This is a genomic window from Exiguobacterium sp. s145, from assembly GCF_018618835.1.
Lineage (GTDB): Bacteria > Bacillota > Bacilli > Exiguobacteriales > Exiguobacteriaceae > Exiguobacterium_A > Exiguobacterium_A artemiae.
In genome coordinates, this window is the sequence record NZ_JACSMV010000001.1 from 1 (window position 1) to 57,671 (window position 57,671).

General features: G+C 46.6%; 56 protein-coding genes and 2 pseudogenes (1 of these 58 running past the window's edge). 50 read left to right on the top strand and 8 right to left on the bottom strand.

Annotated features, from left to right (window positions below; translation table 11 throughout):
• A pseudogene (locus KNQ07_RS16060) lies at positions 1–164 on the top strand (IS30 family transposase); the annotation flags it as partial.
• Between the two features lie 62 nt (positions 165–226).
• Here KNQ07_RS16060 and KNQ07_RS00005 read toward each other — a convergent pair.
• Entirely contained in the window at positions 227–664 is a 438-nt protein-coding gene (locus tag KNQ07_RS00005; RefSeq protein ID WP_026827730.1) for a universal stress protein, read from the bottom strand.
• Positions 665–816: 152 nt separating this feature from the next.
• Between KNQ07_RS00005 and KNQ07_RS00010 the strand changes: the two genes are divergently transcribed.
• Complete coding sequence (locus tag KNQ07_RS00010; protein WP_214763293.1) at positions 817–1,542, top strand: SDR family oxidoreductase; 726 nt, start codon at positions 817–819, stop codon at positions 1,540–1,542.
• A 59-nt stretch (positions 1,543–1,601) separates the two neighbouring features.
• Here the strand turns inward: KNQ07_RS00010 and KNQ07_RS00015 are convergent, their stop codons facing one another.
• Complete coding sequence (locus KNQ07_RS00015) at positions 1,602–2,705, bottom strand: M24 family metallopeptidase (RefSeq protein ID WP_214763295.1); 1,104 nt, start codon at positions 2,703–2,705, stop codon at positions 1,602–1,604.
• 156 nt (positions 2,706–2,861) lie between these two features.
• On the opposite strand from KNQ07_RS00015, the gene KNQ07_RS00020 reads away from it, so the two are divergent.
• Entirely contained in the window at positions 2,862–4,172 is a 1,311-nt protein-coding gene (locus tag KNQ07_RS00020; protein ID WP_012371089.1) for a DRTGG domain-containing protein, read from the top strand.
• 40 nt (positions 4,173–4,212) lie between these two features.
• Here KNQ07_RS00020 and KNQ07_RS00025 read toward each other — a convergent pair whose 3' ends face one another.
• Positions 4,213–4,530 carry a YtpI family protein gene (locus KNQ07_RS00025; protein ID WP_012371088.1) on the bottom strand — a complete coding sequence of 106 codons (318 nt, stop codon included), beginning with the start codon at positions 4,528–4,530 and terminating at the stop codon, positions 4,213–4,215.
• A gap of 66 nt (positions 4,531–4,596) precedes the next feature.
• Between KNQ07_RS00025 and KNQ07_RS00030 the strand changes: the two genes are divergently transcribed.
• On the top strand, positions 4,597–5,535 hold the full coding sequence (locus tag KNQ07_RS00030; protein ID WP_214763297.1) for a DHH family phosphoesterase: 939 nt from the start codon (positions 4,597–4,599) through the stop codon (positions 5,533–5,535).
• A gap of 57 nt (positions 5,536–5,592) precedes the next feature.
• Here KNQ07_RS00030 and KNQ07_RS00035 read toward each other — a convergent pair whose 3' ends face one another.
• A complete protein-coding gene (locus KNQ07_RS00035; RefSeq protein ID WP_114595250.1) occupies positions 5,593–5,787 on the bottom strand; it encodes a YtzJ family protein in 195 nt (64 codons plus the stop codon).
• Between the two features lie 154 nt (positions 5,788–5,941).
• On the opposite strand from KNQ07_RS00035, the gene dnaE reads away from it, so the two are divergent.
• The 11 genes from dnaE to KNQ07_RS00090 all read left to right on the top strand — a co-directional run bounded on the left by dnaE (position 5,942) and on the right by KNQ07_RS00090 (position 19,941).
• Positions 5,942–9,109, top strand: a complete 3,168-nt coding sequence (gene dnaE, locus KNQ07_RS00040; RefSeq protein ID WP_214763299.1) for a DNA polymerase III subunit alpha — start codon at positions 5,942–5,944, stop codon at positions 9,107–9,109.
• A gap of 102 nt (positions 9,110–9,211) precedes the next feature.
• Complete coding sequence (locus KNQ07_RS00045) at positions 9,212–9,730, top strand: FadR/GntR family transcriptional regulator (protein WP_214763301.1); 519 nt, start codon at positions 9,212–9,214, stop codon at positions 9,728–9,730.
• Positions 9,731–9,751: 21 nt separating this feature from the next.
• Complete coding sequence (gene accD, locus KNQ07_RS00050) at positions 9,752–10,612, top strand: acetyl-CoA carboxylase, carboxyltransferase subunit beta (RefSeq protein WP_214763303.1); 861 nt, start codon at positions 9,752–9,754, stop codon at positions 10,610–10,612.
• Positions 10,599–11,534, top strand: coding sequence for an acetyl-CoA carboxylase carboxyltransferase subunit alpha (locus tag KNQ07_RS00055; RefSeq protein ID WP_012371082.1), 936 nt, complete (start codon positions 10,599–10,601; stop codon positions 11,532–11,534). Before accD ends, KNQ07_RS00055 begins: the two co-directional genes overlap by 14 nt.
• Positions 11,535–11,687: 153 nt before the next feature.
• On the top strand, positions 11,688–12,650 hold the full coding sequence (gene pfkA, locus KNQ07_RS00060; RefSeq protein ID WP_285801107.1) for a 6-phosphofructokinase: 963 nt from the start codon (positions 11,688–11,690) through the stop codon (positions 12,648–12,650).
• 82 nt (positions 12,651–12,732) lie between these two features.
• Positions 12,733–14,481, top strand: a complete 1,749-nt coding sequence (pyk, locus tag KNQ07_RS00065; protein ID WP_214763313.1) for a pyruvate kinase — start codon at positions 12,733–12,735, stop codon at positions 14,479–14,481.
• Between the two features lie 57 nt (positions 14,482–14,538).
• Positions 14,539–15,009 (top strand): DUF441 domain-containing protein, encoded by a 471-nt coding sequence (locus KNQ07_RS00070; RefSeq protein WP_012371079.1) that lies wholly within the window; start codon positions 14,539–14,541, stop codon positions 15,007–15,009.
• 217 nt (positions 15,010–15,226) lie between these two features.
• Complete coding sequence (citZ, locus tag KNQ07_RS00075; RefSeq protein WP_214763320.1) at positions 15,227–16,339, top strand: citrate synthase; 1,113 nt, start codon at positions 15,227–15,229, stop codon at positions 16,337–16,339.
• A 69-nt stretch (positions 16,340–16,408) separates the two neighbouring features.
• Complete coding sequence (gene icd, locus KNQ07_RS00080; RefSeq protein ID WP_012371077.1) at positions 16,409–17,683, top strand: NADP-dependent isocitrate dehydrogenase; 1,275 nt, start codon at positions 16,409–16,411, stop codon at positions 17,681–17,683.
• A 22-nt stretch (positions 17,684–17,705) separates the two neighbouring features.
• On the top strand, positions 17,706–18,638 hold the full coding sequence (gene mdh, locus KNQ07_RS00085; protein ID WP_114595258.1) for a malate dehydrogenase: 933 nt from the start codon (positions 17,706–17,708) through the stop codon (positions 18,636–18,638).
• 163 nt (positions 18,639–18,801) lie between these two features.
• A complete protein-coding gene (locus KNQ07_RS00090) occupies positions 18,802–19,941 on the top strand; it encodes a zinc-dependent alcohol dehydrogenase (protein ID WP_012371075.1) in 1,140 nt (379 codons plus the stop codon).
• Positions 19,942–20,027: 86 nt separating this feature from the next.
• Here KNQ07_RS00090 and KNQ07_RS00095 read toward each other — a convergent pair whose 3' ends face one another.
• Positions 20,028–20,459 (bottom strand): divergent PAP2 family protein, encoded by a 432-nt coding sequence (locus KNQ07_RS00095; protein ID WP_369835016.1) that lies wholly within the window; start codon positions 20,457–20,459, stop codon positions 20,028–20,030.
• Between the two features lie 215 nt (positions 20,460–20,674).
• Between KNQ07_RS00095 and KNQ07_RS00100 the strand changes: the two genes are divergently transcribed.
• From KNQ07_RS00100 to KNQ07_RS00140, 9 genes are all read left to right on the top strand, one after another.
• A complete protein-coding gene (locus KNQ07_RS00100; RefSeq protein ID WP_012371073.1) occupies positions 20,675–21,382 on the top strand; it encodes a response regulator transcription factor in 708 nt (235 codons plus the stop codon).
• Positions 21,379–23,112: a two-component system histidine kinase PnpS gene (gene pnpS / locus KNQ07_RS00105; RefSeq protein ID WP_012371072.1), complete on the top strand. Its 1,734-nt coding sequence runs from the start codon at positions 21,379–21,381 to the stop codon at positions 23,110–23,112. Before KNQ07_RS00100 ends, pnpS begins: the two co-directional genes overlap by 4 nt.
• Before the next feature lie 201 nt (positions 23,113–23,313).
• A complete protein-coding gene (gene polA / locus KNQ07_RS00110) occupies positions 23,314–25,911 on the top strand; it encodes a DNA polymerase I (protein WP_214763327.1) in 2,598 nt (865 codons plus the stop codon).
• 24 nt (positions 25,912–25,935) lie between these two features.
• The gene (gene mutM, locus KNQ07_RS00115) at positions 25,936–26,766 is read left to right on the top strand and encodes a DNA-formamidopyrimidine glycosylase (RefSeq protein ID WP_214763328.1); all 831 of its coding nucleotides are present in this window, start codon (positions 25,936–25,938) and stop codon (positions 26,764–26,766) included.
• Complete coding sequence (gene coaE / locus KNQ07_RS00120) at positions 26,763–27,350, top strand: dephospho-CoA kinase (protein ID WP_214763332.1); 588 nt, start codon at positions 26,763–26,765, stop codon at positions 27,348–27,350. Before mutM ends, coaE begins: the two co-directional genes overlap by 4 nt.
• A gap of 175 nt (positions 27,351–27,525) precedes the next feature.
• On the top strand, positions 27,526–28,569 hold the full coding sequence (locus tag KNQ07_RS00125) for a glyceraldehyde-3-phosphate dehydrogenase (RefSeq protein WP_214763337.1): 1,044 nt from the start codon (positions 27,526–27,528) through the stop codon (positions 28,567–28,569).
• A gap of 81 nt (positions 28,570–28,650) precedes the next feature.
• Positions 28,651–29,667, top strand: coding sequence for a tyrosine-type recombinase/integrase (locus tag KNQ07_RS00130; protein ID WP_214763341.1), 1,017 nt, complete (start codon positions 28,651–28,653; stop codon positions 29,665–29,667).
• Between the two features lie 174 nt (positions 29,668–29,841).
• On the top strand, positions 29,842–30,915 hold the full coding sequence (locus KNQ07_RS00135; RefSeq protein ID WP_214763343.1) for a hypothetical protein: 1,074 nt from the start codon (positions 29,842–29,844) through the stop codon (positions 30,913–30,915).
• Positions 30,915–31,346 carry a phBC6A51 family helix-turn-helix protein gene (locus KNQ07_RS00140; RefSeq protein WP_214763345.1) on the top strand — a complete coding sequence of 144 codons (432 nt, stop codon included), beginning with the start codon at positions 30,915–30,917 and terminating at the stop codon, positions 31,344–31,346. The genes KNQ07_RS00135 and KNQ07_RS00140 overlap by 1 nt, the downstream gene beginning before the upstream one ends.
• An 875-nt stretch (positions 31,347–32,221) precedes the next feature.
• Here the strand turns inward: KNQ07_RS00140 and KNQ07_RS00145 are convergent.
• Together KNQ07_RS00145 and KNQ07_RS00150 are read right to left on the bottom strand one after the other, a co-directional pair.
• A complete protein-coding gene (locus KNQ07_RS00145; RefSeq protein ID WP_214763347.1) occupies positions 32,222–33,148 on the bottom strand; it encodes a hypothetical protein in 927 nt (308 codons plus the stop codon).
• A 14-nt stretch (positions 33,149–33,162) separates the two neighbouring features.
• Positions 33,163–33,369, bottom strand: coding sequence for a ribbon-helix-helix domain-containing protein (locus tag KNQ07_RS00150; protein WP_214763349.1), 207 nt, complete (start codon positions 33,367–33,369; stop codon positions 33,163–33,165).
• Between the two features lie 144 nt (positions 33,370–33,513).
• On the opposite strand from KNQ07_RS00150, the gene KNQ07_RS00155 reads away from it, so the two are divergent.
• The 19 genes and pseudogenes from KNQ07_RS00155 (at position 33,514) to KNQ07_RS00245 (ending at position 51,513) form a co-directional block, all read left to right on the top strand.
• A complete protein-coding gene (locus tag KNQ07_RS00155; protein ID WP_214763351.1) occupies positions 33,514–33,684 on the top strand; it encodes a hypothetical protein in 171 nt (56 codons plus the stop codon).
• Positions 33,681–34,121, top strand: a complete 441-nt coding sequence (locus KNQ07_RS00160) for a hypothetical protein (RefSeq protein ID WP_214763353.1) — start codon at positions 33,681–33,683, stop codon at positions 34,119–34,121. Before KNQ07_RS00155 ends, KNQ07_RS00160 begins: the two co-directional genes overlap by 4 nt.
• A 1,589-nt stretch (positions 34,122–35,710) precedes the next feature.
• Positions 35,711–35,947: a helix-turn-helix domain-containing protein gene (locus KNQ07_RS00165; RefSeq protein WP_214763354.1), complete on the top strand. Its 237-nt coding sequence runs from the start codon at positions 35,711–35,713 to the stop codon at positions 35,945–35,947.
• Positions 35,944–36,438, top strand: a complete 495-nt coding sequence (locus KNQ07_RS00170) for a hypothetical protein (RefSeq protein ID WP_214763357.1) — start codon at positions 35,944–35,946, stop codon at positions 36,436–36,438. Before KNQ07_RS00165 ends, KNQ07_RS00170 begins: the two co-directional genes overlap by 4 nt.
• A gap of 469 nt (positions 36,439–36,907) precedes the next feature.
• Positions 36,908–38,335, top strand: a complete 1,428-nt coding sequence (locus tag KNQ07_RS00175; RefSeq protein WP_214763358.1) for a hypothetical protein — start codon at positions 36,908–36,910, stop codon at positions 38,333–38,335.
• Between the two features lie 13 nt (positions 38,336–38,348).
• Positions 38,349–38,897, top strand: a complete 549-nt coding sequence (locus tag KNQ07_RS00180) for a hypothetical protein (RefSeq protein ID WP_214763359.1) — start codon at positions 38,349–38,351, stop codon at positions 38,895–38,897.
• 16 nt (positions 38,898–38,913) lie between these two features.
• The gene (locus KNQ07_RS00185; protein ID WP_214763361.1) at positions 38,914–39,594 is read left to right on the top strand and encodes a hypothetical protein; all 681 of its coding nucleotides are present in this window, start codon (positions 38,914–38,916) and stop codon (positions 39,592–39,594) included.
• 26 nt (positions 39,595–39,620) lie between these two features.
• Complete coding sequence (locus tag KNQ07_RS00190; RefSeq protein ID WP_214763363.1) at positions 39,621–40,328, top strand: hypothetical protein; 708 nt, start codon at positions 39,621–39,623, stop codon at positions 40,326–40,328.
• Positions 40,329–40,345: 17 nt separating this feature from the next.
• Complete coding sequence (locus KNQ07_RS00195; protein WP_214763365.1) at positions 40,346–40,846, top strand: hypothetical protein; 501 nt, start codon at positions 40,346–40,348, stop codon at positions 40,844–40,846.
• A 49-nt stretch (positions 40,847–40,895) separates the two neighbouring features.
• Positions 40,896–43,073 carry a C40 family peptidase gene (locus KNQ07_RS00200; RefSeq protein WP_214763371.1) on the top strand — a complete coding sequence of 726 codons (2,178 nt, stop codon included), beginning with the start codon at positions 40,896–40,898 and terminating at the stop codon, positions 43,071–43,073.
• A gap of 22 nt (positions 43,074–43,095) precedes the next feature.
• Complete coding sequence (locus KNQ07_RS00205; protein WP_214763373.1) at positions 43,096–43,434, top strand: DUF2577 family protein; 339 nt, start codon at positions 43,096–43,098, stop codon at positions 43,432–43,434.
• 373 nt (positions 43,435–43,807) lie between these two features.
• Positions 43,808–43,975, top strand: a pseudogene (locus tag KNQ07_RS00210) (type I glyceraldehyde-3-phosphate dehydrogenase); the annotation flags it as partial.
• Between the two features lie 258 nt (positions 43,976–44,233).
• A complete protein-coding gene (speD, locus tag KNQ07_RS00215) occupies positions 44,234–44,620 on the top strand; it encodes an adenosylmethionine decarboxylase (RefSeq protein WP_012371067.1) in 387 nt (128 codons plus the stop codon).
• A gap of 106 nt (positions 44,621–44,726) precedes the next feature.
• A complete protein-coding gene (locus KNQ07_RS00220) occupies positions 44,727–45,095 on the top strand; it encodes a hypothetical protein (protein ID WP_214763375.1) in 369 nt (122 codons plus the stop codon).
• 13 nt (positions 45,096–45,108) lie between these two features.
• Positions 45,109–45,591 carry a transcriptional regulator NrdR gene (gene nrdR / locus KNQ07_RS00225; protein ID WP_114595266.1) on the top strand — a complete coding sequence of 161 codons (483 nt, stop codon included), beginning with the start codon at positions 45,109–45,111 and terminating at the stop codon, positions 45,589–45,591.
• A 67-nt stretch (positions 45,592–45,658) separates the two neighbouring features.
• On the top strand, positions 45,659–47,014 hold the full coding sequence (locus tag KNQ07_RS00230) for a replication initiation and membrane attachment family protein (RefSeq protein WP_012371064.1): 1,356 nt from the start codon (positions 45,659–45,661) through the stop codon (positions 47,012–47,014).
• A 12-nt stretch (positions 47,015–47,026) separates the two neighbouring features.
• A complete protein-coding gene (dnaI, locus tag KNQ07_RS00235) occupies positions 47,027–47,944 on the top strand; it encodes a primosomal protein DnaI (RefSeq protein WP_012371063.1) in 918 nt (305 codons plus the stop codon).
• A gap of 321 nt (positions 47,945–48,265) precedes the next feature.
• Positions 48,266–50,206, top strand: coding sequence for a threonine--tRNA ligase (thrS, locus tag KNQ07_RS00240; RefSeq protein ID WP_012371062.1), 1,941 nt, complete (start codon positions 48,266–48,268; stop codon positions 50,204–50,206).
• A gap of 110 nt (positions 50,207–50,316) precedes the next feature.
• Positions 50,317–51,513, top strand: a complete 1,197-nt coding sequence (locus KNQ07_RS00245) for a glycoside hydrolase family protein (RefSeq protein WP_012371061.1) — start codon at positions 50,317–50,319, stop codon at positions 51,511–51,513.
• A gap of 45 nt (positions 51,514–51,558) precedes the next feature.
• Here KNQ07_RS00245 and KNQ07_RS00250 read toward each other — a convergent pair whose 3' ends face one another.
• Positions 51,559–53,028 (bottom strand): catalase, encoded by a 1,470-nt coding sequence (locus KNQ07_RS00250; protein WP_214763377.1) that lies wholly within the window; start codon positions 53,026–53,028, stop codon positions 51,559–51,561.
• Between the two features lie 433 nt (positions 53,029–53,461).
• Between KNQ07_RS00250 and infC the strand changes: the two genes are divergently transcribed.
• From infC to pheS, 7 genes are all read left to right on the top strand, one after another.
• Positions 53,462–53,992, top strand: coding sequence for a translation initiation factor IF-3 (infC, locus tag KNQ07_RS00255; protein WP_012371059.1), 531 nt, complete (start codon positions 53,462–53,464; stop codon positions 53,990–53,992).
• 27 nt (positions 53,993–54,019) lie between these two features.
• On the top strand, positions 54,020–54,214 hold the full coding sequence (rpmI, locus tag KNQ07_RS00260) for a 50S ribosomal protein L35 (protein ID WP_012371058.1): 195 nt from the start codon (positions 54,020–54,022) through the stop codon (positions 54,212–54,214).
• A gap of 37 nt (positions 54,215–54,251) precedes the next feature.
• A complete protein-coding gene (rplT, locus tag KNQ07_RS00265; RefSeq protein ID WP_012371057.1) occupies positions 54,252–54,611 on the top strand; it encodes a 50S ribosomal protein L20 in 360 nt (119 codons plus the stop codon).
• Between the two features lie 117 nt (positions 54,612–54,728).
• Positions 54,729–55,211: a dUTP diphosphatase gene (locus tag KNQ07_RS00270; protein ID WP_012371056.1), complete on the top strand. Its 483-nt coding sequence runs from the start codon at positions 54,729–54,731 to the stop codon at positions 55,209–55,211.
• A 12-nt stretch (positions 55,212–55,223) separates the two neighbouring features.
• Complete coding sequence (locus KNQ07_RS00275; protein WP_214763379.1) at positions 55,224–56,306, top strand: M42 family metallopeptidase; 1,083 nt, start codon at positions 55,224–55,226, stop codon at positions 56,304–56,306.
• Positions 56,307–56,309: 3 nt separating this feature from the next.
• On the top strand, positions 56,310–57,065 hold the full coding sequence (locus tag KNQ07_RS00280; RefSeq protein ID WP_012371054.1) for a TrmH family RNA methyltransferase: 756 nt from the start codon (positions 56,310–56,312) through the stop codon (positions 57,063–57,065).
• A gap of 308 nt (positions 57,066–57,373) precedes the next feature.
• A protein-coding gene (gene pheS / locus KNQ07_RS00285; RefSeq protein ID WP_012371053.1) for a phenylalanine--tRNA ligase subunit alpha crosses the window boundary here: on the top strand, positions 57,374–57,671 show its beginning. It continues 725 nt past the right edge of the window; only the first 298 of its 1,023 coding nucleotides appear in the window; the start codon lies at positions 57,374–57,376; the stop codon falls past the right edge of the window.

A 57,671-nucleotide genomic window follows, 5' to 3' on the forward strand; every position in this document is an offset into this window, starting at 1 on the left:
ATGGTCTTCTCCGTGAATTTTTCCCGAAGGGGACAGATTTCGGAAAGGTCAGTCGTTCTGAAATCGCTCAAGCGCTCGCCTGGATTAATGGGAGACCACGAAAATGTCTTAACTGGAAAACTGCATACGAGGTCTTCACGGAAGAAGTGTTGCACTTAATTTGACAAACCGTCGTCTTAAAAAAGCACCCCCCTCTTTTTAGAGGGAGTGCTGAAAATAAGTTCAATTAAAGGCGGACGATTAAGACATCACATTTCGCATAACGGGTAATACTTTCAGAGACACTACCAATGAAGAAACGTTCGACAGCATTTAAACCGGTTGCACCACAGATGATCAAATCGACGTTATGATTCGGTGCAAGCTTTTTGGCGATGGTTACTTTAGGAGAACCGTATTCAATAGCAACTTCAACATCTTTGACACCACGTTCTTGAGCCGTCTTGACGTAATCATCAAGCAGTTCTTTCGCATAGGATTCGGCACGTTCGGTGATCGTCCGATCGTACGCTTCGACAGTCGCGAAAGTCCGCGTATCAATGACGTGAGCAATGACGAGTTTGGCATTGTTTCGAAGTGAGACGTCAATCGCCGTTTCAAAAGCACGTTCTGCCTCTTTTGATCCGTCGACTGCTACTAAAATGTTGTGATATACGATTGCCATCATGTATCCATCCCTTCGTGTTCGTCTGATTTTACACCCTTATTATACCATTCCCTTAAATAGAAGGTGAGGAACATTTAAGGAGATTTTAAAATTGTTCTTCGACAGCGGAACCCGTAAGATGGAAAGAGATGAAAGGAGGCGATGCCAAGATGAGGCACGCATTAATTACAGCAGGAACAAAAGGATTAGGTGAGATGGTGACCCGCCGTTTGCTTGAAGAAGGTTGGCACGTTACGGCACTACATCGCTCGGAACCGACATTTTCCTATGAACGGCTCCATTTGATTCAAGCAGACGTGACAAATCAAGATCAGTTGATGGATGCGGTCGAACAGACGATGGCTGTCCACGGTCGGATTGACGCGTTGATTTTAAATGCGGGGCCGTATATCTTCGAACGGAAATCGCTCGTCGACTATTCGGATGAAGAATGGAATGAAGTAGTAACCGGTAACCTGACAGCTAGTTTTTGGTTGTTAAGAAAAATCCTTCCAATCATGCGCGACCAACAATACGGACGTATCGTTACATACGGTTTTCCGGAGAGCGCTTCTGCACCCGGGTGGGTGGAACGGGCTGCCTTCGCCGCTGCGAAAAGCGGTATGGTCAGTCTGACGAAAAGTGTTGCCCTGGAAGAGGCCGAACACGGCATCACAGTAAATATGGTCAATCCCGGCAATATTGTAGGGGACAATAAATCGAAGCGGATTGAAGAAGCGGCAGCGGATGATCAGACACCTGTCGGACGAACGGGTGTCGGAGAAGATATCGCCCGGGCCATTTCGTTTTTACTGGCGGAAGAGTCCGGTCTGATTACAGGCGCAGTTTTAGATGTGACCGGCGGCGTCAATGTCGTCCATCAATCACGTCCTTGAAGAAGAGGAAGGCAAAAAAAGAGATCAATTCCGACTGATTCCGGAATTGATCTCTCTTTTTAGTGGGACGGGATGGACTGAAGATGTTTCGGATAGTGTGTCAAAGCTTCAGGACCGTTTTCTGTCAGATGAATATCGTCTTCGATTCGTACCCCGCCGACGTTTGGAACATAGATACCCGGTTCGAGCGTATAGACGATGCCGGCTTCTGCTGTCAGCAAATTGTTTGATGCGAGTGACGGGAATTCATGCACGTCGATGCCGAGACCGTGTCCGACACGATGCGTGAAGTAGTCTCCGTAACCGGCTTGATCAATCACGTTCCGGGCTGCTTGATCCAATGTGCCGAGGGTCACGCCGACCTGGCTGGCTTCTGTTGCAGCTTCAAGTGCCTGGAGAACGGTTTGATAGATGGTTTGTTGTTCTTCACTGGCCTCTCCGTAAACAAAAGTCCGGGTGATGTCTGAACAATATCCTTTCCATACGACACCGAGGTCGAACAGGACGAAATCGCCTTCTTGAATGACGCGGTCACCTGGGACGCCGTGCGGATCAGCGCTGTTCGCTCCGAATAGAACGAGTGTGTCGAACGACATCTCGCGGACACCTTTCTTTTTCATTTCGAACTCGATTGTTGAAATGACTTCCATTTCCGAGACACCTGGACGAATCGCCTGTTTGCCGATTTCGATTGCTTCGTCCGCGAGTGCGGCCGCTTCGCGGAGAATTTCAATTTCTTGAGCATCTTTTTTAAGGCGTAATGCTTGTACAGGTTGACCAATATCAAGGATGGCCGCATTTTCCTGGCGGGCTTCCAACTCTTTGAACCGGCTGAACGTCATATGTTCACCCTCGATCCCGATTCGGTTATTGGAAATCGAAAATGTTTTAAGGGCTTCGCTGATTTTATCAAAGGGATGTTCATGGTCTGCATACGTAATGACTTCACCGTCCCATGGACTTGCGGCAACGATGTTTGCTTCGAGCGCAGGGCAGAAAAGAGCGCGTTTCCCGTTTGCATCAACGATGACGGCCATTACGCGTTCATGGGGTTCCGCATAGACACCTGAAAAATAAAAGACACTCGCTTTTGACGTAATTAAGGCAACGTCAATTCCTGATTCTTGTAATACACGACTAATCTGGTTTGTCCGTTCTAACATATCGTTTCCACCTCTCTGTTCGTTTCATGATTCAGTATACCATCGTTGGAAATGGAAAACATTTCTCGTAAATCGGGACTAGTACACTTTTCATTCATTGGAGTAGTACAGTATAATGACAGAAGAGTAGAATATAGGAAAAAGAAGGGATACAGCATGCCTACAAAACATGAACAGATCATCCGGCACATTGAGGATCTCGATGTGGGCGCCAAAATATCCGTCCGGCAAATCGCAAAGGACTTAACGGTATCCGAAGGTACGGCCTACCGTGCCATTAAAGAAGCGGAAAATTTAGGGTTCGTCTCAACGATTGAACGCGTCGGAACGATCCGCATTAAAAAGAAACAAAAAGAAAATATTGAAAAGCTGACGTTTGCGGAAGTCGTCAATATCGTCGACGGACAAGTTCTCGGAGGACGTGACGGACTGCATAAGACGTTGACGAAATTCGTCATCGGCGCCATGAAGCTGGAGGCGATGATGCGTTACATCGATGTCGACAGTCTCGTCATTATCGGAAACCGGGAAAAAGCACATGAACTGGTCCTCGATGCAGGAGCAGCGGTCCTGATCACCGGCGGGTTTGATACGACGGAAGACGCAAAACGGTTGGCGGACGAAATGGAGCTGCCGATCATTTCAACGTCTTACGACACGTTCACTGTCGCGACGATGATCAACCGGGCGATTTACGACCGATTGATCAAAAAAGAAATCCTGCTTGTCTCCGATATCTTGATTCCTTTACACGATACGTTTTATTTACAAACGAACGATCCGATTTCCAGATGGCATGAACTCAATGAACAGACGAAACATAATCGTTATCCGGTCATTGATGAACAGATGAAGGTTGTCGGTGTCGTGACGGCGAAGGATATCATTGACCGTCCGCACGATTGGCCCGTCGAAAAAGTCATGACTCGTCATCCGATCACGGTCGGAATCCGGACGAGTGTGACGAATTCCGCGCATCAGATGGTGTGGGAAGGAATTGAGATGTTACCGGTCATCGATCAATACGGTCGGTTGCTCGGGATCATCAGCCGACAGGATGTACTGAAAGCCCTGCAACTTGCGAACCGCCAGCCGCAAGTCGGTGAAACGTTTGATGATTTGATCACCGGACAAATCAAGGCGGCGGAAGATGCGAGAGGACCTTACCTTTCACTGGAAGTCTCGCCGCAAATGACGAACTTCATGGGAACAGCTTCAAGTGGTGTGTTGACGACTCTGCTCGTCGAAGGGGCGACCCGGATGTTGCGTCATATGAAAAAGGGCGATCTCGTTATCGAAAACGTCAGTATCTATTTCATCAAACCCGTCCAAATCGAGAGTACGATTACGATCCGGGCAAATGTCTTTGATGTCGGGCGAAAGTTTGGAAAAGTGGATGTCGAAATGTATCAAGGCACACAAATCGTTGCGAAAGCTCTCGTGACCTCACAACTGATTGATCGATAACGTAACAGGACACAAAAAAAGACGGTATCTACCGTCTTTTTTAGGACTGTTCCGTCTGTTCCATTTCACGGACGACATACGGATAGATTTTTTTATAGCGGATGAAGCCGGCGATGAACGAAGCGACACCGATGACGATCAAAATCGAACAGACGACTTTTCCGATCGTCGTCGTCAATCCGTCACCGGAGACGAATTGGTTGACGGCAAACAAGATGACGAACAAGCTGAGCCAGATGCTCGCTTGCGTATTAAATAAAAATTTTCGGTTCGTGCTTTTCGTATGAAACGCACGTCGTTTGGCAAGCAGATATCCGCCGAGTGACAAAACGATTAACAGAATGAGAACAAACTGCATATGGATGACCTCCTTTTCTTTCTGTATCTATTTGTATCATATCAATATTTAGAGGAGCTGTGCACTGTGAAAGAACAAATCAGACAATTGATTGAACAAGCATCCACGATCATCATTCACCGCCATGAACGTCCGGATCCGGATGCGTTAGGCAGTCAGTTTGGATTGCAACGGGTTTTACAAAATCGATTTCCCGATAAAAAAATAAAGGCCGTGGGTGAAATGGCGGCTTCACTTTCCTTCATGGGAGAACTTGATTCGGTGGACGCAACAGAATATCAACAGGCGCTTGTCATTGTACTGGATACAGCCAATCAAGGTCGGATTGATGGAGCGGAAGCCTTGAACGGGCAACAGACGATTAAAATCGATCACCATCCGGATGAAGATCCTTACGCAGACGTTCAGATTGTCGATACAACCGTCAGTTCTACGTCGGAGCTGTTGGTCCATCTTTTAAATGAATGGGAGTACGATATCCCGGCCGCTGCAGCGATTCAATTTTATGCAGGAATCGTTGGAGATACAGGTCGTTTCCAATTCAGAGGGACGACAAGCCGGACGTTTTCCGTCGCGGCGCAACTGCTGGATACAGGGATTGATACGGATTGGCTCTATCGAAATATGTATCAGACGGAACTAGTCGCTTTACAGTTACAAGGTTACGTGTTGCAACACATCCAGTTGACGGAAGCAGGCGTCGGTTACGTCGTGTTGACGCAAGATACGTTGGCGACGTTCGATGCGACCGTTGAACAGGCCTCTCTTCTTGTCAACAGTTTTGCAGGCTTGAAAGGCTTAAAAGCATGGGCCTTGTTCCTCGAAACAGATAAGGAAGTGCGTGTCCGTCTGCGCTCGAAAGGGCCCGTCATCAATGAGGTGGCTAAAGAATTCAATGGGGGCGGACATCCGATGGCATCAGGTGCAACAATCAAGGATTTAACGGAAGTTGATAAGGTCGTATCCCGTTTAAATGAAGTGGCAGAAGCCTTTACTTTCGAATAAAAAAGGGCTGCTCGCCATCATCCTGTTTCGGATACATGGCGAACAGCCTTTTTTGCATCAATGAGTGGAAGCCTCTTCCTGGGGGATGAACCAAGTTCCCCGTTCTGTATGATCTTCAATGACATTCAATTCAAGTTCTTTGACGGACTTACGAATTTTTTCAGCGATTTCTTCAGTCTCGGTAAAAGCGGTGACCCCTAATTTCAGTTGTTCCACTTTTTCACGAGCGATTTGGCTACGGTTTAAAATCATGGCAAACTCTCCTTCCGTGCAAGTCATGATGTTCTCTTTTTATTGTAGCGAAAAATGATAGGGATGGCGAGACTGAGAAACACATAGATATGAAACTTCTGAAAACGTTTCATTTACAGGCGAAATATAATCAAGTGAGGATGGAGGAGACAGGATGGTCCAACTAAATGTCCGTACAGCATACAGTCCTTTGCAAAGTACGATTCGGATGGATCGTTATCTCGATGAAGTGAAGCGACGCGGCTTTTCGGCTGCAGCGATTTGTGAGACTTCTTTGACAGGCGTCCCGGCATTTATGGCAGGCTGTAAGCAACGGGAACTGATTCCGATCGTCGGATTCGAACAAGTCATAGAACCGGATGAACTTACGATTCTATGGTATGCGAAAACAAGCCTTGGATTAAAAGTACTTTACCGGCTGGCCAGTGAAATGCCGGTTGAAGATTACTCGGAGCTGATTGCCGTCCTCGAACCGAAACGTCAGGCACCGGAAGATGAAGCGCGCTTGCGGCGTCTCGTCGCCCAGTGGATGGGATCAGCACACAAAGCCACGATTTTACTTGGTGTCAAGGCAGTCCGTTCGACTGTTGAACGCGACAGCAGGGAACGATACCGTCAAGCGGCAAATGCCCTGGGAATTGAAACGATTCCGATTGATCCCGTCCGTTATCTCTTTCGCGAAGAGGCAGATGCGTTTCAAGCCCTGCGTGCCATTGACGAAGGTACGATGTTCGCTGAACAAAAGGTCAGCCGATCGGCTCATCTTAAACTGACGGAAGAATTACAGGATCAGTTTACGGACCGGGAATTGCGGTTGTTAACACGGTGGGCGGAGTCGCAGGAGACGCTGACGTTACCGTTTCAATCGCGTCCTCTTCCACAGGTGACGGATGATTCGAATCACGCCCTGAACCGGTTGGCGCACGATGGTTTACTTGCACATGGACATGTCGGGGAAGAAGCGACGAAACGGCTGCAGTATGAACTCGAAGTTATTGAAAAAACAGGATTTGCGGACTATTTTCTGATTGTTGAAGATTTGGTTCGCCACGCGAAAAGTGAAGGAATCCGTGTCGGCCCGGGACGTGGATCGGCTGCCGGATCACTCGTCAGTTATGCCCTCGGGATTACGACTGTCGATCCGCTGAAGTACGGTTTGTTATTTGAACGGTTCCTGAATCCGGAACGGATCACGATGCCTGATATCGATATTGACATTGAAGATGCGCGGCGGGAGGAAGTGCTTGAGTACCTGGTCGAGCGGTACGGCAAGCAACATGTCGGTCAAATCGGAACGTTATCGACTCTTGGAGCGAAAGCCGCCCTGCGTGATGTAGCACGGGCATTGGAATTTTCGAAAGATGAAACCGACGCGGCGGCAAAACAATTGGGAAAAGTGACGACGCTGCAAGGGCTCGAGCAACAAGCATCCATTTACCGTTGGTTCTCGGGCAGTGAAAAACGACGTCAATTGTTACAGTTAGCTCAAGCGATCGAAGGATTACCGAGACAACGTTCGATTCATGCTGCCGGCGTCATCATCGGTTCAGAGGAACTGATCGAGACGACACCGGTTGACTTACATGCAAGTGGACGGTTCGTCACACAATATTTAATGAAAGCAATCGAACAACAAGGTTTGCTGAAGATCGACTTGCTCGGATTACGTAATTTAACACGGTTACGGCAGATGGAGCAGTTGATTCAGCATGCGTACCCTGATTTCTCGGTCGAACGGATACCGGACGAGGACAAAGCGACGTTACGGTTGTTTGCCAAAGGAGAGACGGATCAAATCTTCCAATTTGAATCGGCAGGGATGAAACAGACGCTGCGCGAAGTCAAGCCGAACCGGTTTGAGGATTTAGTCGCGACGATGTCACTGTTCCGTCCGGGACCGATGAAGTTCATCGATCTCTATGCGAAACGAAAAGCCGGTCAACCTTATCAAATGGTTCATCCGATTTTAGAAGAAATTTTAACCGCGACCTACGGCGTCATTGTCTATCAGGAACAAATCATGGAGATTACACGCCGGGTTGCCGGATTTACGCTGGCTCAAGCCGATTTGCTGCGGCGGGCGATTTCGAAAAAAAGCAGTCAGTCTGTAGAAGCGGAAAAGAAACGTTTTATCGAAGGGGCATTGCAAAACGGTTTTGATTTAACGGTTGCCGAAACGTTGTACGATCAAATCGAACGGTTTGCCGGTTATGGATTTAACCGCAGTCATGCTGTTGCCTATACCAAAATCAGTTATGCACTCGGATATATGAAAGCTCATTATCCGCAAATCTTTTCATTGGTATCGATTGATCAACCGGAACGTCTCGTCCGCGTCATGCGGGAAAAACGGCTTCCGGTATTGCCGCCCGATATTTGGATGTCGGATTTCCGTTCGACATTAGAAGGCAAAGGAATCCGGCTCGGAATTCAGACGCTTCGGGGAATTACGGAAAAAGACTTTCATACGTTACGTGAAGCCGCGAAAACCTCGCAGACGATCACACAGTTATTGTCGGCAGTCGGGTGGGGGAAAAAGGAACGGGCGAAGATTGAGCTGTTGTTGTACAGCGGGGCATTCGATCGTTCGACTCATGGAGACCGGGGGCTTGCAGAGCAGGAGGTCCTCGACTACTTTACGATGGCTTCAAATACGCTGCTTCCGGACGAACTCGCAAGCCTTGGACGGAGAAAAACAACAACACAAACGAACCGGACAGCGACCGATTGGGCACGTCTTGAGCGCGAGTCACTTGGATTTTGGCTGACCTATTCTCCATTGATGACCGCGATGAAGCCGCCTGTTGAGACGACACATTTCCAAACCATCTCCCTTGAAGGGAATCAAACTAACTATCTGGTTTGTTATATCGAGCAAATCCGTGAATTCAAAACGAAGCGTGCCCAGACAATGGCAGTCATTCATGCCGTCGACGGGTATACGACGGAGGAAGTCGTTGTCTTTCCGCAACAGTATGCCGCGTTCAAACGTTCGTTGTATATCGGAAACGTGCTGTTAATTGAAGTGAAGGTGCAGGAACGTGAGGGAGATCGTCAATTCGTCCTCGAGCGCTTGCGTCCTTTGGGGCAGGACGTCCTATTCGTCAAACTGCCGTCTAAAAATGATCTCGCTGTTCTGGAACGGATGCTCGAATCGGCCCCGGGTGACATTCCGGTCGTCGTTCGTTATGCCGATACGAATGAAACCAAGCCGCTGCCGGGAATTTATGCCGTTCAACAGGAAGAGGAATTGATGGCGCAACTCCGGATTCGCTTCGGGGAAGCGAATATCATCCTGAAAAATGTGCCGCGTTCGAACTAGTAGTAGGTAATAAGATTTGTTATAATAAGGGGTAATTGGTCTGACCAATGACCGCCGGAATAAGGAAATGACGCATGCGTCAGGAAGGTGGTGCTGTACAAAATGGAGAAAAAGCGGAATGCTTTTGAAACGAATATTTCAGCAATCAAAACGATGATCGAAAAGGATGGCTTTGTGCCGGGAGATCGAATTCCATCAGAACGTGAATTGGCAGAACGACTGTCGATCAGCCGTCCTTCGGTGCGGGAAGCACTTCGGACGCTCGCTTATCTCGGAATCATCGAGACAAGGCACGGGGGAGGCAGTTTTCTTTTAAACCGGGATGACCATACCTACATTCAGATCATCGCACAATTTTTAGTGACCGGCGATTCAAAATTTGAAGATTTGGCAGGAACACTTCGTTTGCTTGAACAGGCAGCGTTTGTTCAACTCGCGGACGCGTCCATTCTAGAAGCGCACGTCGATTCCGATGCGGCATTTCGGGAAACGCTGATCGCTACAATCGACAATGATTTGTTTGAGCGGATCTGGCGGCAAGTGAATGCCTTCTATCAAAGTTTTGGTCAAGGGGAGCTCTATACGCGAGCGGAACGGGAAGCTTTTCTAAAACGATCGTAGGAACCACAAGGGGGAACTAACGTGCAAGCATTTTTTCGAAAACCTAAAAAATTTGTCACTCTGACGTCAAAGGAACAGCGGGTCGATGTACCGGTTGGTTTAATGACAAAATGTCCGAAGTGCAAACTGATCCAATATACGAAACAACTCGAAGCGAACTTAAAAGTCTGTGTCTGTGGATACCATCATCCGTTAACAGCGACTGAACGATTTGAACAATTATTTGATGCGGGAACGATTACGTATTTTGATTTACCGGCAGTCAAGGCCGATCCACTCGATTTTCAGGATTACCCTGAAAAGCTGAAAGGTGATCAAGTGCGGACAGGACTTGAAGAAGCGATTGTCTGCGGTGTCGGTCAAGTCAATGGATATCAGCTCGTCGCCTGTGTCATGGACGCCCGTTTCCGGATGGGCTCAATGGGAGCAGCAGTCGGAGCAGCGATTTCGGAAGCAATCCGTTACGCGACAAAAGAAAGATTACCCGTAACGATTTTTTCAGCTTCAGGTGGAGCACGGATGCAGGAAGGAATGGTCAGCCTGATGCAGATGGCGAAATCGAGCTTATTCCTGAAACAGCATTCTGATGCCGGATTGCTGTACGTTTCATGTATGACGCATCCGACGACAGGTGGAGTATCGGCAAGTTTTGCCATGTTAGGCGATTTTAATATCGCAGAACCCGGCGCTTTGATCGGCTTTGCCGGCCGGCGGATCATTGAACAGACGATTCGTGAAAAATTACCGGAAGACTTCCAAACGTCAGAGTTCTTACTGCAGGCGGGACAACTCGACGATGTCGTATCGCGACACGACTTGAAAACCTACTACACACGAATTCTGATGATGCACTCGGAGGAAACCAATCATGCAACCATTTGATCAACCAGTAATCGCATTGCGCAAAAAAATATTAGAACTGCACGATATGGCAGAGACGCAAGGCCTTGATTTCAAAGAAGAACTGAATTTATTGGAAGAGCGGCTGCGTCGGTTAGAACTCGATATTTACGGGAATATGAAAGCGTGGAACCGTGTGCAACTGGCACGGCACCCGGAACGTCCGACGACACTCGATTATGTGCGCTTGATTTGTGACGACTTCATTGAATTGCATGGTGATCGGCATGGATATGACGATGCAGCCATCGTCGGAGGTATTGCAATGCTGAATGGACAAGCCGTAACGGTGATTGGTCATCAGCGGGGGAAAGATACGAAGGAAAATATCCGCCGTAACTTTGGTATGCCGCATCCTGAAGGGTACCGGAAAGCTTTACGGTTGATGCAACAAGCAGTGAAGTTCAATCGTCCCATCATTACATTCATTGATACAAAAGGCGCATATCCCGGCCGTGCAGCGGAAGAGCGCGGACAAAGTGAAGCCATTGCGAAAAACCTGTTTGAAATGGCCGGAATGCCGGTCCCGATTATTTCGATCGTCATCGGCGAAGGCGGATCGGGCGGAGCACTCGGAATCGGTGTCTGCGATCAGCTGTTGATGTTGGAGAACTCCACGTACTCCGTCATTTCACCTGAAGGTGCAGCTGCCCTTCTTTGGAAAGACGCCAGTCTCGCGGAGAAAGCGGCGGAATCGATGCAAATCACGGCGCCTGATTTACTGCGACTCGGGATTGCGGACGGCATCATCTCAGAAGTCATCGGTGGAGCGCATTTAGATGTTTCATTACAGGCGGACAAACTAAAATCTGTTCTAGAACAAAAGCTTGCCCAACTGACCCGTTTGACACCAGAACAGTTAATCGAGAAGCGTACAGAAAAATATCACCAAATTGGCACATAACCTGCATGTAATCGCTATCATGATTGGCAGTCCTTATTTCGTGAGAGGATGAACAAACTGCTGTAGAAAGTTTATGCAGTCTGCCCTGTTGTAAAACAACAAAACTACGTGCTATTTTAGACTAAGATTAATAGAGAGGTGATTAACGTGAGTTTGAAACGGATTGCTGTTTTAACAAGTGGTGGCGATGCACCCGGCATGAATGCCGCAGTGCGTGCTGTAACACGTAAGGCGATTTTTCATGGACTGGAAGTGTTTGGTGTCTACAACGGATACCAAGGTCTGATTAACGGAGATCTCGTCCAATTGAACCTTGGTTCAGTCGGTGACATCATCCAACGGGGTGGAACGTTCCTGCGTTCTGCACGTTGCCCGGAATTCCGGACTGAAGAAGGACGCGCGAAAGCTGTCGTCAATCTGAAGAAATTCGAAATCGATGCACTCGTCGTCGTTGGTGGTGACGGGTCTTATCGTGGTGCTCAAAAATTGACGGGACTCGGTTTCCCGACGATCGGTCTTCCGGGAACGATTGATAACGACATCCCGGGTACGGATTACACGATTGGTTTCGATACAGCCCTCAATACGGCACTCGAAGCCATCGATAAGATCCGTGACACGGCGTCGTCACATGAGCGGACATATGTCATCGAAGTCATGGGACGCGACGCAGGGGATATCGCACTATATGCTGGATTAGCCGGCGGAGCGGAATCAATCCTGGTTCCGGAACGTCCGGAAGATTTAAAAGAAGTCTTGAACCGGATTCAAAGCGGTGTCAATCGTGGTAAGAAACACTCGATCGTTATCGTAGCGGAAGGTGCCGGACGTGCGCAGGATGTTGGAGACGAGATTGCCAAGGAAACAGGACTTGATACACGTGTCACGGTATTAGGTCATGTTCAACGCGGCGGTGCGCCGACAGCTGCTGACCGTGTACTGGCAAGCCGGATGGGTGCCTATGCGATTGACATCCTGCTTGAAGGTAAGCAAGGACGTGTCGTAGGTGTACGCGGCGGTAAGATGGTCGATCTTGATATCGACGAAGCATTGGATGAAAACAAACACGAACTGGATCTCGAAATCTTAGAGTTGTCAAAACAACTATCCATCTAAGGTAGACTGACATTCGTCGTATTGGTATAGGTTTATTGGCATTGTGATCGAACAGCCAAACATTGTAGGAGGTTTATGGAATATGCGCAGAACTAAAATTGTATGTACGATTGGACCGGCGTCAGAAAAACGTCTTCCAGAAATGATTGAAGCGGGTATGAACGTTGCTCGTCTTAACTTCTCACACGGTGACTATGAAGAACATGGTGCCCGCATCACGGATATCCGTCGTGCAGCAGAAGAAGCAAACAAATTAGTTACGATTCTTTTAGATACAAAAGGTCCGGAAATCCGCACGCATACGTTTGAAGAAGGTAAAGCCCTCCTCGCACGCGGCAAACAAGTCATCGTCGTCAGCGGTGACGCAAACGAAATCGTAGGTACAGCTGACAAGTTCTCTGTCACATACGACGGTTTATACGATGATGTCGAAGTCGGTTCAATGATTATGCTTGATGACGGGTTAATCGGACTCCGTGTCGCAGAAAAACTCGACAACCGTGAACTTCTTTGCGACATCGAAAACGAAGGAATCATTAAAACGAAAAAAGGGGTTAACTTACCAAATGTAAAAGTTAACTTGCCTGCTTTGACAGACAAAGACATCGCAGACATCGAGTTCGGAATTAAGAGCGACATCGATTTGATCGCTGCTTCATTCGTACGTCGTGCGTCTGACGTTGTTGCGATTCGTCAATTGCTCGAAAAACACAATGCCAGCCACATCAAAATCTTCCCGAAAATCGAAAACCAGGAAGGTGTCGACAACATCGAAGAAATCATCGCGATTTCTGACGGTTTGATGGTCGCACGTGGTGATCTCGGGATCGAAATTCCGACTGAAGAAGTCACGCCGACACAAAAAGATCTCATCAAAATCTGTAATGATTACGGTAAACCGGTCATCACAGCAACGCAGATGCTTGACTCGATGCAACGTTTCCCGCGTCCGACACGTGCGGAAGCATCAGACGTCGCCAACGCAATTCTTGATGGAACAGATGCCATCATGCTTTCAGGTGAAACAGCAGCCGGGGACTACCCGATTGAATCTGTTCAAATGATGCACACGATTGCGAAGCGTACGGAGAAAATGCTCGACTACAAAATGCTCTTGAAAGATCGTCAAACACGCAGTGAGCACACTGTGACGGATGCGATCGCTCAAGCGGTTACGCATACAGCCATCAACCTGGACGCAAAAGCAATCTTGACACCGACACAGTCTGGTTACACAGCTGCCCGGATTTCAAAATACCGTCCAGAGCCAAATATCGTTGCCGTCACACCGAGCGCGCGTGTTGCACGTCAACTCAACATCGTTTGGGGTGTTTACCCGATCGTTGTCGATCACCTCTCAGACAACACGGATGACATGTTGACACTTGCTGCTGATACAGCAAAAGAAGCAGGATTCGTCACAGACGGTGACCTCGTCGTCATCTCTGCAGGTATCCCGGCTCTTACAGCAGGTACAACAAACATGTTGAAAATTCACATCGTCGGTAAAGAAATCACAAACGGTCGCGGAATCGGTGAACGTGGTGTCGTTGGCGAAGTCGTCATCGCGCATACAGCTGAAGAAGCAAACGCAAAAGCAAAACCAGGCATGATTCTTGTCACGAACTCAACGGATCGCGACATGATGCCTGCAATCGAGATGGCTGCAGCAATGGTCACAGTAGACGGCGGATTGACTAGCCATGCTGGAATCGTTGGTCCTTCACTCGGTAAACCGGTTATCGTCGGTGTTGAAAACGCCATGACAATCTTCACGGATGGTCAACGTATTTCAATCGATCCGTTAACAGGTAAATTGTACAACGCATAATCACTGAAACGGATGTGGCGAAAGCCATATCCGTTTTTTCAAATCGGGGGTTTTAACATGGAAGCCTATCTGTTTTTGATCGGTCTCGTGTTGATCGGTGTCATCGCTCAAAACAAATCATTGATCATTGCAGCTGCTTTTTTGCTGATCATTAAGGCGATTGGTCTCGACGGACGTCTGTTTCCGTCTTTACAGGCGAAAGGCATCACCTGGGGAGTCACGTTAATCACAGCGGCCATCCTGGTACCGATTGCTACGGGAGACATCGGATTCAGGGAACTGCTCAACAGCGTACGGGGACATATCGGTATCATTTCGTTTTTAGCGGGAATTTTTGTCGCAATCATTGCGGCCCACGGTGTGGGTCTGATGAAGGAAGATCCCCTCGTCACGACAGCGTTGCTTGCCGGAACGATTCTTGCAGTCGGATTGTTTCGGGGTGTGCCGGTCGGTCCTTTAATCGGCGCTGGAATCGCCGCTCTTGTCATCGGGATGTGGGACATCATCGTCAAAGCAATCAGCGGCTAAGGGATGTTGTAATAGGGAACAGAATTAATTTTTTGATAATAGTATGCAAGTTCGTTCACTTTTTGGTTAATTTTGTTTATACTAAGAACAGAAACAAGATGGTCTATTCAGGAGCAAACGGTTCGATGTGGGGAACGACTCTTGCTTAGACGTCTTTTTTTCAATACGGAAATGAAAGCGTTTTAAATTTCTGGGGGAAAAAAAGGGGGATTTTTGTATGACACAAACAAAAGGTTTAGAAGGAATCGTCGCAACATCATCGAAGATCAGTTCGATCATCGATGGTCAGTTGACGTATGGTGGGTATACAATTGATGATTTGGCGGAGCACGCCTCATTTGAAGAAGTGGTCTTTTTACTTTGGAATGACCGCTTACCAAAAGAAGACGAACTGAAGCAATTGTCAGAAGCTTTGATTTCTGAAGCGACGGTTGCACCGGCAGTCCTTGAGACATTAAAAGTGGCGCCAAAAACCGCTAACGCGATGTCAGCCATCCGAACGGCTTTGTCACAACTTGCATTATATGATGAATCGGCGGAAGATATGTCGACAGAGGCGAATTACGCTAAAGCCATCAAACTCCAAGCGCAGATTGCGACACTCGTGACTGCATATGCACGAATCAAAAAAGGTCAAGAGCCGGTTGCACCGAAAGCTGGACTTTCATATGCAGCGAATTTCCTCTACATGCTGACAGGCGAAGAGCCGACAGAAGTAGCAGAAAAAGCCTTTAACCAGGCGCTTGTCCTGCATGCGGATCATGAGCTGAACGCTTCAACATTTACGGCGCGTGTCTGTGTCGCGACGTTGTCTGACATCTATTCAGGTGTCACGGCTGCCATGGGTGCTTTGAAAGGTCCGCTTCACGGTGGAGCGAACGAAGCTGTCATGAAGATGTTGGTTGAAATTGATTCAGTTGAAAAGGTTGACGAGTATGTTCATAATAAGTTTAAGAACAAGGAAAAAATCATGGGCTTCGGTCACCGTGTCTATAAGGACGGCGACCCGCGTGCGAAGCATCTCCAAGAGATGAGCCGTCAATTGACAGCACAAATCGGAGAACCGAAATGGTATGAGATGTCAGTGAAGATTGACGAAATCGTCCAATCGGAAAAAGGATTGAAACCAAATGTTGATTTCTATTCGGCTTCGACGTACCATGCACTTGGACTTGATACGGAATTGTTTACACCAATCTTTGCCGTTAGTCGTATGTCAGGTTGGTTAGCGCACATTTTAGAGCAGTATAGCGACAACCGCCTCATTCGTCCACGCGCCGATTATATTGGTGAAACACACCGGACATACGTGTCCATGAACGAACGTTAAAAAGGCGGAGAGGAGAAATCCTCTCCTGCTTTTTGATGACATCAATCATATTCAAGGGGGATTTTACAAATGGCTACAATTCAAGGCGAAAACATCACAGTAACAGACGGAACACTTAACGTACCGAATTCACCAATCATTCCATTCATCATCGGTGATGGCACTGGACCTGATATCTGGAATGCTGCAGTTCGTGTCTTCGACGCTGCTGTCGAAAAAGCATATAACGGCGAGAAGAAAATTGAGTGGAAAGAAGTCTACGCCGGAGAAAAAGCCTTCAACAAAACAGGCAACTGGCTTCCTGAAGAAACACTTGATCTGATTCGTGAACATATCATCGCAATCAAAGGACCACTCACGACACCAGTCGGCGGCGGAATCCGGTCGTTAAACGTTGCGCTTCGTCAAGAACTTGATTTATATACATGTCTTCGTCCGGTCCGTTACTTCACAGGCGTTCCTTCACCGGTTAAACGTCCAGAAGATACAGATATGGTCATCTTCCGCGAAAACACAGAAGATATCTATGCTGGAATCGAGTACGCATCAGGCAGCGAAGAAGCACAAAAATTACTTAACTTCCTGCAAACAGAGATGGGTGTCAACAAGATCCGTTTCCCTGAAACATCTGGTCTCGGAATCAAGCCGATTTCAAAAGAAGGAACAGAACGTCTTGTCCGTGCAGCAATCGAATATGCACTTGAAAACAAACGCGCTTCATTGACGCTCGTCCACAAAGGAAACATCATGAAGTTCACGGAAGGCGCATTCAAAAACTGGGGTTATGAACTCGCAGAACGTGAATATGCAGAACACGTCTTCACATGGAACCAATATGACCGTATCAAAGATGAAGAAGGTGCTGATGCAGCGAACAAAGCACAGTCTGAAGCAGAAGCAGCCGGCAAATTGATCGTTAAAGACTCGATTGCTGATATCTTCTTACAACAAATCTTGACGCGGCCAAAAGAATTCGATGTCGTTGCAACAATGAACTTAAACGGAGACTACATTTCAGATGCGCTTGCAGCACAAGTCGGCGGAATCGGGATTGCACCGGGTGCCAACATCAACTACATGACGGGCCACGCAATCTTTGAAGCGACTCACGGTACAGCACCGAAGTATGCAGGACTTGATAAAGTAAACCCATCTTCTGTCATTCTTTCAGGAGAAATGATGTTCCGTCACCTCGGATGGAATGAAGTCGCAGACTTAATCATTCAGTCAATGGAAAAATCAATTGAAGGCAAAGTCGTCACATATGATTTCGCACGTCTCATGGATGGCGCAACAGAAGTGAAATGTTCTGAATTCGCAGATGAACTCATCAAGAATATGTAATCTTGCATAGGGGGACGGGACAATGAATCGACGGAAAAAGATTTCGGTGATTGGTAGCGGATTTACTGGAGCGACGACGGCACTGTATCTCGCTCAAAAAGAGTTAGGGGATATCGTGCTCGTCGATATGCCGCAACAGGAAAACGCAACCAAAGGAAAAGCACTTGATATGCAGGAAACAGCACCGATTCAAGGTTTTGACGCCTGGATCAACGGGACATCTGATTATCAAGACATTCAAGGTTCTGACATCGTCGTCATTACGGCGGGGATTGCCAGAAAACCGGGGATGAGTCGTGAAGATCTTGTCAGCACGAATGCAAACGTCATGAAAGCCGTCACGAAAGAAATCGTGACCCATGCACCGGAATCGATCATCATCGTGTTGACGAACCCTGTCGATGCGATGACGTATACCGTCTTTCAAGCATCCGGTTTTCCGAAAGAACGCGTCATCGGTCAGTCCGGTGTGCTCGATACAGCACGTTTCCGGACGTTCGTCGCAATGGAACTGAATGTCTCCGTTAAGGATATCTCCGGATTCGTGCTCGGTGGGCATGGCGACGATATGGTACCGTTGTTACGTTATTCCTACGCGGGCGGAATTCCGCTGGAGAAACTGCTGACACCGGAACGATTAGCTGCCATCGTCGAACGGACACGCAAAGGCGGCGGTGAAATCGTTCAGTTACTCGGGAATGGTTCGGCCTATTACGCACCGGCAGCGGCCATCGTCGAGATGGTGGAAGCGATTCTAAAAGATCAGCGGCGCATTTTGCCGGCGATTGCCTATCTCGAAGGAGAATACGGGTATGAGGACTTGTATCTCGGTGTTCCGACCATTCTTGGTGGGAACGGCGTAGAACAGGTACTTGAGTTGGACTTGACGTCAGAAGAAAAGCAAGGGCTGGATCGATCTGTTTCAACGGTCCGTTCTGTGTTGGAAATGCTCTGACTTCAATTTTAGTAAACAAGGCATCCAATCAATAGATTGGGTGTCTTTTTGTATTGGATTAAAAAATCTTCTTTTTGTAAGAAACATGTAACATAAATGCCTGGTTTTTAGGGTAAACCTTTACAGTAGACCTTTTTTTAAAAACTTTAAAGGGGGAAATTTCATGCGCGCCGTTACGTATCAAGGTACAAAAAATGTCGAAGTGAAAGATGTCCAGGATCCGTCGATTGAGAAGAACGATGATATCATCGTCAAGATTACGTCTACTGCCATCTGTGGGTCAGATTTGCATATCTATCAAGGAAACATGCCGGCGAAAAAAGATTATGTCATTGGACATGAACCGATGGGGATTGTTGAAGAAGTTGGTCCGGATGTGACGAAGGTCAAGCGGGGAGACCGAGTTGTCCTGCCGTTCAACGTCGCGTGTGGACATTGTTTCTTTTGTGAACACGATATGGAGAGTCAGTGCGATAACTCTAATGGAAACCCTCATGTTGATACAGGCGGGTATTTCGGATTTACGGAAGAATTCGGCGGGCATCCGGGCGGTCAGGCAGAGTACTTAAAAGTCCCGTTTGGAAACTTCATGCCGCTCGTTGTTCCTGAATCATGTGAACTGGAAGACGAAGCGTTGTTGTTTTTATCAGACGTCATTCCGACAGCATACTGGAGCGTCATCAATTCGGGAGTCAAAAAAGGGGATACGGTCGTCATTCTCGGATCGGGGCCGGTCGGATTGATGACACAGAAATTTGCCTGGATGCAAGGAGCAAAACGGGTCATTGCCGTGGATCAGCAGGTATACCGGTTAAATCATGCCAAGATGACGAACCGCGTCGAAACAGTCAATTTGCAGGATCACAAAGAGACCGGTCAATATCTGAAGGAACTGACTCAGGGCGGCGCAGATGTCGTCATTGATTGTGTCGGACTGGACGGTAAGATGTCGGCTGTTGAAAAAGTGGAACAAAAAGTCGGTTTGCAAGGCGGAACGTTGAGTGCCATCAATATCGCGAAAGATGCTGTTCGGAAATTTGGAACCGTCCAATTGACGGGTGTCTATGCCAAAAAATACAATCAGTTCCCGCTCGGAGATTTCTTTACGCGGAACATCACGCTCAAGATGGGACAGGCTCCGGTCGTTCATCTGATGCCCGAATTGTTCCAAAAAATCATCAATCAGGAGTTTGATCCAACCGATATCATTACGCACAAAATCGATTTGGAACAGGCAGCCCATGCCTATCAAACGTTTAACGATCATGAGGACGGGTGCATTAAAGTCATTTTAAAACCATAACGCAATCAGCAAAAAGACCGCTTCGATATCCGAAGCGGTCTTTTATGTGAAAAAATTATATCCGATGTACCGGGTGGGCGTTACGATCAGAAGAACAAGACGGGCCATAGGAAACCTACGGCAAGACCAAGCAGAAGACCCACGAAGACCTGGAACTCGGTGTGTCCGACCAGTTCATTGAGCAAAGGTGTCTTGTGCCGGATTCCTTTGAAATAATCATTTAACAGCTTGGCCTGTAACCCGACGGCTTGGCGAACGCCGGTCGCATCATACATGATGATGACAGCGAAAATGGCGGCAAGTGCAAACAGGGAAGAACTAAAGCCTTCTTGAAAACCAATCACGACAGCCAGTGCGACGACAGTCGAACTATGTGAACTCGGCATGCCCCCTGAAGCAAACATGATTTCAAGGTCAAATTTTTTTGTTTTGATTAAACCGGTGACGAGTTTAGCGGCTTGTGCGATAAACCAGGCCGTAATTGCTGCAAACAGCGGGTGATTCCATTCCATATTCATTCCTCCACATGATCACGATATGTAACTGTTTCCCCAATTCCGCCATTTCAACACGGGAAACTACTGGAAGAAAGTGTCCGACCTTAAAGATTATGTAAAGAAAGACCAGAAAGATTTGTGGTTTAGTAGCGAAAGTCGTTAAGATGAAGACAGAAGAAGCGGATTCCACGGAATTCCTCATTCAAAGATGAAATGTGCTGAGGAGGCTAACTGTCTTGAAAGATAAAATAATCGTTGTTGATGATGAACTCTCGATTGCCACACTTTTGAAATTTAATTTAGAGCAAGCCGGATTTGTTGTTGAAACGGCCCATGATGGCATGACAGGGTTGAAGTTAGCGGAGAAACAGGATGCGGCGTTAATTGTCCTGGATCTCATGTTACCGGAACTGGATGGACTGGAAGTCTGCAAGCGACTACGCCAACAAAAAATCAATACCCCGATCTTAATGCTGACGGCAAAAGATGATGAGTTCGATAAAGTGCTCGGACTGGAACTCGGAGCAGATGATTATTTGACGAAGCCGTTCAGTCCGCGTGAAGTCGTCGCCCGTGTCAAAGCGATCCTGCGCCGGATGAACCAGCAAACTGTCGCGGAGGAAGTGACGGATGGAACGATTCTGATTGGAGACGTCAAAATCGTACCGGACAACTACGAAGCGTTCAAGGCGGAAGAGCGACTTGAATTAACACCAAAGGAATTTGAGCTGTTAGTGTATCTCGCAAAAAACAAGGGACGTGTCTTGACACGGGACCAATTATTGTCCGCCATCTGGAATTATGACTTCGTTGGGGATACACGAATCGTCGACGTCCATATCAGTCATGTCCGGGAAAAGATTGAACCGAATACGAAAAAGCCGATCTACATTAAAACGATTCGCGGATTAGGTTACAAGATGGAGGAGCCGAAAGCGGAATGAGTAAATACCGCAAACGATTCATTCTGAAAATGTTGTCTTTCATCAGCCTGGTCTTAATCGCACTGGGCTTTTTGCTTGGACAATCATTTAAAGATTTTTATATCAATAATGAAAAAGAAAAATTAGTGGATGAGACTTCACTGGTGGAATCCATTTTACGGGAGCGGACAGTGCCGGATATGGCAGCTTACGTTGATAAGATGTATGCTGAATCGAATTTCGACATGATTTTATTTAACGGTCGCGGGGAAATCATTGCCGGAACCCCGATCGATGTCACGAAGTTGAACGTTCGGGCTATCAATTTTTCTGCCATTCCGAATGATGGGACCTTCGAATCGAAAGTCGATGAGACGAGTCTGCAATATACGAAACCCGTCCTGACTGCTGACGGGGGGGAAGTCTATATCAGTTTCATCCGCTATACAAAAGATTTAAATATGATTTATTCACGGATTTGGACCGTCATCATTTTATCGCTGTTGACATCGTTTTGTATCATTTTCTTTGCTGTCTACAGTTCGACAAAGCGTTTCCTGCGTCCGATTGCGGAAGCAACAGAAGTCTTACACGAATTGTCACATGGGAACTACAAATCCCGGGTTTATGAATTGACGGCACCGGATGAATCAAGAGATCTCGGGAAATCCATTAATCTGTTAGCCCGGAATTTAGAGAATGCGTCTTCCGGCGAAGCGATGCAGCGGGCGCGACTCGAGTCACTGATTGAATACATGGGAGCCGGCTTGATGCTGATCGATGAGAAAGGGTATGTTCTTCTGGTTAATCGGACATACCGGGAAATGTTTAATATCTACGGTCAGTCGAATGGACAATTGTACTACCGGGTTTTACCGAATGAAAAGATGAGTCAGGTCATCGAAGATGTCTATCTGACGGAAAAACCGAACCGGAAACAATCGAGTGTCAGGTTTGGATTGAACAGTCGGACTTTCATGGTCAGTGCGGCACCGATTTTTGGGAAAAACGGACGCGTTCAGGGGACGACAGTCGTATTTAACGATATTACGGAAATCAAAAAGCTTGAACAGATGCGGAAGGACTTCGTCGCCAATGTCAGCCATGAGCTGAAGACACCGCTGACGTCAATCAAAGGATTTGCCGAAACGCTGCTCGATGGTGCCCAGGACGTCCCGGAAATCAGGGAGCAGTTCCTGAACATCATTCATGATGAATCCGAGCGGATGCAGACGCTGGTCGAAGATTTACTCGAATTATCCCGTCTTGAACAGGATAATTACCAACTGGAAACGACAATTGTCGATGTCACGAGTTTACTCCACGAAACAGCCACGCTGCTCCAGCGAAAAGCAACTGAAAAACAGATGACGATTCACCTTGAAACGGAAGAGGAAGTCTTCATCCGGGCAGATTTAAATCGTCTGAAGCAAGTCGTCGTCAATCTGGTGGCGAACGCGTTGAATTATACTCCGAACGGCGGAAATGTCTGGATTAGTCTTGAGGACGGAGAAGAGGCTGTCATGCTGCGGATTAAAGATGACGGAATCGGAATCCATCCGAAAGAGATGCAACGGATTTTTGAACGTTTTTACCGGGTCGACAAAGCCCGGAGCCGGAACTCGGGCGGGACAGGTCTTGGTCTCGCAATCGTCAAACATATCATCGATCTGCATCACGGAACGATTGACGTGGAATCCGAAGAAAATCAAGGAACGACTTTTACGATACGTTTACCGAAAAAGGGATAAGACTTCATATTTCCTTTACAGAAGAATCGTATGCTTAAAGTACCTTCTTCATCATCTGTGCCTCGACTGGTTCAGCTCCCATGTCGGGATACACAGGGACGACTGGCTTTTTAGCCGGTCGTCTTTTTTGTCTGCTTTTTTAGCGAACAAATGTGTGTAGAGTGATACAATAAGAACAGAAAATCTTCCAAAGGGGCGTAGATGATGGAAAACAAACTTTTATTGATTGATGGAAACTCACTGACGTATCGTGCTTTTTTTGCGTTACCACCAATGACGGATGCGCAGGGACGCAATACGAACGCAGCTTACGGTTTCACGATGATGCTGTTGAAATTACTTGAAGAGGAACAGCCGACACACATGCTCGTCGCATTTGATGCCTCGAGCGAAACGTTCCGGCATGACGTGTATCAGGAATATAAAGGCAGTCGGGAAAAGACGCCTTCTGAGCTTCGGGAACAGTTTCCGATTGTGCGGGACATCTGTGAAGCGTTAGGCATTCAAATGATGGAACTGCACCGTTATGAAGCGGATGATCTGATCGGTACATTGGCACAAACGATGCCGGCTGATCGAATCCGGATCGTGACGGGAGATAAGGATTTACTTCAACTCGTGACGAATCAGGTCGAAGTGTTGATTACAAAACGCGGCATCACCGATGTTCTCTGTATGACAGAAGAACTGTTTGCCGAGACGTACGGCGGATTAAAACCGATTCAAATGATTGACCTCAAAGGATTGATGGGGGATAAATCCGATAACATTCCAGGCGTTCCGGGAATCGGTGAAAAAACAGCCATCAAATTGATTTCTGCTTACGGGTCTGTCGAAGGTTTGTATGAGCATGTCGAAGACTTAAAAGGGAAACAAAAAGAAAAAGTGATCGCGAATGAAGAATTGGCACGGTTATCAAAGGAACTGGCGACCATCAAACTCGATGTCCCGCTTGATGTCACGCTCGACGACTTACAGATCAGCGACGTCGATACACAAGTTCCGTATTCGTTATTCCAGTCGCTTGGTTTTAAATCTTTGACGAACCGGTTTGCGCCGGTCGTCGAAGAAGCGGATAAAGAACAGTTGAATGTCCAAACGATTACTTCGCTTCCGGAGGATGTGACCGATGCCGTTCTCGTCGTGGAACAACTTCGTGAAGATTACATGGAAGAAGACATCATCGGATTCGGTATCGCGACACCGGATCAAATTTACGTCGCTTCAGCTGAACTCGTCGATGATCCGGCATTTCGTGACTGGATCGAATCGGATCATCAAAAAATCTGTCTGGATGCGAAACAAGCCGCGTTTGCCTTACGGAAACACGGTTTGAAATTAACGGCATTCGATGATTTACTGCTCGCCGGTTATTTATTGAATCTGAGCGGCGGGACGACGCTCGCATCGATTGCCGGCCATTATATGCTAATGGCACCAAACGAAGAAGCCGTCTTAGGGAAGGGGGCGAAACGTCTTGCTCCGGCAGACGACGTGCTGCATCCATATCTGGCGGAAAAAGCCCGGATGATTGAGCTGTTGTTCCCGAAAGTCAAAGAAGAACTGAAGGCCAACCAACAGTTTGAACTATATGAAACGCTGGAACGGCCGTTGTCGGGTGTTCTCGCTGAAATGGAATGGACCGGCATCCGCGTCGATGTCGGAACGCTCCAGGAGATGCAACATGATTTAGCCGGACGTCTGCACGATTTGGAACAATTGATTTACGGGGAAGTCGGCGAGGAATTCAATATCAACTCACCGAAACAGCTGGGGGTCATTCTGTTCGAGAAAATGGAACTGCCTGCCTTTAAGAAAACGAAGACCGGTTATTCGACCGCTGCCGACGTATTGGAAAAACTCCGTCCGCTGCATCCGGTCATCGACCATATCATGTTGTACCGGGAGCTTCAAAAACTGCAATCCACGTATGTTGAAGGCTTGCAGAAGGTCATTAAAGAAGACGGAAAAATCCATACCCGATTTGCGCAGACCATTGCCCAGACAGGCCGGCTCAGTTCCGTTAACCCGAACTTGCAAAACATTCCGGTCCGGATCGAGGAAGGACGAAAAATCCGGAAAGCGTTTGTTCCGAGCGAACCGGGCTGGTCGTTATACGCTGCCGATTATTCACAAATCGAATTGCGGGTCATGGCCCATATGTCGGAAGATAAGACGCTTGTCCAGGCGTTCTTGGATGATGCCGATATCCACACGCAGACAGCCAGCAGCGTGTTTGGTGTCGCACCAAATGATGTGACCGGCAATATGCGCCATCAGGCCAAAGCGGTCAACTTCGGAATCATTTACGGCATCAGTGATTACGGTTTGTCACAGAACTTAAATATCTCCCGCAAAGAGGCACAGGACTTCATTGACCGTTACTTTGAATTGTTCCCGCAAATCAAGTTGTTCATGGACGCTGCCATCGAGAAGGCGCGGATGAACGGTTTTGTCGAGACGTTGATGAACCGTCGCCGGAACATCCCGGACATCAATTCGAAAAACTTTAACTTGCGTGGTTTTGCAGAACGGACGGCCATCAATACACCGATCCAAGGCTCGGCAGCTGACATCATCAAAAAAGCCATGCTTGATGTCCATGCGGCGCTTGAACAGTCACCGTTGCGCGCCCGCCTGTTGCTCCAAGTACACGATGAACTGATTTTCGAAGCGCCGGATGAAGAATTGGATGCCCTCAAGACGCTTGTCAAACAAGCGATGGAACAGACGGTTCAATTATCCGTTCCGCTTCGTGTCGACGGCGATGCCGGTCATTCATGGTATGAAACCAAATAACAAGTTGTCAGAGGAGGAAAACAGTTGCCTGAATTACCTGAAGTCGAGACCGTCAGACGAAGCTTGGAACGGACGGTCTCCGGAAAAAAGATTTCTTCCGTTAAAGTATTTCATCCGAAGATGATTCGGGGAATGGAAGTCGCACCATTTGTTGACGCCTTGAAACAGGAGCGGATTGAACGAGTGGAGCGTCGGGGGAAATTTTTATTGTTCACATTTGATCGATTTTATCTCGTCAGTCATTTGCGGATGGAAGGGAAGTATTTCCCTTATCCGCAGGCAATCGAGAAAGATAAACACACCCATGTCATCTTCCGATTTACAGATGGCTCGGAACTGCATTACAACGATGTCCGGAAATTCGGGACGATGGAGTTGCGTGAAAAAGAGACGGCGATGTCGGTTCCGCCACTGGCCCAGCTTGAACGTGAGCCGTTTGATCCGACGTTTACGGCTGAAGTCTTGGCAGAGAACCTGATCCGGAAAAAGCGCAGTCCAATCAAAACGGCTCTGCTTGATCAATCGATTTTTTTAGGGTTGGGGAATATTTATGTCGATGAGACATTGTTTGCCGCCCGGGTCCATCCGTTAACGAAAGCCGGGGCACTGACGCTTGATGATATCTCCCGGATTCATGCGGCAGGTGTGGATGTACTCGCCAAAGCCGTTGAAAGCGGCGGAAGTACGATTCGCAGTTATGTGTCTCCGACCGGAAAAGGGGAGTTCCAATTACAGCTTGCTGTATACGGTCAAACCGGTGCACCTTGCCCGAGATGCGGGACGGCAATCGAAAAAATTAAAGTCGGCGGACGAGGAACGCACTTTTGCCCGACCTGTCAACAGGTGGCTTTATGAGAATCGGACTGACCGGAGGGATTGCAACCGGAAAAAGTACGGTATCCGCCTATTTACACCAACAAGGGATTGACGTCATCGATGCGGATTTGGTCGCCCGGCAGGTCATCGAACCGGGTGGATTGGCATACGAGGAAGTCAAAGCGGCTTTTCCGACTGCTTTTTCCGACGGTGAGCTCGTCCGGTCAAAGCTTGGCGATATCATTTTTTACGATAATGAAAAGCGGACTATCCTGAATGAATTGATGCATCCGAAAATTCGGCAACAGATGTTAGAAATGGCAAATCGACAGGAACAGGCCGGACAATCGATCATCGTTTTTGATATCCCTTTATTGCTAGAAGGGGACTGGAAACAACTTGTCGATCAAGTCGTAGTCGTCTATTGTCCTGCCGAATTGCAAAAGCAGCGTCTGATGGAACGAAATCATCTCACCGCGGAAGAGGCGCAGGCTCGGATGGATTCGCAGCTCGATATCGAACAGAAAAAGCAATTGGCCGATTACGTTCTGACCAATGAAAGTACACGGGAAGCATTATACCGGCAAATTGATAGCTGGTTAAAAACGCTTCGTTCTGTCTAACACCGTTTTCTTGTGACCGTTTTCTGTCGGCAAAAGTGTTTTCGGACTCAAAGTGGGAGAAAGTTACCAACTTCTCTCACTTTTTTTAGATTACGTAATGAAATCGCTTACATTTCATGATATAGTTCTATCTGTAAACGGAGCATTATCCGTCACATTGAAGGGGGATCCGCAAATGGGAGTCAAGGTGGCAGTTAACGGGTTTGGTCGAATTGGTCGAATGGTATTTCGGCGTCTGATCGCTGAAGGGAAAAGTGAGGTCGTCGCGATTAATGCAAGTTATCCGGTGGAAACATTGGCACACCTCATCAAATATGACACGGTTCACGGGAAATTTGCATATCCAGTCGACATCATTGACGGGGCATTGATGGTGAATGGACGACAAATTCAAATCGTCAGCGAACGTGATCCGGAACAGTTGCCGTGGGGACAACTGGGGATTGATATCGTCGTCGAAGCAACGGGGAAATTTAATTCGAAAACGGGTGCTGAAAAACACTTGACGGCCGGTGCAAAAAAAGTCGTCATTACAGCTCCGGCAAAAGGGGATTTACGTACAATCGTCATGGGGGTCAATGACGAGATGTATGACCATGAGACGGATGCGATTGTCTCGAACGCTTCATGTACGACGAACTGTCTCGCACCTGTCGTCCAGGTCATCGACCGGGCATTCGGAATTGAGTCAGGTCTTGTGACGACGATTCATGCTTTTACGAATGACCAGAACAATATCGATAATCCGCATAAGGATTTACGACGGGCGCGGGCATGCGGATCGTCCATCATTCCGACTTCGACCGGAGCAGCCAAAGCGATTTCACTCGTCTTGCCGCATCTCGAAGGAAAACTCAATGGACTGGCACTTCGTGTTCCGACACCAAACGTCTCACTGGTCGATCTCGTCGTCGAGGTCAGTCGTGATACGACGGTTGCTGAAGTTAATGAAGCGTTCGTTAAGGCAGCGGACGGAGCGCTTGACGGTATCCTCGGCTTAACGATGGAACCGCTCGTCTCGATTGATTTTAACGGGGAAGAGAAGTCGACTGTTGTCGATGGCCTATCGACGATGGTCATGGGAGGACGGCAAGTCAAAGTCCTCGCCTGGTACGATAACGAGTGGGGCTACTCCTGCCGTGTCGTCGATCTTGTTCATCTCGTCGGAGCACACATTGAAGCGAGCCACGCTATTACCGAAGAAGAGAACGCTGTATAAGCTGAATATACGCTAGTTAACGAGATATCTACGTCTCTTTCGTTTTGCCTACGAGGTGAAATCGAAGGAGGCGTTTTTTCTATGGCTAGAGTTCGGCGGCCGTTAAGCGTTAATCGTAGCTACCAAAACCCATCGAAGCAGATGAGTTATTTCGATCAGACGTATGCACTGAGTATGGACGACGCAATCGCACGGTTTCTCTCGATTAAAGAGTCGATGAATCTGCGACCGAAGACAATCGTTATCTATCGCAAGTATCTAAAGTATTTCAACGAGTGGTTAAAGCAGAACCGACCGGAAGTGACGCTGGTCGACGAAGTGACGCGCAAGATTATCGAAGAATATCTGAGACATAGCGTTGCCAGTAACTTGTCGCCTTATACGGTGAACGGAAGATTACGCATGATAAAGACCTTTTACAACGCGCTGATTGATGACGGCGAAAAGGTTAAGAATCCAGCAGAGAAAATCCCGTACTTGAAGACAAATTCGACCAAGTTACGAGTATATACCGACGAGCAAGTCCAATTGTTGCTGGATTACTGCGATACACGATCATACGTCGGTTTGCGCGACTATACGTACCTACTTCTAGCGCTCGATACGGGCATGAGAGTCAACGAAACACTTCTTATAAAAGTTAGTGACGTGGATTTCGATAGTAGGATCATTTCAATTGATGGAAGTAATGCGAAGTCGAGAAAATCTCGGACGGTACCTTTCTCATCATTCACTGGAAAGTATCTAAGGGAGCTAGTATCCGAGAATGGATATCATTTCGAAGGTATGGAGTATTTATTTATCTCTATTAGGGGACAAAGGCTTTCACAAACTGCCTTGAAGAATAGATTGCTGACTTTAGGAGAGCTATCAGGTGTCGGCAAAGAGATCAGTGTAACCTGTCATAACTTCAGACACACTGCCGCTACAAACATGCTGAAGGCTGGAATGGACTTGTACACACTCAGTCGCATTTTAGGGCACTCCAACATAAATATGACAAAGCGATACTTGTCACTTGATTCGAAAGACTTATCGCAAAGGCACGAACAGTTTTCGCCTGTCCAGCAGTTCAGGACGCGTAAAAGACGCTTTTAAACATAAAAAAACGCCAGCATGTATAACGGAACTTCCCGGCAAGGAAGATCACACACGCAGACGCCTACTAAGTTAAGGCAATTGTACCGTGATATCCGTTATTTTTCAAGTGACTACGCCACACAATGTTTTAAAGTAGCGTAATTTCTTCATGCGGCTAAAGGAGCCGGAACAATGCCAGCAATCGAATATCTATTGAATGAACAAACTATAAAACAATTCACGACTCACGATACAGTCGAATCCTTGAACGCAACATACTGGGCGCAGATCAACGCAAATAGCGAATCCTTAACGAAAACTGAGCGCGAGATTTACTATAAGCTATCACAGTACTCCGCTAAATACCCGGGCGCCGCTTATCTGACGGCCAACACAATGGCGAAATTAATCGACAAGTCGCGCAGCACTGTTATGCGGGCATACCGCGTACTGAAGGCCCTTAACATGATCGAGGTGATTCCGTGTAAGCGCAAGTCTGACAATCGCCAAACTGCGTCAATCATTCGCATCCTGCCGCTACAAGTCGAAGTTACTGCGGAAAATACGCCTACTTGCGAAAGTAATAGCGAGGTAGCCGGCGAAGTTGGTGCGGTCGAAAACGCTCAGTCGGATAAGGCGAAATCGAGCGTAGAATCGATTAATGAAACACAAAGTGACACACAAGGACTGCCCGAAGTGACACACCAAGAGCCTTTATCTTTAAGCACTATAAAATCTTTTAAAGATCTTACATTCGATACCGGCAAATGCAGCGCACTTACGGTATTAAATGCATTCAACATCGATCAATCCTTAATCCGTGCTATCCAGCCGCTTGCTTTATCAACATCGAAGCAAGTCGAACTTCTCAACGGCGGAATCGTTACACATCTTCAAATCGCACTATCGCGCAAATTCCCGGCATTCATGCGCAACTTCGACATCCTGGCGCATCTTGACGCAATCCAGTCCGCAGCAATACGGACGGCTTACGTAGCAAAGCGCAAACAGGTCCGCAATGTCGTAGGGTACTTCCTTCGCACACTTGTTGCCCTAATAAGTGGGTCCTTCGAAGAGCTTGCATCAGATATCGCAGTTGAGGCGGCAGAGGTCGAAGGCTATGCAGGCTACGATGCAGTTATGTACGCAAGACGCGAAGGGAAGTCACTGGCGCAAGGATCCGGACTCGAGCGTGTATTAACGCTAATCAACGAGCATTACGGTATTAATCAAACAAATCAAACTAACACGGAGGTAATCGCATAATGGGAAAACTACGAGAAATCACGGTATTGACGCCTGAAGGCGCAAATAAAGGTAACGGGCAGGTACGTGGACAAGCATTATCTGCGACTCAGTACGAAGCAATCGAGTTGTTGATTTTGCGAGGAAAGCAACGCATGACGAAAGGAGCAATCGCTGCGAAGTTAGGGATTAACCCGCGTACATTGAGACGCTGGGAGCTTGATCCTGCGTTTGGGACCGAGTATAAGCGCTTGGTAGTGCAATCGACTACCAGCCGGATGCCGGAAATCTTGGACGCGCTGGCTGACGCAGTAATCGAGGATCGAAATGCCGGAGCCGCGAAACTCTTATTACAGATGCACGGTATGTTGAAGCAGACTGTCGAGGTGACTCGCACGGAGAAACCTATCGATCGTGAGGAATTACAGCGGCGGTTGAAAGAAGTCCGATAAGAGATACGTCGGACATCAGCAGTGTAACGAGTACAAATGCGGAAATTAGCGTGTGGTAGCGATAGCGTGACGCAGGAATGGCGTAACAGTGCGGTTTGTGAATGGCGGAGTGGGGCACAGGCTGGCGAGAATGGCGATGATTTGTGCCTTAAAATGTCTGATTTCTTCCGCACACAGCTTCAGACGGACGCCCTCGGAATTATTTCGAGAGTCGTTGATCGATACTGTACTCTATCGCGATCACTCGCTACTCTGCGCACTGCATAACTATTGCATAAACAGTACGGTAATAAGGCGCCAGTCTTACGGTACAATGCGGGTTTGAGTGGCAGTGTATAACGTATGCATACGCAAGTACTCGCATGACTGCGGACGAATGGCGTAACACCAACGTTCCTTGCGATAACACTAACGCAACACAACATGGTTCTGTAGCGTTAAGTATGCGAAGTGTATGCAATAAGTAGTATTTAGTGATTGCGCTTAGTTGAAATCCTTTGCGAAGAGTATCGAGGACTGCGTGACCCCAAGTACGCCGATTTTCAGCGCCCCTTCCCGGCGACCTACAAACCCGAGCACCAAAATTACGTTTTGACCTATATGTGCCACTCCGTTTGATTGTAAATCGAAGCTTCGCCAGCCTCGTCACATAGCGTCCGGACTGCGGTCAGGCATTCGTTATATGTATAGTAGGCCTCGCTTACTGCGATCAATACGAAATTACTTGAGATAACACGAAAATAATATTGGTTAGCGTCATTTTTACGGATTTGGAAAGTCATGATGCGCTCCTTTGCGTGAATGTATGACAAAAAAGACCCGCAAGAGCAGGTTAGGTAACTTAATAGACATCAAAGTTGAATATTTCTTTCTTTTTATTTAGTGTCTCTTCGACCTAAAAATGCTTGAAAATTTTGTAGCTCTTTAGCCAATGTTTCTTCATGTTTTCTTGACAAAATCCGATCGATTTCTTGATCTAGAATCATTAAAATGGAATCCTTGATAAAAGGATAAGCCTCTAAACACAAGTCTTCTTCTAACTCATGAACTGCCGAACTTAAAATAGAGTACATTGACTTATTTTGTACCAAAAAACTCGGTAATTTTTCATGTAAAATTGTAATTTTCTGAAGCATACGAGCGTTTCTTAATTTTTCTGCATCGTGAGGATGAATATTAATATGCTCTTGAGCCGCATTGTTGATTAATTTTTCGAAAATTCTTCTTAGATATAGAATTGCGGCCACACCAAATCCTTCTGAAAATAACTTCATAGAAGCAAAAAGTTCTTTTTGAATATCCGGAAAATAGTTTCTATATTTTTTAGTTTCCGCTGCAAATAAGTGAGTATGAGATAAGGTTTGACCAATTTTAGTTAAATTGATTCCATTATATAGAAAATAAAAAGAATGAATATGTTTGTTATTTCTAGAACACATGTATTCTTTTATATATACTCTTTCCGATATATCGAAATCTATTGGAAAAAATAAAAACCGCTCTTTGGAATAATTAATTGATAGCTGCATATTTGTAGATGTTATTTTTCTCATTTTATATAAGTCTGTAAACGTACTTTCTTTTTTGCATTGAGGACAAAATGAATCAAAAATTACAGATTCATGAGGGTGATGAATCATGGAGTCTCTTGAAAGAAAATTTATCAAGCTATCCTTGACCAAAGGATCAATTTCTATTGTCTTATAAAGACCAAGTTCAAGAAGCAAATTTCTTTCCTCTAATTGCATGTATTGGATTACATCAGTTGTTGCATCCGGTAATTTATCCTTATTTTTAGCCATTTATTTATCTCCTTTTATAATTCGTCTTTTTCAACACTATCGAAATAATTTTCAGGCTTTAAATTTTCACCTTTTTCATAACGATCTAATAACATAAAAATAGCCCAGTCTATTAGCCGAGACTTGGTTACCCCTGTTTGTTGTGATAATGTGTTTAACCGTTCGACACTCTCATTATCTAGTGCCATTCCTATTCTTTTTCTATTTTTCAATTCACCCAATTTAAATTCCTCCATTTTAATATTACTATTTTCTATCATACTCTTAAATTCCCATAAAAGTTTCATTAAACTGGTATCAATGTATTGACTAGTGTGATAAGTTGTAATAAGCTTATATCAAATAAAAGGAATGAGGCGATGGAAGTGTTAAAAGTAGAGCAACGTTTTAGAGGTCAGTTTTGGGTCTCTAAGCCAGGGCAAGTTTCATATGCAGTCGGCGCTGCTGAAGCGGCTGAGGTTTTAGGCTACACAATTGAAGAAGTCCGTCGCTTAGTCGTCGCTGTTGTCGAGAACAATACGGATGCCGTCGCATGACTAAATCACCTATATTTATCGGCGAACCTGTTCATGATCGTATTCTCGACGGGGTACCGCCTGCACAGATTGACTGGAGAGACTTACCTTTGGGAAAAGGCGGTGGGATTCCGACAGATAAGAAAAAGGACCGCCTGATTGCGGTCAAAGCGAAGGTGCTTCTTCAATTCCCTGAATTTAGTTTTACAGTCGAAATCGTAATCGCATATGAGGAATTTCTTGGACACGAACTTACCGCAGAAGAAATCTACCGCGACCTAGCATATGAAGCGTTCGAGGCTTTCGGTGATCAAATGCTCGGCGCAATCGTCATGACGACAGGCGGCGCTGAGATAAACGACGACATGAAGTACGATGAAGTCGCGCAGACAATCGCACTCAAGAAGATCACAGTTTCTTTCGACGAAGTTACGCATGCGAGATATAGATTCCTGTAAATGTTTTCGTTAACCGGCGAGGCCAATCGCCGTGCTACACAAAGGCCGCGACCAACGGCCGTACATTGAGCTACTTTGTAAACACGGGCAAAGCGACCTTAACATATATTGCTTCACGACAAGCCGGCGCCAAACGGTCTGTCGGATTCACCGCGAGTCGCGCCAACGGCTCGAATTAAATACGAATACATCGAAGGGGCAGCGGCTGCAAACGTTGTCCTTTTTTCGTGCGACCAATCAGGATTTCGGAGCCTATCGGAATTAACGAGGGTATCGCTACCCCTTCGGACGACCTGCGCTGTAATTGCGGTTGGTAAGGGGAGAATGGCGCAAGTAACTGCGACACCTCCGCAGTCGACCGGTCCAGTACGTTGCATACGTCAGATATCGCAATGGGACGACTGACTGGCGCCAATTTGCGTTTTATTTTCGCTGGTATGTCCACAAGCACGATTTATTGCGGATTATTTGTAAGGGCGCAAAAGTAATTTGAAAAGTTTTGCCGAAAGTGTTCCGTTTTTCTGATGGCTCTTCGTTTATAGGTGACCGGCGCAATAGAACGCCACAAAAAATATTTTTTTAATTATTTTCGCTAATTCCGTCTTGTTTTCCGGGGCAAGGGCGTCTAACTTATGACGGCGCTGATAATCGGAGCAATCGGTCGTATCGTATCTTGGCGCAGGATATCGTTTGATTGCGAAATAAGTGCAGCATATAGAACGGTGCAACAAACACGCGTGACGGCGCCAGCCGGAACTATCTCTTATAGCGTCTATAGCATCGCAAGTTAACCACTTTCCAATAGAGTCTTATTGGGAAACGGTTAAGTTGGAAATCGGTATATGCGAATCATTGCGTATTAAGAGCTTGCAATCCGAACTATCCAGTTCGTCTTGCGCGGGTAGAGTGAGTTCCTTTATCGCAACAGGTACATATACTGATTGCCCCGCATTTCTAATGCAAATAGTAACGAAGGCCGGCGCCAGGATTCGTGCATAAAAAAATAGACCCGGCAGCGAAACCGGATATATCTTTGCGGTTTTTTAAACCCCGAAGCTGTTCGCTCAGCCGGGATGACTTCGTGGACCGATCCACCCGTTCATACCCTGTCGTATATAAACCAGCATCCCTCTCATTGATATTACATCACTCTTAATTGTCAAAATACGGGTTGATAGATTTGCTTTTTTGGAGTTTTTTTCAAAAAAATATTTTTTATGAAATTCGTTGATATATAAGGGCTGATTCAACGTTGAAGCCTATATATAGTGTATTAACAGGTTTAAGAAGTTCAAAAACCTCTATATATAGAGTGAGGGTTAGTTGTTAAAACGTTTTGGAATTGAGGTGATTGACCCTGTAAAATTTTTGCCTTTAATTATTACATCGTTGTAATAAAGCCGTTTTTTGCGCAAAACCTTGTACGGAGATATGAGGAAGCTAATCCTCAGTTGTTTTGGTTCGTTACCTCCACATAGAACATTAGTTCAAAAAGATGCTAGTAAGTTCCTACTGGCTTCTTTACGAACATTTTCAGCCAACTGGCTAATTAAGCGACATAGAAGACTACGCAGAAAGGACGTACCAACATGAGCACACGTATCCACGAACTAAGATTAGCTGCCGGTATCTCACAGCGACAGGTTGCGAAGCTGACCGGCGTGTCACGATATTTGATTTCGAAGTTAGAAACGGATCAAGGATTTGCGCCACGATTCGCAGTGGACAAAAGGGAAATCGAAATATTTCTTGAGGAAATGCTAGAAGCTAAGCGCAAACAAATTAAACGCTACGATCAAAAACATACAACGGAGGAACGCGAATGACATTTAATATCGAATTATTTGAGCAACTTGCGAAAGGTATTGTAGATCAGACGGAAGAAAAGAAGCTCGGATTTGAGGAACGCATGGAGAGAGTCGAAGAGTTATGTGAGATGCTTCACGAACTTGATTTGCGCCAACGAAACTCTTCTAAAGTAAAAACAATCTTAGAATCGTTAAGTGACTCCTTATTGCACGAGACTCTTAAGGATCCGACGCCGTACAAATCCAAAAATACAGAGTACCCGATCCACTCCGAACGTCAAATTCGGATGCGGACTTTCAAAAATACCGGACTCGATAATACTTTGCTGACGTATGACAGTACAGGTAAGAATCGCGCTTTACCTTTACGCAGATTACGTACGTTCTACGAAATCGACATCATTGAAGCCGGAACAATTGCTCGAAACGAGGAAAGAAAAGCGAAATACGACGCTTTCGTCGCCGGGAAAGAAGTCCCGTTGCTATTAAAAATCCAAATTACGAAGTAGTGCTCGGATGCAACTAACCCACAACTTTCGACGGTTGAACAATCTGCCTGCGAAGCTTGATACCAAACCGCTTGTGAACGAAGTCATCGCAAATCTTGAAGATAATGAGATTTCGGTAACCACGAACCAGGCGAAATACTTTGAGCAGATCGCTGACGTGTTGTTGAATCGCTTGAACTATAACAAACAAATTGCTGTACCAGCGCCTCTAGGCTTCGGTAAGTCAACGCTTGTCACCGCCTTTGCTCGCTATACAGCGTTACGTGAGGGTGCCTCTGTTACTATCGTGTTGCCATTTATCGATGATGTCACTCGAGTATACGAAGCTGTCGAAGAAGTTGCGCCAGGCGAGGCGCTTGCTATTCGCGGTAAATCGTATTTCGAAAGCGGAGATAAGACGCATAACACAGGGTTTCAAAAGCAATTTGAAGTTGCACAGTCGGCGCGAATCTTAGTCATGACGGCGGCAATGTATCGCAGGACGTTAGACAACGGATCCTACGACAATGATCTCTCAACATATCGCGGTCAATTTGAAATGCGTGAAGACGTGCGACATGTACTAATCGACGAATCGCTAGATTTTGTTCGGTATCACTCGGTTAAGAAATCGGAACTCCAAGATTTACTCACGACCGTCGAAAGCGCAGTATTCAACGACCGAATCGCGACGGACAACGCAGGCCTGGCGAAACTCTCGTTCAAAGCGTTTAAGGACGCTGCTGACGGTCTGTTGAAGGCAGTGGACCGGATGGATAAGCGAATCTGCGAGGCAATCACGATTATGCCGGTATTACCAACCTACCGCTTATCGCCGACACTACTTCGATCGGTAAGAGCACGACTGGGATTCGACGTTGAAGCGAAGATGCGGTCAGTGGAGTACCTAGTATCGCAAGGAGGTCGCGTCGAATACGGCCAACGTCGCAAGGTAGACGATCAGTACGAAACGGATTTGAAGCAGGGTGCTGTTTTCGAGCCACATTTAGTCGCTGTTGAGTTAGCAGTCGCCTCGATTGCGAAATATCCGACCGTGTTCCTTGACGCGACTTGCGCTATCGACATGTCGTACCGACTCATACCCGGAATCAGCTTTTTGTTACCGGAATCACCGTTGTTCACGTACGAGAATCTAGAAATCGTCGTCTGCGGTAATCAAACGGCTAGCCGGAACTGGTCGATTAACATGCGAAATCTTGAACGGTTGGCGAGATTCATCAAAGATGACGTAAGTAAACGATCTGAGAAAACGCTGGTCACAACGTACAAAGGAACTTCGCTTGATCGCCTCACGCAATTATTAGAGGATACGCAAGGAATTGAAGTCATTCCGAACGCTTCCGGACGTGGTAGTAACGCCTTTGCTGATTTTAATATGATTGTTCACGCAGGAACGGCGCTGCCTGGCGCAGTGACGCAGATTACTCGAGCAGATCGTTACTACGACGAGATTGATGGTAGGTTTTCGCAAGATAAGAAGCTCGGGATACGTTTCGAAGACCCTCGCGTACAAGCGTTACAAGCTAATCAAATTGCTGTTTTGACGGCGCAGCTCATCGGACGTCTTCGCCCGAATCGCCGAGCGGACGAGGTCGTGACACTCCACTTGAATCTTCCGGATGAATCAGTGGCGTTGCTGCAGGACTTCTTCCCAGGATGCAAGGTAACCCATCGCCGACTACTTGGAAGCAATCAGACTAATCCGAACTTAGTCGCTTTGGAGAGCCTTCTAGAAAGTTATGAAGGAAATGAGCTAACTAAGAAAGCAATCTACACACATCTACAAATCGAACCGGGTAGTTGGTCGCGATTTCTGAAGCGGACTCCGGAAGCATCGAAACTGCTAAAAGCAGATGGCTGGGTAGATAAACGAACGAAATACATCAAACAGGATTGAGAGTGAACGCACCTTGACAACTAAATTATTTAAACAAAAGCGAAACACGAGGCTCAAAGCGTACCGTCGAACATTAAACGGGCGCTTGAGTCGCGCTGCTGAGCGAGCAAATAAGCTTGCGGCAGACCACAATCTCAAGGGACGTGTAACAACGGCTGAGCTTAAGGCGATGTACGAGGAGCAGGGCGGTCTTTGCCTCATTACAGGACGCAGTCTTACGCCTGATCGACCTTCAGCGGATAGTCACATGTCTTTGGATCATTTGGTAGCGGCACAATGCGCCTCGGGTGTTGCGAATGGTACAAGCAGTAACATGTGTCTTGTCCGGCTACCCATTAATAAGGCGAAAGGCAGTCGACCTCTGTGCGAGCTATTTAACGAAACGAAGCCGATTCTTACAGAGTATATGGTTCAGGTTTTATCAGAAGAACGTCAAAAAGATATTATCGATATTCAGTATCAGCAACTCAAAGCACTTGGAAGGGATGTGGACGATAGTGACTACATTGTAATGAAAAATTATCGTCGTAAGCGCAGTAACCGCCGTAAAAACATCAAATGAAAAGGAAGTGGCCACGATGCCAAACGAAACTAAATTTTTAAGCTATAAATTACCGAAAGCACCCGAACCGGTCGAAAAACCGGCGTCAGTTTACGTCGATGAAGAAACGAATCAATTCCGCTTCGAACCTTTTGACGCAATCGACCGCAAGACCGCGGAGTACCACCAAAAATCCGACGCACTTCAGCAGCAGGTCGCAGAAGCTCGCAGTCAAACGGAGCAAGCGCAGGCAGACTATCAAACGCTAGTAGCGAAGAACTTGCTTGGCGAAGTTTCCGATGCTGATCTAATGACCGCACGACAGGCGTTGAAAGAGCAGGAACGCTTGCTTGCGGATAAGGAAGCGATGATTGACGGCTTGATTTCGAGCCTGGCGCCTTCTTATGACAAGGCGACGCTTCATGCGCAGTATCACGCAGAATATGTCGCGTATGTGCGTTACCTTAACGATCAAGCGCTGTTTGAATTGCTACAAATGCGGCAGGACTACGTCAACAAAATCGAAGAGACATTCGACCAGTTAGCGCGTTCGATTGACGTCCGTAAAGATTCGAAGCGTTTTATCGCCGATTTGCGGACAGATGCCGGTAATCATATTATTCAGTCACCAGTGCCAATTTCGATGCAATTAGATCTTACGCAAGCTGAACTCACCGCAATTAGCGGGCATGACGCACTTTACAAACACGAAGGATGAAAAAACGAGAAAAGGACGTGTACGATTTGAAAGAGAAACTAACAGAAATCGTAAAGACAAGAGACATCAAACTTAAGGCAGTCGAGCAACCTAAAACACTCATTACAAATAGTGATGAATCATATGAGTATCTTCCATTCACTAAATTTGTTGAAGACACTCAAGCTTTGGTTCAAAAAAATCAAGACCTCTCGGAAATGTATATCAAGAAGCAAGATGAACTGAGTGAGAAAAAGGTAGCCCACTCAATTTTGGCAGGAAAAGAGTTACTTGGAGAGGCAACCAAAGCACAAGTAATGTCATCACGTAAGGAACTTGGGGCATTATCGGCTGAACTTGAAGAATTGGGACAAGCAACTACCGTTGTGATTCAAGGGATGAACAATAAGTTACCCTTCAAATGGGATATGTTAAAAGAATTCCGTGAAGAAGCGTTACCTTATATCCATTCTGAATTAATGCATAAATTAGTAGAAGTATCGGTAGCGCGAAAGGCTTATCTACAGACAATTGAAAACTTGATTGACGAGTACAAAAAGTCGGATAGCGTTTATAAAATCTATGATAAGTATCGCGCTGATATTACAGACGATCACGCCCACCAGCAACCCTACATCGATATTTTACCTGTCGAGAAGAGCAGTATTTTGCGAAAGGCAGACGAAGAGTCTTTTGGTTTGTTATTTAACATGTCTCGTGCTGAACTTCACGAGATTAAAAATACACTACGATAAAAGAAGGAGATGTTCGCATGGATATCCGAGAACAGTTAAAAATTCGCCGCGATACATTATCGACATTAGAAACTGAGAGCACAGTCACGCAGGAGATGATTGATGACGCGTACGTCCTCGCTAACTTCTCGAGACGGTCGTCAGATCAGAGTAAGTACAGCCAATTACGACGACGATTCGAATATCAAAAAGACGTCGAAGAAGCCAAAAAACCTCAGCCCGAAGTTGAGCCGGTAACGAAAGAACAAGTCGCCGAGGCTGTTAAAAAGGCGAAAGAGAGTCCGACCATTGAAAATCTAGCGGTCCACTCAAAATTGAAGCGAAGATATGTCGCTCAAGAGGACGCTAAAGAAGCTGATCGGTTAGCCAAGATGCCGAAATATGATCCGGTAGCTGAGGCTGAGGCGGCGCAAGCTGCGGAAGCAGCGGCGAAACTAAAGTATGCTGAAGGGCTTCAAGAGCAGCGTAAACAACGAATCGAGGCAAAAACGGCGACTTTTATGCGTACAAATCATTAATCGAGAATCAGGCGCCTTCGGGCGTCTTTATCTTTTCGGGAGGCAGCACATGGCAAAAGTAACATATCAATACACTACGGACACGATCGACCTATCGCGCACCCCTGCGGTCAAACTTCGCTATTACGACGGTAAATACGTCACAGACTTCACTTCGATGTCTACTGGCTTCCAGTGGAGCGGCAATAAGAACGATGCATTCCGCTGTCTTGCGATTAGCCTGATCATGGGCGCAGATGTCAACAATCGAGACTTCCTACCGGCAGTAGGGCGACAGATTCGTTTGTATTCCGGTAGCGTCGAACTATTTCGAGGCGTAGTCGTTGAGGTTGAACAGGGTGGCGACGGGAAGGCGACAGTTAGCGTCTATGACGAGTTATGGTACGCGACGAAGAATACGGTCGATTTCGTAGTGGCCGGCGGCATGACCGCAAGTCAGGCGATTAAAGTGCTATGTAAGAAATACGGTTTGGCTTACGGATCTATCGCGGATACGAAGTACAAGTTCGGTCGAAAACGATTCTTCAAGAAGACGATAGCGGAAATATTCGACACACTCATTTGGGAGACTTATCAGGTCACCGGGCGCAAATACATGCTTGAGGTACGCGGGGGTAAGATCGTGCTTGCGCAAGTTATTCCACAGAACGTGAGATTTCGAGTGGAGCGCGGTACCAATCTAAAAGGAATTACCGCAACCACGTCAATCGACGGAATGGCGACGCAGGTTTATGTCACGGGTGGCGCTGACGAGGAGCGAGGACTGAAAGTAATTCGAAAAGATGCTTCCGGAATCAAACGCTACGGTATCCTTCAGCACGCAGAACATCGCAGTAACGTACGTAAGTCCGGGGATTTGTTAAAGTTCGCAGACAAGATGCTTGCGCGACGTAATAAGCCAGTTCGAACGATTTCTGTACAGGCGATCGGATATTTCGGCGTAAAATGCGGTGATGTCGTATACATCAAAGACCGCACGACTGGCGTGAACGACCGCTACTGGGTAACGGCTGATACGCATACCGTCGATGGTAACGGCAAGCATACGATGGACTTGTCGCTCGCCAAAACGTGGGCCTTAACAGTTTCCAACTATGAACCGCCAAGCGAACCTTCGAGCAATACTGGCACACCAACCGGAAGCGACGCAGCCATCGGAACTAAGGCTCCTTACAAGTACCTGACCCAGTTCGTGCGCAAATACGAGACCTCGAACGCAGGCAGTACTTCGATTTACAACGATACTAAATACGGTGGTATGTCCTATGGCTACTACCAAATGGCAACTCGTGCAGGGACACCACAAGATTTTGTCAAATGGTTGGCCAACCGCGATGACGAGATTTATGAGCGGTTAAACGTCAAAATCGGTTCTGTATCGCAGGTGAATGGTGCATTCGCTAAAGAGTGGTTTGCGGTCGCTCAGCGATACAAGACGCGATTCACGGATCTCGAACATGCTTACGCCAAGCAAAAATACTACGATAAGGCCCGTGATGGTATCCGTAAGAGAATCGGCATCGACGTCAACAAGCGAAGCTGGGCGTTGCAGGCTGCGCTACTATCGACAGCGATTCAATTCGGAAACGGTTCGTCGACTAGCGTGAAGGGCGCCATTCCGATCTTCAGCACGATGTATAAAAAGGGAATTTCGGACGAGGCGTGGCTTCGCGCTATTTACGCAGACAAGACCCGGCGATTCCCGGTTACAAAGACACGTTTCGCCAACGAATTAGCGGACGCACTCGCCATGCTGAACAAGCAGCAAGCGTCCATCGAGCGCACAAAGCCGGCACCAAAACCGAGTAGCGCTTCAAAGACCGCAGTTCGCGAGAAAATCGTCAAAATTGCGCGGAGCAAGAAAGGCAAGCTGACGTATAACCTTGCCGGCGGTAACCCGTTATTAAGCGGAAGCAACGTCGGAGATTGCAGCGACTTCGTCCAGTACGTCTTTAAACAGGCGGGAATTAGCGGAAGAGTGCCGAACTATACGCCGGTGATTTGGAGCAAGTATAAGCGGATCGAGCGGAGCGCGGCGCGGCCAGGCGACTTAGTACTATTTACTGGTACTATTCCGGGCCGTGCGAAAGGACAACCGTCACACGTAGGTATCGTGTCCGGCGACGGGAATATGGTCAACCTGCAATCCTACGGCTGCAAAGAAGAGAAATATGGCTCCGGGTACTGGGGCAACTACCTGCTCGGTTTCGTTCGAGTATTAGACTAAAAATTAACAGGAGGAATGGCGAATGCAAAACAGCAACGAAAGCACTCAAAATCTCGGCGCGGATCTGCGTCGGGTCGTCAAAAAATACGGAGAGAATAAAGAGGTCGCGCTAATTTACGGCACGGTAATCGGCGTGAAACCAATCGAGATTTTAGTAGACGGAACGACGGATGCACTACAAGCCGCAGACTTAACGGTTTCGCTCAGTCTTACGAACCAAAGCGTCCAGGCGACATTTAACGGTACTACGAGTACGCTGATTGTTGAGAACGCTTTGAAGCGCGGGGAACGTGTTGCGATGTTATCGGATACGGCGCATGACCGCATCTACGTAGTCGAGCGGGCAACGGACGGGCAGTAACGCAAAAAGACGAAAGCTGGCGCGGGATTGCGTCAACTTTCGTCTTTACTTAATTATTTCACGTCATGTATTCGCTAAATTACGAAATAAAGCGTTTGCCTGCGTGGTGTTGCGCTATCTTTAACGGTCGCTAAACACTGTTATTTAATTATAATGAAGAAAAGCGGGTGTTATCGTAATGAATCGAGTAATATTAACATAACAACGTCGCAATTATTGTCAGAAATAGATAAAATATCGAATGCCTGCGTTGGTGAATCGTGTTATACTTGAAAAAAATCAATTCACTGCAAAACGACGCAACTTAGCGTTCAACTTATACAACTTAATCTTCTTACGCTTGGTGCGCCAGTCGCCGTTGGTTATCGTAAAGATTAGCGATGGCCTATCGACGATGGTCATGGGAGGACGGCAAGTCAAAGTCCTCGCCTGGTACGATAACGAGTGGGGCTACTCCTGCCGTGTCGTCGATCTTGTTCATCTCGTCGGAGCACACATTGAAGCGACTGGAAACGAAGCGAAACAACTGGAGTTAAAATAAAATAATGTTAAAGAAACGCTCTACATCAACGTGTAGAGCGTTTTCTTCGAGAAAATATAATAAAATTCGAAATTTATCCTTGTGTATCTTTTTGATACTCGCTATAATTCAAATCGTGAACTTCAATCGGTCTGGCAATCGCAGCTTAAAGGGTTAGGACCTCTCTGGACTAACTTTCCCCCGTGGGTGCGAACGACTCAGGCGCAAAGTAAGTGATCAACTACTTTGAAGACCATTGAATGTAGGGGGGATCCACAAATGGATACTATGGGAAGACACATTATTGCAGAACTTTGGGATTGTAATCCTGAAAAATTGAACGACATGGAATACGTAGAACGACTTTTTGTTGATGCAGCACTTCAAGCAGGTGCGGAAGTACGCGAAGTCGCATTCCACAAGTTTGCTCCACACGGCGTCAGCGGCGTCGTCATTATTTCTGAATCGCACTTAACGATTCACAGTTTCCCAGAGCATGGTTATGCATCGGTTGATGTATTTACATGTGGCGATCGAATCGATCCAGCCATCGCAGCGCATTATATCGCTGACGGACTCGATGCGAAAATCCGTGAAAATGTCGAAATTCCACGTGGTATGGGACCTGTTGAAGTTCCAGCTGCTACGGTTCAGCACGTTAACTGACAAAAACACGAATGAACAAGCTCTCGTCTTATGGCGAGGGCTTTTTAATATGTCTGACGTCTGTTATTCTTAATAGTAGAAGAAAACAGAAAAAGGTGATGACGGAATGGGACTGAAAGAACGATTACAAAAGCAAATGGAAACGTCGGATACACATAAAAATGAAAAGTTACGGACCCATTACTATGCAGCAACGGTAGAGATGCTGTTTACGGGATTAGAGGCGACGGTCACGAAACAGCAGGGAACGGTCAAACGTATCGATCAGGGGCGCGGAGAACTGGCCTTTACAGCACCCGGATTAGACGGTCTTGCGACGGTCATCATGGTCGGATCCGGTCGCACGGCGGTGGATCTGTTCCTGCACCGGTCCGGTCTGCTCGGTCCGGACTTAGAAAAATGGATTGAATTGATTTATCAGGATCTTGATTCGACCTACCGTTTAAAAATGATCGGCACTAAAGAAATTACGTGAATGGAGGTACGACATGCGTTGTCCAGCCTGCAACTATAACGGGACAAAAGTATTAGATTCGAGACCCGTGCAAGATTTTGGTTCGATTCGCAGACGTCGGGAATGTGAATCATGCGGCTACCGGTTTACGACATTTGAGATGGTCGAACAAACCCCGCTCATCATCGTCAAAAAAGATGGGACCCGTGATGAATTCAATCGGGACAAAATCTTGCGCGGATTAGTCCGGGCATGTGAAAAACGCCCGATTTCCATCGAACAATTGGAAACAGTCGTCAGCCGGGTCGAAAAAACATTGCGGGCGACGGCGCAACATGAAATTCCGAGCGAACAGGTCGGACGGCTCGTGCTGAATGAACTGGCGTCTGTCGATGAAGTGGCATATGTCCGGTTCGCCAGTGTCTACAAACAATTTAAAGACATCAATGTCTTTTTCCAAGAATTATCCGAATTGATGGAACGTCATCAAGACACCGAACGGGAAAATCAAACCTAATGAAGGAGAGGTCGTCTGACTGTTCAGAGCGCCCTCTCTTTTTCTCACGAAAGAAGGGATGAAGCAAATGATGGAACGTGAATTGTCAGGGACCGATCTCTGCTTGATCATGAGTAATGGTGTCGTCGACCGGGAAGCGTATCAATCGCTTTATTATCTGTATCAACCAATCATCGGTGTAAAGGCCCTTGGGCTGTATCAAACGTTTTGGAGTGAGATGATTCCGGGGAAGACGAAATCACAATACATCTCGCATGCAGAACTCGGAACGCTGCTCGGATTTTCAGTCGATGAATTTAAAGAAGAACTGTTTAAGCTCGAAGGAATCGGTTTGATTCGGACGTTTGAAGCAAAACAGGCCGCTTACCGCTATGTCTATCAAATCCGTGTACCGTTAGCACCGAATACATTTTTAAATGACGGGGTGTTGTCGAGCTTACTCTTCTACCGCGTCGGGGAGATTCGTTTCCGGGCTTTACAGAATCGGTTCCGGACCGACCCGTTACCGAAAAACGTCGTCGACCGGACCGTCCGGTTTGATCAAGTATTTGACGTCAAGGCGGGACTCGCCTCCGCCCATCAGCCGAAATCATATGCGAAACAAGAACGGGCAGCTTATGAATTTGATTATTCGTTTGACCTTGAAGAAATGAAACGTCAAACCGATCGATTCTTGCCGCGGAGCTTTTATACGAAATCGATTGATCATCTGCTGTTGAAACTCGCTTACGTCACACAATCAAATGAAGCACTCATGGCAGAACTCCTGAACGCCCGTTTCCGTCATGAAGCCTATCTGCCGATGACAGACAGTGAAAAGCAGGAACGATGTAAACAGATGATGTTATCGGCGAAGCAAAAGCTCAGTCGGGAAAAGAAAGCCAAAGTTGCGGTTCTCGAAGAGGTGGAAGTCGGGGAACTCAGTGAAACCGAGACGATGGAAGGAACCCATCCGAAGCATTACGTCGCGAAGTTAAGAAAAGTTAAAGCGTTGTCGGAACGTGATGAAGAGTTGATTCAGCAATTGATTATCGACTATGAAATGTCGTCCGGAATCGTCAACGCCGCTTATTATTATGCGTTGGTCATTAAAAAGGATAACCGTTTCAGTAAAAACTTCCTGTTGTCGATCGTCGATGACTGGAAACAAAAAGGATACGTAACGGCAGCCGAAGCGTTGGCCAAAACGAAAGAGCAAGACGAACTGATTTCAAAAAAACAGGATCAAAAACAGGAACGTTCGCGGCAGACCGTCGGAGGACGAAGAGGCCGTTCCAATGCGACCGGACCAAATCCGAAATGGTTGCAGGAAGAAAAAGAAAAACAGCAGCAATATGAAGCGACAAAAAAAGCTGATTTTGAAGCTGAGGTGCCGGATGATGAAGAAATGGAACGGATTCTGCGGGAACTCAAAGGCAAATAAAGGAGTAGTGAGATGGAACATATCCAATCATCGATTGAAAAGATTTTAAACCGGCCGGACGTGGCAGAATCAGTTCGGGCCATTCATCAGCGTGTCTTGTCACACCCGGGAGTCATCATGTTTTTGCGGACACATCCTGAAATCGATCAACGGATGATTGAACGCGGCATGCTGAAACTAAACGAGTATGCGGAACAGATGAACGGAAATCAAATCATTGAAAAGAAAGCCGTCATCGAAGGTTATCAGCCTGTCCTGCACTTAGAAAAAGGCCAGATCATGGTCGCTTATGAAAAAACCCAAGCGTTACGGGACCGTGAGAACGAGCGGGCTCTCGAAAAGAAATTTAAAAGTCTCTTCTTACCGGATGAAGTCCGGGATGCGAACTTCAGTGACTTTGATTTAACGACGACGGACCGAAAGCTCGCTTTACGTGCCGCTTCACAGTTTTTAAATACAGTCCGTTCCAAACAACAAGTCAAAGGATTGTACCTGCACGGCAGTTTTGGTGTCGGGAAAACGTATCTGCTCGCAGCGATCGGTAATGCGTTGAAAAAGGAACGGGTTGCGACGATTTTGGTTCACGCACCCGGTTTCGTCTCGGAAGCGAAGCGGCGGATCCGGTCGGATAGTTTCGATACGTTTTTGGAAAGTTTTCAGACCGTCCCGGTTTTGTTGATTGACGACATCGGAGCAGAGTCGATCAGTCCATGGGTCCGTGACGAATTATTCGGCATCATCCTGCAGTACCGGATGATGCATCGTTTGCCGACCCTGTTCAGTTCCAACCTGTCGTACGACGAACTGGAGCTGCATTTCGGGATTACGAATGACCAGGGAGACAAACTGAAAGCCATGCGTCTGATGGAGCGGATCCGGACGACGACGAATCCGGTTGAGTTTTTAGGCGAAAACCGACGCCGGTATTAATTTCTCTTGTCAAAGAAGTTCGACTTTGGCTATACTAAGGACACAATCTGTATAGATGTCAGCTACGATTGAGGATATGAAAAATGAACAGGGACCAAACAAGCGAGAGAAGGATGGTGAAAGCTTCTCATGGAATCCGTCATTTCTTTACTCCCTCATAGCTCAGGCGGGGATAATCCGCTTGCGCGTCACGCCCGTTAGCGCGTGTTCGAGCCGGTGCATGGAAACATGTTCGGGAACGAGGGTGGTACCACGAGATTGAGACTCGTCCCTTTTTGAGGGATGGGTCTTTTTTATTTTAATTTATAGGGGGAAGCAGTCATGTCAAACATTGCTCTTACATTTCCAGATGGTGCAGTAAAAGAATTTACAGCCGGAACGACAGCTGAAGAAGTCGCCGCTTCAATCAGCCCGGGATTACGGAAAAAAGCGTTTGCCGCAAAATTAAACGGTCAAGTCATCGATTATCGTCGTCCAATTGAGGAAGACGGTTCAATTGAACTCGTCATGCCGGATTCGGAAGAAGGACTGGATTTAATCCGTCACTCATCTGCCCACTTGATGGCACAAGCGATTAAACGTCTGTACCCGGACGAGACGATTCATCTCGGAATCGGACCGACGATCGAAAACGGGTTTTACTACGACATTGATATGGAGCGTCGTCTGACAGAGGAAGACCTGCCGGAAATCGAAAAGATGATGAATAAGATTGCCGGTGAAAACTTACCGATCGAACGGGAAGTCGTTTCACGCGATGAAGCATTAGCTGTTTATCAGGAATTAAACGATCCGCTCAAAATCGAATTGATTGAATCGATTCCTGCCGATCAGGATTTAACGTTCTACCGTCAAGGCGAGTTCTTCGACTTATGCCGCGGACCGCACGTACCGGCGACAGCGAAACTCCAAGTCTTTAAACTGATGAGCATCGCCGGTGCTTACTGGCGCGGTGATTCAAAAAACAAGATGTTGCAACGGATTTACGGAACAGCATGGGCAAACAAAGATCAGTTAAAACAACACCTGCACTTCTTGGCGGAAGCCAAAGAGCGCGATCACCGGAAACTCGGGAAAGAACTCGACTTGTTCTTCACATCCCAAGATGTCGGACAAGGTCTGCCGATGTGGTTACCAAAAGGAGCGGCCATCCGCCGGACGGTCGAGCGTTATATCGTCGATAAAGAACTTGAACTCGGATACGAGCACGTCTATACGCCGGTTCTTGGTTCTGTTGAACTGTACAAAACATCAGGACACTGGGATCACTATCAAGATGATATGTTCCCGAAAATGGAAATGGACAATGAAGAGTTGGTTCTCCGTCCGATGAACTGTCCGCACCATATGATGATTTATAAAAATGAACCGCGGTCGTACCGTGACTTACCGCTCCGCGTCGCAGAACTCGGTGGTATGCACCGGTATGAGATGTCGGGTGCGTTAACAGGTCTTCAGCGTGTCCGTTACATGGTCTTAAACGACGGTCATACGTTTGTTCGTCCGGATCAGATGAAGGAAGAATTTAAAGCCATCGTTCACTTGATTCAAGAAGTGTATGCCGACTTTGGTATCACGGACTATAAATTCCGTCTTTCGTATCGTGATCCGGCGGATAAAGAAAAATACTTCGACAACGATGCGATTTGGGAAATGGCGCAACGTGAGTTGAAAGAGACAATGGATGAGCTCGAGCTGCCGTACTTTGAAGCGGAAGGCGAAGCTGCATTCTACGGACCAAAGCTTGACGTACAAGTCCGCACAGCGCTTGGTAAAGATGAAACGCTGTCGACCGTTCAACTCGACTTCCTCTTGCCTGAACGCTTTGAGCTGACATACAAAGGAAACGACGGACAAGATCACCGTCCTGTCGTCTTGCACCGTGGTGTCGTCTCGACAATGGAACGATTTGTCGCTTACTTGATCGAAGAGTACAAAGGAGCGTTCCCGACGTGGCTCGCACCGGTTCAAGTCAAGTTGATTCCGGTTTCAAGCGTACATGAAGACTACGCACGTGAAATCAAAACGATGCTTTTGAAAAAAGGAATTCGTGTCGAAACGGACTTCCGTGATGAAAAACTCGGTTACCGGATCCGTGAAGCACAAGTCAATAAAGTACCGGTCATGTTGGTCCTCGGCGACAAAGAAATTGAAGCGCGCGAAGTCAATATCCGCCGTTACGGTTCAAAAGATTCAAGTAACGCATCACTCGAACAGTTCGTCAGCGATTTGGAACAAGAAATCGCGAACCGTTCAAAATAAGCATGTCTTACCAGTAAAAAGAGGATGGCTGACAGCCATCCTCTTTTTGTGTCTTCTACAGATTTTGTATGGAAGTACCGATAATAGGAACAGAGAAGGGAGACGAAAGAATGAAAACAAGAATGATGCTTGCAGTATGTCTGATTGTTGCTTTTCTGCTCCTGCCTGATACGGAACATGCAGTCAGTATGAAAAGTTACCGGATTACGCCGCAGACAGAACCGATCGATCCTGTACTTCGCGCTTACTCCACATATAATGCCCAAACTAGAAATCATTACACACTCCGGTCATATCTTGAAAAAATTGAAGCGGAAGGCGGAGGAACATTGGTCTTGTCGAAAGGGATGTATCAATCTCCGTTACGTGTCGGCGTTCCTTCCAATACAACCATCATTTTAGAGGATGGCGTCATCATCAAAAAGACGAATGAGACCGGCACACCAAAACTTCAAGCGACGACGAGTATCTTTGATTTGGTACCGCCATCCGTTTTACGATTGAATAAAACAGTCGGGACATACAGCGGGTCCAAAAATATTAAAATCATCGGGCAGGGAAATGCTCAAATCGATTTAAATTATTTTCCGCGTGGTTCGGCTTTCGCCATCGCACATAATGAAAATCTGTATCTTGGAGGAATTACGATTCGTCATCAGCAAGGATCACATGCGATTGAACTGGATGCGACCAAAACAGCTCTCATTGAAAACATGCATTTTGTCGATGCCAAGATGATTGCCGGGACAGGACCAAATGAATCGATTAACCTTGATACGCCGGATCCGGTCACAAAGGGATTCCAGTGGAAATGGTCAGCCCAAGACCGGACACCAAACCATGATATTACGATTCGAAACAATGACTTCACTAATATCAATGTCGCAATCGGAACACATCAATACTCTCAAGATCGTCCGCATACGGCTGTGCGCATTTTGAATAATGTAATTGACGGGACAAAAGACTATGCGATTTCAATGATGAACTGGAACCAACCCGTCATTCAATACAATACGATTCGAAACGTACATCGGGCAGACGGGAAAGCGATTGCTATTTTAGGACGTGGAGTAGTCGGTGGGAGCATTAAACATAATCGACTGGAAAAGGTCGACCGGGCAATTCAATTCCAGCCTCACGTCAACTATGGATTCAAGCCGCTCTACAATCGATTCACAGATAAAGAAAAACTGAGCTTCCGTCAGAATGAAGTAAATCAAGCAACGGTAAATCAAGTCGTATTGTTTTCCAAGCTAGGTGTCTACTCGGCGGAAACATCAGAACGTTTTAATTTTATTCCTTAAAAAAAGCCTATTCCTTTGCGGAATAGACTTTTTTTATAGAAAAGATTATTTTTGCATCTGTTGCAAGAACGGTTGGATATCGACTTGTAACGCTTCTGATAATTTCTTGCCGAGCGATTCGTCCGCACGGTAGAAGTTACAGATGGCAAGCAAGACAGTGTTTTCATGGCGGACTTGTTTTAAGTCATCCACTAAATTGTTCAGGAGTGCCGTTTGTTCTTCTTCTGTCATACGACGGTACACTTCACCGGCTTGACCGAAGTTATTTGTTTTTTCGATTTCAAGACGACCGTGAATGTCATCATACAACGGCTGGTTTTCTTCCGTGTATTCCGGCGTTTGTTTCGGCTCGTCCTGGTAACGGTTTGGTTCGTAGTTGACCGGGCTTGTTTGTTGTCCGACCGGCATTGCACCGTCACGTTGATAGTTGTTGACCTGAGCGAACGGGCAGTTAATCGGCAACTGTTGATAGTTCGTTCCGATACGGTAACGCTGTGTATCGGAATACGAGAAGAGACGCCCTTGGAGCAATTTATCTTCTGACGGCAACATGCCTGGGATCAGTACACCCGGGTTAAAGCCGACCGATTCCGTTTCAGCAAAGTAGTTGTCGACGTTTTTGTTTAATACCATCGTTCCGACGTGTTGGAACGGGATGACATCTTCAAACCAATCTTTTGTTGCATCGAGTGGATCGAAGTCGAAGTTGTCGACATCAGCCGGATCAAGAACTTGGACGAACAGATCCCACTCCGGGAATTCTCCGTCTTCAATCGCCTGATACGTGTCGTTTGATGCATGGTTAAAGTCTTTTCCTTGAATCTCTGTCGCTTCATCTGCTGACAGGTTATGAACACCGACTTTTGGCACCCAACGTAACTTGACATAAACCGTATTGCCGTGAGCGTTCACCCATTTAAAAGCATGGACGGACGAACCGCGCATTTTACGGTAGCTTGCCGGAATTCCCTCATCCGTAAAGAGGTGCATCAACATATTTGTCGATTCCGGGCGTAATGTCATGAAGTCCCAGTAGCGGTCAGGGTCTTGAATATTCGTGCGTGGATCCGGTTTCAGCGAGTGGACCATATCCGGGAACTTCATCGAATCGCGAATAAAGAAGACCGGTAAGTTGTTTCCGACGAAATCCCAGTTTCCTTCTTCTGTATAGAACTTAACCGAGAAGCCACGTGGATCACGTAACGTTTCAGGAGAATGTGTACCGTGAATAACGGTTGAGAAACGGGCGAATACAGGAACCTCGGTCCCTTCGTTTTGAAGGAATGCCGCTTTTGTATATTTCTTCATCGAATTTTTTACCGTGAAGACGCCGTGTGCACCAAAACCGCGGGCGTGTACAACACGCTCAGGAACACGTTCCCGGTCGAAATGGGCCATTTTCTCAATCAGTTGATAGTCTTCAAGCAGTGTTGGACCGCGACGACCAGCCGTACGCGAATTCTGATTGTCACCAATCGGGACACCCTGGTTTGTGGTTAATCGTTTTTTACTCATTAATAACTCCCCCTTATGTATAAGATTACATTGATTATAAAACAATAATTATTCTAAATAAAGAATAATGCTCTGCAAATTCTGAAAACTTGTTTTGACTTTTTTTATTTATCCAGACGAACAAACTTAGAAACTTCTTGCTAAACGGACAGAGGATTGCTATTATAATCAAGTATCTGAGCAACGTTCTAACCGAACAGATATAGCGGCTTGACATCGAGGGAAAACAAGTGCTATGATAGCAAAGTGAAATGACAACAAAGCAGAAGCATCCCGCTTCTCACCACGTATAGCAAGCTATGCTGGTCCATCATGATGATATGTGATAGTAGAGTGTTCTCTGACTATTGTATACTTTATGAGTGTGGGCGGGAAAAACTGCCGACGCTTTTTTTATAGCGTTTTATATCATTCATTTTTCGTGCTCTGCACGATGGAGGTGCTAACCATTAGCAAAGATCTGTTAATCAATGAAGGCATTCGCGCTCGAGAAGTTCGTCTTATCGGAGCGGATGGCGCTCAACTTGGAGTCCAATCACGTACGGAAGCGTTACGCCTTGCTGAGGAAGCTGACCTTGACCTCGTCATGGTCGCACCACAAGCGACACCGCCTGTATGTAAAATCATGGACTACGGTAAATACCGTTTTGAGTTGCAAAAAAAGGACAAAGAAACTCGGAAGAATCAGAAAGTGATTCAGATGAAAGAAGTCCGTCTCAGCCCGACGATCGAGGAGAATGACTTTCAAACGAAATTCCGTAATGCGAAGAAATTCTTGGAGAACGGCAACAAAGTGAAAGCGAGTATTCGTTTCCGCGGACGTGCCATCACTCACTCAGAAATCGGTAGACGTGTCCTCGAACGTCTCGCTACAGAATTAAGCGAGTTCGGTGTCATTGAACAGAGACCGAAGATGGAAGGACGCAGCATGTTCCTAGTGCTTGCTCCAAAGAAAGAAGACTAATCGAATCGAAGTAGGAGGGAATCTCTCATGCCTAAAATGAAATCGCACCGCGGTGCTTCTAAGCGTTTCAAACGTACTGCTTCTGGTAAATTGAAACGTGGTCGTGCTTACACAAGCCACTTATTCGGTAACAAATCAACTAAAGCGAAACGTAAATTACGTAAAGCTAGCATGGTATCATCGGGTGACTTTAAACGTATCCGTCACATGATCGCTAAGTAATTTACCCAATCGTACACAGATTTAGGAGGGAATTTATATGCCACGCGTAAAAGGCGGATATACGACTCGTCAACGTCGTAAAAAACAACTCAAATTAGCTAAGGGCTACTACGGCTCGAAACATACACTCTTCAAGGTTGCAAAACAGCAGGTCATGAAATCTCTCATGTATGCTTACCGTGACCGTCGTCAAAAGAAACGTGACTTCCGTCGCCTCTGGATCACTCGGATCAATGCGGCTGCACGTATCAACGGTCTTTCTTACAGCCGCATGATGCATGGTCTTAAATTAGCAGGTATCGACGTTAACCGTAAGATGCTCGCTGACCTCGCAGTTACAGATGCAACTGCATTTGCTTCACTTGCTGATACAGCAAAAGCAAAATTGAACGCTTAAGTTCTACAATTCGTCGGGGAATTTAATTCTCCGACGTTTTTTTTGGATTCATGGTAAAATAAAAAAGCGCATTTTTATGGGCTGGGGCAATTTTTTTAGATTAAAAGGAGAATTAAGATGGACTGGTTGACACTTTTTGAAATGCAGGAACAATTGGATAAACGGATTCAGTCAGAACATAATTTGACGGGAAATCAATTTGATGAACGTTTGCTGGCGCTATTAGTGGAGCTTGGTGAACTTGCGAACGAAACGCGTTGTTTTAAATTCTGGTCGACAAAAGGACCATCGGCTCAAGTTACGATTCTCGAAGAGTACGTCGACGGTGTCCATTTTCTACTTTCTTTAGGACTTTCTTTAGACTATCGTAAAAACGACTTTGTCGAAGGGGATTACTATCTGACAGCGACAGATGCGTTTTTGGATGTCTATAATAAGACAAACGTGTTTGCGATTTCGCGGACCGAACAAAGTTATGACGTTCTAATTGGTGCTTATCTCGCATTAGGTGCTACACTTGGTTTTACACAAGAAATGATTTTCAAAGCTTATGTCGCAAAAAACGAGGCGAATCACGTTCGCCAAGACAACGGTTACTGAGGAGGAAATCAGATGAATGAACAATTACATATGCTGAAACGTCTTACGGACGCAACGGGTGTTCCCGGAAATGAGAAAGAAGTACGTCAATTAATGCGCGAATATCTTGAACCTCATGCAGAAAACTTCCATCAAGATGGATTAGGCAGTTTATTTGCCGAACGTCAAGGAGCGGGAGAAGATGCACCACGGATTTTGATTGCCGGGCATATGGACGAGGTCGGATTCATGGTCACGAAGATTGATGAGAAAGGATTCCTTCGCTTCCAGCCACTCGGAGGATGGTGGGGACAGGTTCTTCTTGCACAGCGTATGAATATTGTCACATCATCTGGTGAAGTCATTCCAGGTGTCATCGGTGCGAAACCGCCTCATGTTTTACCACCGGAAGCGCGCAATAAACCAGTCGATATCAAAGAGATGTTCATCGATATCGGTGCCACTTCGAAAGAAGAAGTGGAAGGGTGGGGAGTCCGACCGGGAGATACGGTTGTTCCGCATTGCGAATTTACTGTGATGAAAAATGATAATTTCCTGATGGCAAAAGCGTGGGATAACCGTATCGGTTGCGCCATTGCAATCGAAGCGATCAAACGATTAAAAGAAGAGGGTCACCCGAATACGATTTTTGCCGGTGCTACGGTACAGGAAGAAGTCGGTTTACGCGGAGCGCAGACGATTGCAAATCTGCTTCGCCCGACGATTGCTTTTGCAGTCGATACAGGAATTCCGGGTGATACACCAGGTATGACGGATCGTGAAGCCTTATCCAAACTTGGAGAAGGCGTTCAAGTCATCCTGTTTGATGCGACGATGATTGCGCATCGCGGATTGATTGATTTTGTAACAACGGTTGCTAAAGAAGAAAACATTAAATATCAATTGGATCTGACACCGGGTGGCGGAACAGATGCAGCGAAGTTCCACCTGTCTCATACGGGTGTTCCTTCACTTGCCTTGACTGTTCCGATCCGCTACCTGCATACAAACGTTTCAATCATGCATAAAGCAGATTTCGAAGCTGCCGTCGACTTGATTGTCGCGGTGACAAAACGTTTAGATGCAGAGACGGTCCAAGCGATTTACGAGGGGTAAACCATGAAACACATTTCATCTCCAAAAAACGAAATCGTTAAACAATGGAAGAAATTACTGACTAAAAAAGGACGCTTGCAAACAAAACGTTTCCTGATTGAAGGGGAACATTTAGTGGAAGAAGCCGTTCGTGCCGGAATCATTAAAGAATTGATCGTGCGCGAGGACGTTCAAGTACCGGGTTCTTGGAAAAAGAATGCCGCTGATTTGATCACGATTGATGAATCCGTCGCAAAAGTACTTTCTGAGACAGAAACGACACAAGGTATTTTTGCTGTCTGTGAAATGAAACAGCAGACAGAACGTTTGGAACGCGGGCGTTATCTTTTACTCGATCGTCTCCAGGATCCGGGAAATGTCGGAACGATGATTCGGACAGCGGATGCTGCCGGTTTTGACGGTGTCATCATTGGTCATGGGACAGTGGATGTCTATAACAGTAAAGTCCTTCGGGCGACACAAGGTTCGATTTTCCACTTACCTGTCATCATGATGTCACTTGAAGAAGCCATTCAAGACTTACATGAGCTTGGAGTCTTCATTTTAGGGACTGCCTTACGTGGCGCTCAACCGTACACAGACGTTGAGAACCTTGGGGCAATCGGTCTGATTATCGGAAATGAAGCACAAGGTGTTGCTCCAGAGTTACTCGACCAATGTGATGGTCGGGCATACATCCCGATTCGCGGAAAAGCAGAATCTTTAAATGCGGCAGTTGCTGCCGGAATTTTACTGTATCATTTTGCTCCGGCTGATTGAATCCAAGGAACGTTCGTGCTAAAGTGAGTTACAGCATCATATTTAACTAGACAACGATGGAACAGAGTAGGTTAGAAAACGATTCGATCAGGGAGAAAAAGCCTTAGACTGAGAGCTTTTTTACGAATCTGCTAGCTGAATTCACTCCGGAGTCGCACGAGAAATCGTGACGGGAGGCGCCCGTTACCGCGCCGCTTGAGGACTTGAGAATTTCAAGTTGAACAAGGGTGGTACCACGATTATATTAAATCGTCCCTTCGGCATTTGCCGGAGGGACGATTTTTTTATTTGGAAAAGGAGTGAGGAACATGCGGGAACAATTAGAAGCTTTACGTGATGAAGCGTTGCAACTCGTTAATCAAGCAAGTACACAAAAAGAATTAAACGATGTCCGGGTAAAATACCTTGGGAAAAAGGGACCGATTACAGAAGTGCTTCGGGGAATGGGAAAACTTTCAGCTGAAGAACGACCAGTCGTCGGAGAAATTGCGAATGCCGTCCGCAGTGTCATTCAAACTGAACTCGAACAGCGTCTTGTTGATGTCAAACAACAGGAAATGGACGCAAAATTAGCACTTGAAGCGATTGATGTGACCCTTCCCGGTC

What these genes read in the sequence shown, in the direction of transcription:
- KNQ07_RS00005 (WP_026827730.1), bottom strand. Translation starts at nt 664, where the DNA reads ATGGCAATCGTATATCACAACATTTTAGTAGCAGTCGACGGATCAAAA.
- KNQ07_RS00010 (WP_214763293.1), top strand. Translation starts at nt 817, where the DNA reads ATGAGGCACGCATTAATTACAGCAGGAACAAAAGGATTAGGTGAGATG.
- KNQ07_RS00015 (WP_214763295.1), bottom strand. Translation starts at nt 2,705, where the DNA reads ATGTTAGAACGGACAAACCAGATTAGTCGTGTATTACAAGAATCAGGA.
- KNQ07_RS00020 (WP_012371089.1), top strand. Translation starts at nt 2,862, where the DNA reads ATGCCTACAAAACATGAACAGATCATCCGGCACATTGAGGATCTCGAT.
- KNQ07_RS00025 (WP_012371088.1), bottom strand. Translation starts at nt 4,530, where the DNA reads ATGCAGTTTGTTCTCATTCTGTTAATCGTTTTGTCACTCGGCGGATAT.
- KNQ07_RS00035 (WP_114595250.1), bottom strand. Translation starts at nt 5,787, where the DNA reads ATGATTTTAAACCGTAGCCAAATCGCTCGTGAAAAAGTGGAACAACTG.
- dnaE (WP_214763299.1), top strand. Translation starts at nt 5,942, where the DNA reads ATGGTCCAACTAAATGTCCGTACAGCATACAGTCCTTTGCAAAGTACG.
- KNQ07_RS00045 (WP_214763301.1), top strand. Translation starts at nt 9,212, where the DNA reads ATGGAGAAAAAGCGGAATGCTTTTGAAACGAATATTTCAGCAATCAAA.
- KNQ07_RS00055 (WP_012371082.1), top strand. Translation starts at nt 10,599, where the DNA reads ATGCAACCATTTGATCAACCAGTAATCGCATTGCGCAAAAAAATATTA.
- pyk (WP_214763313.1), top strand. Translation starts at nt 12,733, where the DNA reads ATGCGCAGAACTAAAATTGTATGTACGATTGGACCGGCGTCAGAAAAA.
- KNQ07_RS00070 (WP_012371079.1), top strand. Translation starts at nt 14,539, where the DNA reads ATGGAAGCCTATCTGTTTTTGATCGGTCTCGTGTTGATCGGTGTCATC.
- citZ (WP_214763320.1), top strand. Translation starts at nt 15,227, where the DNA reads ATGACACAAACAAAAGGTTTAGAAGGAATCGTCGCAACATCATCGAAG.
- icd (WP_012371077.1), top strand. Translation starts at nt 16,409, where the DNA reads ATGGCTACAATTCAAGGCGAAAACATCACAGTAACAGACGGAACACTT.
- mdh (WP_114595258.1), top strand. Translation starts at nt 17,706, where the DNA reads ATGAATCGACGGAAAAAGATTTCGGTGATTGGTAGCGGATTTACTGGA.
- KNQ07_RS00090 (WP_012371075.1), top strand. Translation starts at nt 18,802, where the DNA reads ATGCGCGCCGTTACGTATCAAGGTACAAAAAATGTCGAAGTGAAAGAT.
- KNQ07_RS00095 (WP_369835016.1), bottom strand. Translation starts at nt 20,459, where the DNA reads ATGAATATGGAATGGAATCACCCGCTGTTTGCAGCAATTACGGCCTGG.
- pnpS (WP_012371072.1), top strand. Translation starts at nt 21,379, where the DNA reads ATGAGTAAATACCGCAAACGATTCATTCTGAAAATGTTGTCTTTCATC.
- polA (WP_214763327.1), top strand. Translation starts at nt 23,314, where the DNA reads ATGATGGAAAACAAACTTTTATTGATTGATGGAAACTCACTGACGTAT.
- coaE (WP_214763332.1), top strand. Translation starts at nt 26,763, where the DNA reads ATGAGAATCGGACTGACCGGAGGGATTGCAACCGGAAAAAGTACGGTA.
- KNQ07_RS00125 (WP_214763337.1), top strand. Translation starts at nt 27,526, where the DNA reads ATGGGAGTCAAGGTGGCAGTTAACGGGTTTGGTCGAATTGGTCGAATG.
- KNQ07_RS00130 (WP_214763341.1), top strand. Translation starts at nt 28,651, where the DNA reads ATGGCTAGAGTTCGGCGGCCGTTAAGCGTTAATCGTAGCTACCAAAAC.
- KNQ07_RS00135 (WP_214763343.1), top strand. Translation starts at nt 29,842, where the DNA reads ATGCCAGCAATCGAATATCTATTGAATGAACAAACTATAAAACAATTC.
- KNQ07_RS00140 (WP_214763345.1), top strand. Translation starts at nt 30,915, where the DNA reads ATGGGAAAACTACGAGAAATCACGGTATTGACGCCTGAAGGCGCAAAT.
- KNQ07_RS00145 (WP_214763347.1), bottom strand. Translation starts at nt 33,148, where the DNA reads ATGGCTAAAAATAAGGATAAATTACCGGATGCAACAACTGATGTAATC.
- KNQ07_RS00160 (WP_214763353.1), top strand. Translation starts at nt 33,681, where the DNA reads ATGACTAAATCACCTATATTTATCGGCGAACCTGTTCATGATCGTATT.
- KNQ07_RS00165 (WP_214763354.1), top strand. Translation starts at nt 35,711, where the DNA reads ATGAGCACACGTATCCACGAACTAAGATTAGCTGCCGGTATCTCACAG.
- KNQ07_RS00170 (WP_214763357.1), top strand. Translation starts at nt 35,944, where the DNA reads ATGACATTTAATATCGAATTATTTGAGCAACTTGCGAAAGGTATTGTA.
- KNQ07_RS00175 (WP_214763358.1), top strand. Translation starts at nt 36,908, where the DNA reads ATGTATCGCAGGACGTTAGACAACGGATCCTACGACAATGATCTCTCA.
- KNQ07_RS00185 (WP_214763361.1), top strand. Translation starts at nt 38,914, where the DNA reads ATGCCAAACGAAACTAAATTTTTAAGCTATAAATTACCGAAAGCACCC.
- KNQ07_RS00195 (WP_214763365.1), top strand. Translation starts at nt 40,346, where the DNA reads ATGGATATCCGAGAACAGTTAAAAATTCGCCGCGATACATTATCGACA.
- KNQ07_RS00200 (WP_214763371.1), top strand. Translation starts at nt 40,896, where the DNA reads ATGGCAAAAGTAACATATCAATACACTACGGACACGATCGACCTATCG.
- KNQ07_RS00205 (WP_214763373.1), top strand. Translation starts at nt 43,096, where the DNA reads ATGCAAAACAGCAACGAAAGCACTCAAAATCTCGGCGCGGATCTGCGT.
- speD (WP_012371067.1), top strand. Translation starts at nt 44,234, where the DNA reads ATGGATACTATGGGAAGACACATTATTGCAGAACTTTGGGATTGTAAT.
- KNQ07_RS00220 (WP_214763375.1), top strand. Translation starts at nt 44,727, where the DNA reads ATGGGACTGAAAGAACGATTACAAAAGCAAATGGAAACGTCGGATACA.
- nrdR (WP_114595266.1), top strand. Translation starts at nt 45,109, where the DNA reads ATGCGTTGTCCAGCCTGCAACTATAACGGGACAAAAGTATTAGATTCG.
- KNQ07_RS00230 (WP_012371064.1), top strand. Translation starts at nt 45,659, where the DNA reads ATGATGGAACGTGAATTGTCAGGGACCGATCTCTGCTTGATCATGAGT.
- dnaI (WP_012371063.1), top strand. Translation starts at nt 47,027, where the DNA reads ATGGAACATATCCAATCATCGATTGAAAAGATTTTAAACCGGCCGGAC.
- thrS (WP_012371062.1), top strand. Translation starts at nt 48,266, where the DNA reads ATGTCAAACATTGCTCTTACATTTCCAGATGGTGCAGTAAAAGAATTT.
- KNQ07_RS00245 (WP_012371061.1), top strand. Translation starts at nt 50,317, where the DNA reads ATGAAAACAAGAATGATGCTTGCAGTATGTCTGATTGTTGCTTTTCTG.
- KNQ07_RS00250 (WP_214763377.1), bottom strand. Translation starts at nt 53,028, where the DNA reads ATGAGTAAAAAACGATTAACCACAAACCAGGGTGTCCCGATTGGTGAC.
- infC (WP_012371059.1), top strand. Translation starts at nt 53,462, where the DNA reads ATGGAGGTGCTAACCATTAGCAAAGATCTGTTAATCAATGAAGGCATT.
- rpmI (WP_012371058.1), top strand. Translation starts at nt 54,020, where the DNA reads ATGCCTAAAATGAAATCGCACCGCGGTGCTTCTAAGCGTTTCAAACGT.
- rplT (WP_012371057.1), top strand. Translation starts at nt 54,252, where the DNA reads ATGCCACGCGTAAAAGGCGGATATACGACTCGTCAACGTCGTAAAAAA.
- KNQ07_RS00270 (WP_012371056.1), top strand. Translation starts at nt 54,729, where the DNA reads ATGGACTGGTTGACACTTTTTGAAATGCAGGAACAATTGGATAAACGG.
- KNQ07_RS00275 (WP_214763379.1), top strand. Translation starts at nt 55,224, where the DNA reads ATGAATGAACAATTACATATGCTGAAACGTCTTACGGACGCAACGGGT.
- KNQ07_RS00280 (WP_012371054.1), top strand. Translation starts at nt 56,310, where the DNA reads ATGAAACACATTTCATCTCCAAAAAACGAAATCGTTAAACAATGGAAG.